Here is a 45,303-nt window from a genome sequence, read left to right on the forward strand (position 1 = left end):
AGCATCTGACGGGCAAAATTTTCACCCAACGCATTGAACGTAATAACCTGACGCTCCGCACCCGCATTAAACGGTTGGCTCGTAAAACAATCTGCTTTTCGCGCTCAGTTGAGATCCACGAAAAAGTCATTGGAGCGTTTATCGAGAAACACATGTTCTACTAATTGGAGGCATCACCAAAAATTGCCCGTTATCAGGCGGGAGATAATAATCACGAGGGCGTGCTGGAAATCATTGATCGGCTGCTGTTAGCTCAACCACCTTTTGACCATTAAATCTGGCCTTACAGGCTAAAATGTCACTACCAGACAGCGCGTTCTTAATGCAGAATGGGACATCCTTGCTGACCGGCTGGTAGCTGAATGAATGTGCAAAGAAATGGCTGAATCCGGCAGTCTGCGCCGCGACTTTCAGCGTAACGTCCTGTTTCCGGTAATCGCAGTGCTGCTGCTGGTCATGGTAGGCGCAGCGCTGGTGCTGACGCAGATTGCCACCATTGCCGATAAAAAGGCGCTGGAAAAACAGCAACAGGTTGTCAAAAACCTGCTGCTGCTGGATTTAACCCACTGGCGTCAGCACCACGAATCCCTGCAGCAATGGGACGACTTGCGCAACCATCTGGGCCCGGCGGCAACCGACCGCCAGTGGCGTCAGCAGCATCTCGGCGAAGCGCTCTGGCGGCTGCAGGACGCCGACGAAGTCTGGCTGCTGGATAGCCACAACCAGCTGGTGGAAGGCTGGCGCAAAGGACAACCAGCAACGGCCGCTGACTGGGCGCAAACCGCCCCGACGCTGCATCCCTGGCTCAGCCATTTTCAGCAAAATCCCGCCATTGTCTTTTCGGATATTGTCCGCCTGCACGATCGGGTTGCAGAGCTGTCGCTGGGGGATATCCACGCAACCCGTGACTTCCCCGCCAGCCGTCTGCTGCGGATTCGCTATCTGCCGGACAATTTCTTTGCCGCGCTGGAAACTGGCGGTGTGTTGCAAAACTTCCATTTTAATCATCCGGCCAAAAAGGCCACAGGTGCCGGCTTTCAGCTCAACTCTGCGCTAAATACCCCGGTAAGTTATCTCAGCTGGTTACCGATGCGCCCCGGTAAAGAGATTCAGCAAGTAATGCTGCCTTTTGTCTGTGTGGTCCTGGCAATTGTGGTGCTGTTAAGTTTGCTGATGATGCGTCGCCTGGCGCGCGCTTCACATTCACTGGCCCGCTCGCTGCATCAGCTGCGTGAAAGTGAAGCCCATGCCCAGCATCTGGCCTCACACGATGTACTTTCCGGTTTACCCAATCGTATTATGATTCATACCCGGCTGAGCGAGCTGCTGGCGGCAATGCCGCCACGCGGCAGTGGTCTTGCGCTATTGTTACTTGATCTCGACCGTTTCAAAATGATCAACGATACCTGGGGCCATCCGATTGGCGATGCACTGATCGTCGCCGTGGCACAGCGGCTGACGTCTCTGTTGTTACCGGAAGCAGCCGTTGTTGGCCGCCTCGGCGGCGATGAATTCGTGGTACTGCTCAATGATATTACCGAGCGGGCCGAAGCAGAGGCATTCTGCCATCAGGTGATAGACGATCTTGCCACAACCTTACTGATTCAGGGTTATCAGCTGCACACCGGCGTCAGCATTGGGGTAGTGCTGGCACCTAAGCATGGACTTAACCGTCGTGAACTGATGCGTAAGGCTGATATTGCGCTTTACGCGGCAAAATCGCGCGGACGCGGTCAGTTCTGTCTCTATGAAGGCAGCATGGACAGTTCCGTAAAACTCCGTCAGCTGCTGGCTAACGAGTTACGCGACGCGCTGGAAGATGATACAGAATTAATGCTGTGGTATCAGCCAATTATCTGTGCACTCAGTGGAAAAATTGTTGGCGTTGAAGCCCTGATACGCTGGCAGCATCCGCAGCAGGGCATGATTTCACCGGCCACATTTATTCCGCTGGCAGAGGAAAATGGCCTGATTATTCCGCTGGGTGAATGGACACTGCGGCAAGCCTTTAGCATGGCAAAACGCTGGCCGCAGCTGATGGTTGCGGTAAACGTCTCGCCGCTACAGCTGCGCTCGCGGCATTTTGTCGACCGGCTGATGCAACTGGTTGCCGCTGCCGGTATTGCGCCACAGCAGATAGAACTGGAAATTACCGAAGGTATCCTGATTGATGACGAACAGGAAGCAAATGCCCTGGTGCGTTCGCTGCGTGAACGCGGTTTCCATCTGGCGCTGGATGATTTTGGTACCGGTTATTCCAGCCTCAGCTACCTGAGCCGTTTTCCGGTCAATACCATCAAAATCGATCGGGCGTTTATCCAGCCGCTGGGACAGGTAGCCAATGCAACCGCCATTGTACGGGCAGTCGTGGATCTGGGTCACGCTATGCAGCTGAGCGTCACGGCAGAAGGGGTGGAAACGCAGGAACAATATGCCGCACTGACCGCGGCGGGCTGCGATCGCCTGCAGGGATATTTGTTTCACCGCGCCCAGCCAGCGGAAGCCATTCATGATCTGTTAATCGCCCAATCTGCCCCCGGCCAGAACGCCAGGCCGCAGTAAGCGGACAATGCCCACCCGAACAACCATGATAGTTTTCCCTCATGTGCGCCTGTACAGCGGCGGCGCGCCGTCTACGCTTAATGCCGGTACGCTTAATCACCTGAGGAGAACCAATGACTTTTTTTCTGTTCCTGTTTGCCTGCATTGCAGCAGGATCAACCGGCATGATTTTTAAACCCGGACACTGGTATACCACGTTAAAAAAACCGGCTTTTACCCCGCCAGACTGGGCTTTTCCCCTGAGCTGGTCGCTGATCTATTTGCTGCTTGCCTGGGCGGGCTACCGGCTAACACAGCAGCCCGGCAGCGCAACCTTACTGGCACTCTGGGCGCTGCAAATAACCCTCAATACCCTGTGGAGCCCGCTATTTTTCGGCGCACATCGCCTGCGAAGCGCAATGACAGTTCTGCTTGCGCTCTGGCTGGTGGTCGCAGCAATGATAGCCCTGGCCCTGCCGCTGGACAGCCTCAGCGCCCTGCTTCTGCTGCCCTATCTGCTGTGGCTTTCACTGGCCTGTGCGCTTAATTTCTCCATTTTATGCCACAACCGTAGCTAGCGGTTTCACGCGTCCGCAACACTACTTCGTCATGGGCTGGCTGGCCCGTTCGGCCCGCGAGGGGGTAATCACCAGCCAGACCGCAAGGCAAATTACCGCCGCCCCCATAAAAAAACGTCCCGACAGCGCTTCATCAAGGAACAACCAGCCCCATAACACGCCAAAGGGTGGGATCAGAAAAGTCACCGTCAGCGATCGCAGCGGGCCGATACTGGCCAGCAGGCGAAAATATAATATATAGGCCGCTGCGGTACACAACAGGCCAACCGCCAGCACGCTAAACCAGGCACTACTTTGCGCCCAATGTACCTGTGGACCGCTTATCAGTGAGCCAATAAAAAAGGGCAGTAAAAACAGCGTTGCGCCAAGCTGACTGCCCATTGCCAGGGTTCGCGCGTCCAGCCCGCCGCGTTGATGAATCCAGCGCCGGGTGAGAAATCCCGCAGTCCCATAGCAGGCAGTGGCCAGCAAACAGCAAAGCATACCGGGTATTAAGACATGAATTTCACTGGCGTTACCGGTACTGGTAATCAGCACAATGCCACATAAGCCGGTTATCACTCCGGCGCTTTTTTTCAGCGTCAGCGCTTCGGCAAAAAACAGCGCGCCGATCATCACGCCCATCATCGGCGTGGTGGCATTGAGAATGGCGGAATAACCAGCAGGCAGCAGCTGAGCGGCAATACAATACATTAAAAACGGTAGGCCGGAATTCACTACACCGAGCAACAACACCCATTTCATTTTTCCGTCAAAGCGAAAGCTGACGCCCATCGTCAGCAGAATAACGCTGAGGCCACAAAAGCCAAAAAACACCCGTAAAAAAGCAGTATTTATCGCCCCGAAAGCCGGCGAGGCGACACGCATAAACATAAAGCTGGCACCCCAGAGCGCAGCCAGTAATAACAACCTGGCGATATCCGATTTCTGCATTATCTACATCCTGTTAATTCATGCGTTGATTGTCGTTATACAGCAGCTGATAACCGCGGCGGTCAGTGTTTATACGTCTGAAGCACTGAGCGGCTCGCCTGGCAGATCACATGCAACGGCGGTCACCTCGCGAAAAAAGTCAAAATACAGGTCCCGACAGCCATCATATCCGTCCGCAGGCCCGGATGCGACCTCCCAGGCGCTGGCGGGCAAAACAGCCGCAGAGTATGGCGTCTGACAAGCGTCGGCGCCGGCGACGAAACCGGGCCGTTCCGCCCTCAGCTATTTCACGGCGGGGAACGATTGCGCCAACGGCGTCGGCACGATGCATCCTAAATTCAGACGCGTTTCCTGCAGGGAAAGCCTCTGAAATTTCACCGCCGGTCATTTTTTTGTGGCGAAGTTTGTCAGGTGGGTTAAAACTAAAATGTTTGCAACCGGAAGAGAAAGCGATGCACGTTGACCGTTTTACCACAGCCGATCTGCCTGAATTTACCCGCTGGTTTAACCATGCTGATGAGGTGCTGCAATTTGGCGGCCCGGAACTGGCTTTTCCGTTCAGCGCGGCTTTTCTGCGTTCCCTCAGCAATCCGCAGGCCGATAACACGCCGGGCATTACCTTTGCCGGCCGTATTAACGGCGAGCTGGTCGGCTCAGCGCAACTGCACTTTCACCGCCAGCAACATATGGCGGTCCTGGCCAGAGTGGTCATTAATCCAGCCTGGCGCGGCAAGGGACTGGCACTGCCGTTGCTTAAGCCAGTGGTCGACTTTTTCTTCGCCGATATCACCATGCAGCGGCTGGAACTGTCCGTTTATAGCTTTAATAACGCCGCAATTCGTACCTACAAAAAGCTCGGCTTTGTCTATGAAGGAATAAGACGCGGTAACGTTCAGGCCAGCAATGGCCAGCGCTGGGACACGCTGATATATGGCATGCTGCGCGAGGATTATCTGACAATGCGCGCACGCAGCGCGGCCTGAAAGCCGGTTAACTTTCCGCATGGGTTCACAGGTTACCGCTGCTGTGATAGCAGCATCTGTCCGCCATGCGCCTTTGCCGGACTGGCCGGCAAGCAGGATGAGGTTTATCCAGGCGCTGACCGGTGATGGATGACTATCGCTACTTCTTTTTTAACAGCAATTCTGAAGGCTCAGGTCGGCCAAAATAGTACCCCTGAAACAGCGTGCATCCTTCTTCCTGCAAACGCTGGAACTGTTCGGCGTTTTCCACCCCTTCCGCCGTAATCTCAATATCCAGACTGCGGCTCATTCCGGTAATGGCGCGAATAATCGCCAGCGATTCCCGGCTAGTTTGCATATCGTTAATAAATGACTTATCAATTTTAATTTTGTCAAACGGGAATGAGCGCAGATAACTCAGCGAGGAGTAGCCGGTTCCAAAGTCATCCAGCGCAATCCGTACCCCCAGATTTTTCAGCTGCTGCAGCGTGCGGATATTGGTCATATTATTATCCAGCAATACGGATTCAGTAATTTCAACCTCAAGCCGGTGCGGCGCCAGCTGACTCTCTTTCAGTGCCGCCGCCACAATAGAGACCAGGCCATTGTTTTTGAACTGTACCGGCGACAGATTGACCGCAACGCTCTGATCATGTGGCCAGCCCGCCGCCTCTTTGCAGGCTTCATGCAATGCGTAAGCACCAAGGCTGTGGATCAGACCGGTCTCTTCTGCCACCGGAATAAAGTCCAGTGGCATAATGATTCCCTTCAGCGGGTGGTGCCAGCGCATGAGCGCTTCATAACCAACAATGTCCCCCTGATGCCCATCGGTAATGGGCTGGTAATACAACCGCAACTGATGCTGGGTAATCGCCTCACGCAGATCCATTTCTACCAGACAGCGTTTGCGTGCCGCCTCATCCATCTGCAACGAGAAATGCTCATAGCGATCGCGTCCGTTACGTTTAGCTTCATACAGCGCCATATCGGCATGACGTAACAGCGTCTCTACCGGCAGCGGTTCACCACTGTTTACCGCAATGCCGATGCTAACCCCCACGGTAAGGTTGTGGCCATCCACGCTGAAACTGGGGCGTACTGCATCAATCAGCCGGCTGGCAATATCGTCGGCGTCAGAGCCATGATTGAGGTCGGGTAACACAATGGAAAATTCATCACCACCGTTACGCGCCAGGGTATCCTGCGGACGCAGCACGCTACGAAAACGCCCCGCTACCGCGCGCAGCAGATCGTCGCCCACCTGATGACCAAGGGCATCATTAACATTTTTAAAATTATCGAGGTCCAGTCCAAGCACCGCGGTGAGTTTTCCCGCCTCGCGATCACGGTGCAGCGCCTCTTTTAAGCGCTGATTAAACAGAATGCGGTTTGGCAGACTGGTCAGATTGTCATGATGAGCCATATGCCGGATGCGGGCATCCGCCGCGCGCTGCTCGGTGACATCATCAGCAATCATCAGAACATAGTTAGTGTGGGCCTCATTACCCACTATGATCGAGGCACTACAGCTAAGGATGCGATCTCCCGTCGCCGTGGCCATCAGCTGCTCATTGGCATGGGTTTCCCCGCTTCGCTGTACCGCACTGGAAAGCTCGGAGAAAAAAGCAAACATTTCGTCCGCCATCAGATCGCGCAATTTACGGCCATCGGCAAGCCAGGCCGACAGTCCCAGCAGTCGCTCAGCCTGGCCATTGACCAGTAAAATTTCACCGGAGACGACATCTTCCACAATAACCGCGGACGGAATATTACTGATAATGGAGTCGAGAAATTTCGACATTGCAGCGGCTTTTTCGCTGTTTTGTTCCGCCAGCGCCTTTGCCTGCAGGATCTGCTGCTGAGCTTCGCGCATTTCCGTACAGTCACGGGTAATTTTAACAAAGCCCAGCAACCGCCCTTCATCATCATGAACGGCGTCAATCACCACATGGGCCCAGAACGCACTCCCATCTTTTCGGTAACGCCAGTTATTATCTTCAAAACGCCCCTCGGTCCGGGCGATATTGAGATTTTTTTCCGGGACCCCCGCCAGCTGGTCTGGTTTGCTGTAAAAAACGGAAAAGTTTTTACCAATAATCTCATCACTGAGATAGCCCTTCGCCCGACGGGCTCCGGCGTTCCAGTTGACGACATTCCCCTGCGGATCGAGCATATAAATGGCATAGTCTGTCACCCCCTCCACCAGCAGCCGGAAACGTAAATCCTGCTCACGCTGCAGGCGTTGCTGTTCGGTATAATCCCGGGTAATTTTGACAAAACCAATCAGCTTTCCCCCATCGTCATGAACAGCATCAATTGACGCATGCGCCCAGTATGCGCTGCCATCCTTGCGATAGAGCCAGCCTTCATCTTCAGCATGTCCTTTGTTCAGCGCCACCCGCAGCTGGTCATCCGCCAGTTTTGCTGCGCGATCCTGTTCACTGTAAAACAAGGAGAAGTGCTGACCAATCACTTCACTGGCCTGATAACCCGTTGCGCGTTGCGCCCCGGCGTTCCAGTTCACCACCCTGCCATCGCTGTCTAACATATAAATGGCGTAGTTGACGATACTCTGTACTAACAGCCGGTAGGTGACATCTGAGGTTTCACGCATTCTTGTTTCGCCTGGGCACTTAGGGGTCCTGAGATAAATAAGTCTATTGCCGCGTGTAATCAAACGCGAATAAATATTATTAGCCGTGAGGCTGGCTGAGATGGTATTTTTTTATCTTAGGCTGCTAATAACACCCCTGATTATAAACTGCAGAAGGTTTTCAGTCCGGGGCAAAAGCGCAGCGGGCACTTCCACTTTAGCAGGCTTAGCGACATGCGGTAACTAACATTCAGTAATAATTTTGTTTACTAATTGTTCAAACCGTCTGATGAATGGCTTGCGGCAGAGAAATAACGCCATAAAATAAAAATAAAACTCAATTACATAAAGCGTTCAATCATAAATAATAAGTCAATGATGCCTGAAATTAATAGAAACAACGCCAGCGAGATGTTTTACATAAAATGGCAACCTATGCCCCTTTATTTGCAGCGGAGTGCTCATGTTTAAGTCTTTTTTCCCAAGGCCAACGCTGTTTTTCAGCAGCGTGGTGGTGTTTTTTGCCATTGCAATCCTGCTGTGGTTTTTCGGCGCCAGTGAATTAATCAATCGGTTTCCTGGCATGGCAGGCGTGGCAGGAAAACCGTTGCCGGTCAGCGCAATGCGTTTTCTGGCCCCGCAAATGCTCTGGTTTTATGCCTGGTACTGGGGGTGGGTGCTGCTGTTTTACGTTTTCTGGCGCCTGTTGTCACCGCATCCCTGGCGACGCTGGTCTATCCTTGGCTCAGCACTGATCATCTTCCTCGTCTGGTATTCCGTTGAAGTCAGCGTGGCAATTAATGCCTGGTACAATCCTTTTTATGACCTGATCCAGAAAGCGCTTTCTAAACCCAATAGCATCGAAATTTCACAACTCTATGACGGAGCAAAAACCTTTCTTAGCATTGCGCTAATGGCCATTATTATTGGGGTGGGCAATGCTTTTTTTGTCAGCCACTATGTGTTCCGCTGGCGTAGCGCCATGAATAATTATTATGTCCATTACTGGTCACGCCTGCGGGATATTGAAGGTGCGGCACAGCGTGTGCAGGAAGATACTATGCGTTTTTCCTCAACCCTTGAGGGATTAGGCGTCAGTCTTATCAGCTCGGTGATGACGCTGATTGCTTTTCTGCCACTGCTGGTTCAGCTATCCAGCCATGTAAAAACCATTCCGGTGCTCGGTGAAGTGCCCTATGGTCTGGTATGGGCCGCCATTTTCTGGTCACTATTTGGTACTGTGTTGCTGGGTATGGTGGGGATAAAATTACCAGGCCTGTCATTTACCAATCAGCGCGTTGAGGCCGCTTACCGAAAAGAACTGGTATACGGCGAAGACGATCACAGCCGCGCTCAGCCGCCTACCCTGCGTACCCTGTTTAATAACGTGCGCAAAAACTATTTCCGTCTCTATTTCCACTACCTGTATTTCAACGTTGCCCGCTATCTCTATCTGCAGGCGGATAACCTTTTTGGCCTGGTGGTACTGTTTCCGACCATTGCCGCCGGAGCCATTACCCTCGGCCTGATGCAGCAGATTACTAACGTGTTTGATCAGGTGCGCGGTTCATTTCAGTATCTGGTCAATTCATGGCCGACACTGGTGGAACTCATGTCTATCTATAAACGTCTGCGCAGCTTTGAGCGGGTGTTAAACGACAGTGATGCCCCACTGAGTGAAGAGGTATTACGATAGTTACCGGCGCGCGCCAGCCGCGCGCCGCAGACATTTTACTCTTTTGCCAGTGCCGCAAACACATGCTCTACCGCACTGGCGCCCGGGTCTTTAATACCATCCAGGCTGTGAGCATTAAGATAAGAGGAGCGGCCGGCTTTCGCGCTTTTCATCGTGGCGGTGCTTTCCGCACCCTGACGCGCCGCCGCGGCAATTTCGCTTAACGAGGCGCCCTGCTGCAGCGCTTTAAACGCCGGGTCAAGCGCATCAATCATGGTACGGTGACCGGGCCGCGCGCCACCGTAATGCTGCATACGTTCCAGCCCGTAGGCCAGCGCATCGGCAAAGCTGGCCCCTTCACTCAGCTTTTGTCCGGCCGAGGTAAACATAATCGACATCAGAACGCCGCTGGAACCGCCCATGACCAGAGCCAGCTGTTCACCAATATGAATCAACAGTTTATCTGTTTCATTTAGCGGCAGTCTGCGGTTATCCAGCGCGTTAAGTAACCGGCCTGCGCCGGCAGCAAACGTGGAACCTGTATCACCATCGCCAACTTTGGCGTCCAGCTGATTAAGCTGATTTTCCAGCGCCACCAGCGTATGACAAATCGTACGCAGCAGGCGGGCGTTTTGTTGATTTTCCGAAGGCGTGAATGCCGACTGAACGCGGGATTTTTTGCCCGCCAGCCGCTCCGCTGCCTGATATTTAAACATCGGTTGCCAGCCGCTGGTTTCCACCGGAGCCGCCAGCGCTTTTTCCAGCACCGGTGACAGGACCAGGGTGGTGAGAGAAAACCCTTTCATATCCAGGGCACTGACCAGGGTCGCCGGCCCGATTAAATGTGAGACCTGTTTACCCAGCGGCGATGCCAGCGTTTCTCTGACCAGCAGCGCCATTTCCAGCATCGAAAAACCGCCAAGATTATTGAGTAGCAACACAACCTGTTTACCCTGCGGTATCCGCGCCAGCAGCTTTTCGCTCATCGCCGCGACAATCTCGCGGCTATTCTGAGTAGCGAGGGTCGTAACACCCGGTTCTCCGTGAATTCCCATGCCCAGTTCGCTTTCACCGGCATTCAGCCGCTCATCACGATCCTCTCCCGGCAAATGGCAGGTAGCAAAAGCCAGGCCGATACTGGCTGTCGCTTCAATGGTCTGCTCGGCCAGCTGAGTCACCTGCTCCAGCGTCTGTCCCTGCTCGGCGGCATAACCTGCAACTTTATGTACCAGCACCGTTCCGGCAATACCGCGCGGCTGCGGATTGTCCGGTAATGCAATATCGTCACGCACGATAACCATGCTGACCTTATACCCCATGCCACGGGCTTTTTCCGCCGCCAGCCCAAAATTAAGCCGGTCACCGGTATAGTTTTTGATAATCAGTAAACAGCCGGCCTCACCGGTCACATTAACAATGGCGCTCAGCACCGCATCAACACTGGGAGAGGCAAAAATATCGCCGCACACTGCCGCGGTAAGCATACCTTTGCCAACAAAACCGGCATGCGCGGGCTCATGGCCGGAACCACCGCCGGAGATCAGCGCAACCCTGGTTTTATCCCAGTCGCGCCTTACCACCACACGGATATCTTCATCGACCTCAAGACGGCTGATGTTGTGGTAAGGGGCACTCTGGATAAGGCCTTCAATAGCCTCGTTTACCAGATGATTTTTATCGTTCATGAAAAAATGACTCATTACGGCTCTCTCCTGGTCAGGTAACAACGAAAGCAGCGCTCAGCGCGTAAAAGGCCTGAAAAACGTTAATTTAACGGAGATCACGGTGACGTGCAGTGGCATGGAACACAAAAGCGGATGAAGAGCGGCTGGCAGTCAGGGGGGGGGCTGGTCGTCGGCCAGCAGCCGGCAGATAACGTGCCGGCCAGACAAAACCGGCCGGCACGCGCTGGCTCAGGATGGCGACGTTAAATGCTTCAGCTTCGCTTCATAGGTCTGCGCCTGCTGTTGGTCGAACTGGTTTTCCCATTTCGCGATAACCAGCACCGCCAGTGCGTTACCAATCACATTGAGCGCGGTACGCGCCATATCCATAATGCGATCGACACCGGCAATAAACGCCAGGCCTTCCAGCGGAATCCCTACGCTGCCCAGCGTTGCCAGCAGTACGACAAAGGAGACACCCGGTACGCCAGCAATGCCTTTAGACGTCACCATCAGCGTCAGCACCAGTATAATTTCCTCGCCCAACGACAAATTAATGCCATACATCTGGGCAATAAAAATAGCCGCAATACTCTGATACAGCGTCGAACCATCGAGGTTAAACGAATACCCGGTTGGCACCACAAAGCTACTGATCGCTTTCGGCGCGCCGTATGCTTCCATCTTCTCCATAATACGCGGCAGCACTGTTTCAGAGCTGGAGGTGGAATAAGCCAGAATTAACTCATCTTTCAGAATGCGCATCAGGGTGGTTACCCGCAGCTGACACAACCGGGCCACGCCACCCAGAATCACAAACGCAAAAAACAGGATCGCGGCATACACCAGAATAACCAGCTTCGCCAGCGGCCACAGCGAAGAAAAACCGAAGCTGGCAACGGTAACCGCCAGCAGTGCGAACACGCCCACCGGCGCATAACGCATAATCATGTTAGTGACTTTAAACATGGTTTCAGAAACAGAACGAAACACCTGAACCAGTGGTTCGCGATGCTCTGCTGGCAACGAAGACATGCCAAGGCCAAACAGTACCGAAAAGAAGATCACCGGCAGCATATCCCCTTTGGCCATCGCGGCAAAAATGTTCTGCGGGATCAGCGACAACAGCGTCGTCACCAGACCATGCGGAGCATTTTCTACCTGCTCAGTGGTCGCTTTATACTGGGAAATATCTACCGTGGTCAGGGTTGACATATCAATGCCGGCACCAGGCTGAAACAGATTCGCCAGGGTAATGCCCACCACAATCGCCACGGTGGTAATCACCTCGAAATAAACGATGGTTTTAACGCCGATACGCCCCAGTTTTTTGGCATCGCCCATACCGGAAATCCCGACGACCAGCGTCGATACCACAATCGGTACCACAATCATTTTGATCAGATGAATAAAGATATCACCGGCAGGTTTAAGAATGTTTATGACTAACCAGTCACGATTTTCCGGATGATTATGCAAAATGGCACCGGTTACGATACCCAGCACCAGCGCAATGAGAATTTGCCAGGCGAGACTCACTTTTATTGCTTTCATAATACATTTACTTCCTTAACAAAACCCAACCTGCGCGCAGCTGCCGGGGGAGGGAATATCCCCCGGATGATCAACTGAAACCGAGCTGGCTCGCGGGTAAAACGGACAGATAGCCCTGAAATCAGGCCCCAGATAAGTACCATTTACCTCAACAAAAAATCAACCCTGTAAAAAAAGTGCGTATTAGTCCCAGGCAGCAGATAAAATGATCTATTGCAGGAGAGCGCATTAAACCCTTGTTATTAACGGTAATAATAAAAATGATTTACTAGCATAATTATGCATACAGCTAGTAATTAGCAGCGTTATCGTTGATTGGCCGCTTGTTTTTTGCGCAGCACCGGTGCCTTGTCCGCGCCGGTTTATGTGCCACGAGACGGACAATTTCAGGTAAGAAAAATGTCATACACTTTACTTGCCGTGATCCAATACTCAAAAATAAGCAAAGCTTGATTCTGTCGCTTCCCTTCGCACTCCATTGACATACTATTAACATTTACAAGGAGAGCCGGTCATGAGCCAGATAAAAACCTATCCGGTGCCGCCCGCCATCGCGGCTGACACCTTAATCAATGCACAACAGTACCAGTCGTGGTATCAGCAGTCGGTACAGGACCCGGAGACATTCTGGGGTGAGCAAGGCAAGATACTTGACTGGATAAAACCTTACACCCGGGTGAAAAACACCTCTTTCGCCCCAGGGAACATTAATATCCGTTGGTATGAAGACGGCACCCTGAACCTGGCCGCTAACTGTCTCGATCGTCATCTGGCAAAACGGGGCGACCATCCGGCGCTGATTTGGGAAGGTGACGACGCCCGCGAAAGTCGCACACTCACCTATCGTCAGCTGCACCAGCAGGTTTGCCGCTTTGCTAATGTGCTAAGTGCACAGGGGATTAAAAAAGGCGATGTCGTGGCTATTTATATGCCGATGGTGCCGGAAGCGGCGGTTGCCATGCTGGCCTGTGCCCGTATTGGCGCCATTCACTCGGTGATTTTTGGCGGTTTCTCACCCGAGGCCATTGCCGGACGTATCGTCGACTCCAGCGCGCGCTTGGTGATAACCGCAGACGAAGGGGTTCGCGCGGGCCGAAAAATTCCGCTCAAACAAAATGTCGATACCGCTTTAGCCAATCCTCACGTCACCTCGGTGAAAAACACCATTGTTTTTCGCCGTACAGGCAGTGACATTCACTGGCAACCCGGGCGTGACTTGTGGTGGCATGAGCTAATGTCACAGGCCAGCGATAGCCACCAGCCGGCAGAGATGAACGCAGAAGATCCTTTATTCATTCTCTACACCTCCGGCTCCACCGGTAAACCCAAAGGGGTTCTGCATACTACCGGCGGCTATCTGGTCTATGCCGCCACCACCTTCAAATATGTCTTCGATTACCATGCTGATGACATTTACTGGTGTACTGCCGACGTTGGCTGGATCACCGGCCACAGCTATCTGCTTTACGGTCCGCTGGCCTGTGGCGCCACTTCGTTACTGTTTGAAGGCGTGCCCAACTGGCCACAACCCAGCCGCATGGCAGAGGTGGTTGATAAGCATCAGGTGACGATTCTCTATACTGCGCCAACCGCAATTCGTGCGTTGATGGCAGAAGGTAACAAAGCTATTGAAGGCACCTCGCGTGCCAGCCTGCGTATTCTTGGTTCCGTCGGTGAACCGATTAACCCGGAAGCCTGGGAGTGGTTTTACAATAAGATTGGTAATGGCCGCTGTCCAATCTCTGATACCTGGTGGCAGACAGAAACCGGGGGATTTATGATCACCCCACTACCGGGCGCCACCGCGTTAAAAGCAGGGTCAGCAACGTTTCCCTTTTTTGGCGTGCAACCTGAGCTGGTTGATAACGAAGGAAATCCACAGCAGGGGGCCTGTGAAGGTAACCTGGTGATCAGCGATTCCTGGCCAGGCCAGGCACGTACCTTATTTGGCGATCATGAACGCTTTGAGCAGACCTACTTTTCCACCTTTCCCGGTCGCTATTTCAGCGGTGATGGTGCGCGTCGCGATGAAGAGGGTTACTACTGGATCACTGGCCGCGTCGATGACGTGCTGAACGTCTCTGGCCACCGTCTCGGCACCGCTGAGATTGAATCAGCGTTGGTGTCCCATCCAAAAATTGCCGAAGCAGCGGTGGTTGGCATTCCACACGCCATTAAAGGTCAGGCGATTTATGCTTATGTGACACTCAATCACGGCGAAGAACCTTCTTCCGAACTTTACGCCGAAGTACGCGCCTGGGTACGGAAAGAAATAGGTCCGATTGCCACGCCGGATATCCTGCACTGGACCGATTCATTGCCTAAAACCCGCTCAGGCAAAATTATGCGCCGTATTCTGCGCAAAATTGCCTCCGGCGACTCCAGCAATCTTGGCGATACTTCTACCCTCGCCGATCCTGGCGTGGTGGAAAAACTGCTGGAAGAAAAACAAGCGATTAAAATGCCCTGATATCCTCCCCTCCTGCGGGAGGGGTTTTCTGCTGTTTGCTGAATATGTTACGAGGCCCGCCGGGAATGGGCAGACAGCGGAACCTCTGTCATCTCTCCGGTCCTTAGCTGATTTCTTAACAAATAAATAACAACAACCGCTGTCCTCCGGTGCGTAGTTCCGTTCGTTGGCAACGCTGCTCCGGTTGTGGTGAAAGCCCAACATACTTCTGGAGACTATAAATGAACGATATCCTCTGTCAGCGGATAGAACGCTCTGAGCATTTTCAGACGCTGGTGCGCAAGCGCCAATCTTTCGCTCTGTTCCTGTCATTCATCATGCTCGTGCTCTATATCGGCTTTATTTTATTGATCGCCTTCGCACCGGACTGGCTGGGAACGCCCGTTTCTGCCGCAACCAGCGTCACTCGGGGCATCCCGATTGGCATCGGGCTTATCGTTATCTCTTTTTTACTGACCGGTGTATATGTCTGGCGTGCCAACGGCGAATTTGAGCGCCTGACCCGCCAGCTGATGAGTGAGGTAAAAGAATGAAAATCGCAACCACGCTTTTTGCCCTGCTGCTACCGGGCCTGGCGCACAGCGCAGAGAGTATCAGCGGAGCCGTTCAGCAGCGCAGCACCAATATCGAAGCCATCGTGATGTTTGTTATTTTTGTCGCCGCGACCCTGGTTATCACCTGGTGGGCGGCAAAACGCACCCGCTCACGCAGTGATTACTATACCGCCGGCGGCAACATAACCGGTTTACAGAATGGCCTCGCCATCGCCGGAGACTTTATGTCTGCCGCTTCCTTTCTCGGCATCTCGGCGCTGGTCTATACCTCAGGTTATGACGGGCTGATTTACTCGCTCGGCTTTCTGGTCGGTTGGCCTATTATCTTGTTTCTCATCGCTGAACGATTACGTAATCTTGGGCGCTATACCTTTGCCGATGTCGCTTCATACCGCCTGCGGCAAAAGCCGATTCGCACCCTTTCTGCCTGCGGCTCACTGGTGGTGGTCGCGCTTTATCTGATCGCTCAGATGGTCGGTGCCGGCAAGCTGATCCAGCTGCTATTTGGCCTCGATTATCTGGTAGCTGTGGTGCTGGTGGGCATTTTAATGGTGCTTTATGTCTTATTCGGCGGCATGCTGGCAACCACCTGGGTACAAATTATTAAAGCCGTGCTGCTACTGTTTGGTGCCACCTTCATGGCCGTGATGGTGATGAAACTGGTTGGTTTTAGCTTCAGCACATTATTTAGTCAGGCAATGACCGTCCATGCCAAAGGTGCAGCCATTATGCGGCCAGGTGGGCTGGTTCACGATCCGATTTCCGCCCTTTCACTCGGCCTGGGATTGATGTTTGGCACCGCCGGTCTTCCGCATATCCTGATGCGTTTTTTTACCGTCAGCGATGCCCGTGAAGCGCGAAAAAGCGTGTTTTACGCAACCGGCTTTATGGGTTATTTCTATTTTCTCACCTTTATCATCGGCTTCGGTGCCATCGTCCTGGTTGGCGCTAACCCGGCATTTAAAGACGCCAGCGGCCAGCTCATCGGTGGTACTAATATGGCGGCGGTTCATCTGGCAAATGCGGTAGGGGGTAATCTGTTTCTTGGCTTCATTTCGGCGGTGGCTTTTGCCACGATTCTGGCGGTGGTTGCCGGGCTGACGCTGGCAGGAGCCTCAGCCGTTTCTCACGATCTGTATGCCAGCGTGGTGCGCAAAGGAGAAGCTTCTGAGCTGGAAGAGCTGCGGGTTTCGAAAATTACCGTTGTATTGCTTGGCTTTGTTGCCATTGCATTAGGCATCCTGTTCGAGAAGCAAAATATTGCCTTTATGGTCGGACTGGCCTTCTCAATTGCCGCCAGCTGCAATTTTCCGGTGCTGCTGCTGTCAATGTACTGGTCGAAGCTGACCACCCGTGGCGCCATGGCGGGAGGCTGGCTGGGGCTGCTAACCGCCGTCATTCTGATGATCCTCGGACCAACAATCTGGGTACAGGTACTCGGCCATGCCAGTCCGGTCTATCCGTATGAGTATCCGGCGCTGTTTTCAATGCTGGTCGCTTTTATTGCCACCTGGCTGTTTTCGGTAACCGATCATTCAGAAAACGCTGCGGCAGAACGCGCCCGCTTTCGCGCGCAATTTATCCGCTCACAGACCGGTATCGGTATCGAACAGGGGAAAAGCCATTAAACAACCCAGCCAGCCGACGCTGGCTGGGTAATACTCAGAAATTGAGAGATGCGCCAATATACGGCCCGTCCGCCAGCACGCTGTCTTTGTTGTTATCTTTACCATCCAGCGTCAGATACTGATAACCAACGTTGACGGTCAGCATGCGGATTGGGCTAAGGGTCACGCCCGCCTGAATATCTTTGTAAGCATCGATGTTGTGTGAGAATGACGCCGGTGCCCAGTAATAGCTGCCATACAACCCCAACATGCTGGTAACCGGATAACTTGCACCCAGACCAACAGCATTGGTATAGCCAGATTTACCATAATGTGGTTTGACATACAGAGTCCTGACCCCAGGAGACAGCATCAGTCCGGCAACAGAAAGATTATATCCCAGCCCCAGACCATAAAGGCTGCCGTCATCATTACTGCGCATCCAGTTACCGTTTAAAAACAGGCCAGGCGTACGAGTACCCATCCCCACATTGAGGTTGGTGTATTTTTTACCGACAGTCACGCTGCCATCAAGCGCCTGAGCAGAGGTTGCCGCCGCCAGCAGTATCAGCCCACTGGTTATTGCCACCGCTTTTTTCATTATTATCTCCACCGAATCATTTTTCTTTCGCGCAAGAATAAACGGCGAACCGCTGTGGCTCAACAGATGATTGTTAACAAATGCAACTATTAGCAGCCGTTATTGACACATTGTTACAGCATGATGATTACAGGGTAGCCCACAGCAAACGGCTGATAAAAGGCGCAATCACCACGGTAACAATGCCCGACAGCATCATGACCAGACTGGAGACAACCCCTTCCTGCTGGCCTAATTCGTAAGCTCGCGCGGTACCGGCTCCGTGGGAAGCGGCACCAAAACCGGCACCTTTAGCCATCCCCTGTTTGATCGCCAACCGCAGAAACAGCACGTCACCAACCGCCATGCCAAACACGCCGGTGATAACCACAAACAGTGCCACCAGATCCGGCTGGCCACCGATCTGTTTTGCCGCTGCCAGCGCAAAGGGCGTGGTGATAGAGCGCACCGCCAGGCTGCGCTGGATATCTTCCGGTAACGTTAACAGACGCGCCAGCCAGACCGAACTTAATACCGCCACCAGGGTCGCGGTAAACACGCCCGCAGTGAGTGACAACCAGTGGCGACGAATCAGCGGCAGATTTTCATAAACCGGTACGGCAAACGCTAGCGTAGCCGGACCAAGCAGCCATAACAGCCAGTGGCTATCACCAATATAACGTTGCCAGCTGATATGCGTCAGCAGTAGCAAAGCCACCAGCACCAGCGGCGTCATTACCAGCGGCATAAGCAGCAGGGTATGCCAGCGACGATACAGCTTTTTATTCAGATAGTAGACGGCCAGCGTAGCCAGCAGACAACTCAGACTAATCAGGAAATCAGCCATGGCGTTTTGCCCGTTTACGTGTCGCCAGCCAGCGTTCAAAACGACTGACGCGTTCAACAACCAGTGCCGTGGACCCCAGTACCAGCAAGGTACTCAGGATAATAACCAGCATAATTCGCCAGCCTTGCACTTTCAGCAGGTCAGCATAATTCACCACCGCGACCACCGCCGGCACAAAAAACAGCAGCATTTCGGCCAGCAACCAACCGGCGCCCGCTTTCACCCAGCGTAGCGGCAGAATACGCAAAGAGATCAGTGCCAGCAGCAGCAGCATGCCAACAATATTTGCTGGCAGCGGCAGATTAAGCCAGCTGACCAGCTGACTGACGGCGGCAAATAGCAGGATATACAGCGCAACCTGTAGCGGCACCTGCAGCCGTTGTTTCCATTTCAGTGGGGATGAATGCAAAGCGAGCGACATGATGTCTCCCTCATTTTGTGATGCAGGTAGTATAACGGAGAGACAAACAGTGAAAAAAATAACTTAATATTATTAAAACTATGCCTTTTGGGAATGATTATGGATGTACGCGCGCTACGTTATTTCGTTGAGGTTGTCCGTCAGCAAAGCTTCACCCGCGCGGCGGAGCGATTGTATGTTACCCAGCCTACCATCAGCAAAATGCTCAAACAGCTGGAAGATGAACTGAGCTGTACCCTGCTGATTCGTGAAGGCCGCAAACTGCATCTGACCGACACCGGACAGGCCGTGTACCAGCGAGGATTAACTATACTGCAGGAGTTTAAGCAGCTGGAAGCGGAGTTAAGCGATCTGACCGAGCTGAAAACCGGTGAACTGCGGCTGGGGATCCCACCGATGGTGGGCATGCAGATAGCCGGGTCCATTTCGGCCTTTCGCCAGCGTTATCCCGGCGTCGAGCTTAAAATAGCCGAATTCGGGGGGCTTACGGTGCAGCAGGCGGTAATGAATGGTAGCCTGGATATTGCCATGACAGCCCTGCCGCTGGCAGAGGATTCCGGTCTGAATGCCCTGCCGCTGATGACCCATCCACTGTGCGTTCTGGTTCCGCGCAGCGAAGAATGGCTACGCCGCAGCCTTATCCCACTGAGCGAACTGGTTAACCACCCGATTCTGATATATAACGAAGAATTCTCCCTTAACCGTCAGCTGATGCGGGCCTTTCAGACAGCAGGATTTACCCCACAAATTGCGGTACGTAGCGGACAATGGGATTTTCTGGCGGCCATGGTTCAGGCTGGCATGGGGGTGGCAATTATGCCAGAACCAATCTGCCAGCGGCTCGACAGAAACCAGTTATTGTGGTTGCCGCTGGAGTCAGATCTGGTCTGGCGTCTTGGACTGATATGGCGTGAAGGCAGCTATCTGTCACGCAGCGCCCAGGCCTGGATCGCCTGCTGTCGCGAGTTCTGGCCGGGGGAAGCGCCGCGTCTCTCTTTATAACCCCTCGCGTTAATGGAGATCTTCTTTTTCCATCAGCAGCGTTTCCAGCAGATCGAGATCATGGAGCAGCACCCCCATGGTTTCGCTGCTGATTTGCTGAGTGGCCCGCAGGTGATAAACCTCTCCGCGCTCCGCTCTCAGCGCAGTCAGCCGGAAGCGACGCTCGAGATTCTCCGCCAGCAGCGCCGCCTCAAGATCGTTTTTCCCGTCCACCCGTCGCCGCATCAGGCCAATTACCCGGGTGCTGATCTCTTTAACCAGATCCGGATCGAGATTTTCCGTGGTGTCATCAATCAGCCGCTCTTCCATTTTATATAAACTCTCAATGGCCGTTCCCGCCATTACCGCCCGCGCCTCCTGCATTTCCCGCCGCTGCTGTGATTTATCAATGGTTTCAATGGTCCGCAGCAGCAGCGGCATCACCACCACCCCCACCAGCAGGGAAAACAGGATGACGCCGGTGGCAATAAACACCAGCTCATAGCGGGCAGGGAAAGGATCGGCATTCGGCAGATAGAGCGGAATGGAAAGCACGCCGGCTAACGTAATAGCCCCACGGACGCCGGCAAAAGAAGCGATCAGTAATTCACGCAGTGAATAATTACCAAATTCCATGGGTTTCTTTTTCAGGAACCGCTGACTGACACGCTGCATAATCCACAGCCAGCCAAAACGCACCAGCATCAGGGCAATATAGATCATGGCAATGCTCGCCGACAGTATCCAGATATTCACGTTCGGGTCAGCATCGGCCTGCAGCAACGACGTTTCCAGTATGCCCGGCAGCTGCAGTCCCAGCATCAGAAACACCATGCCGTTAAAAACAAACTCCAGCATCTGCCAGACGCTGTTGGCACGCAGACGCATCGCCAGCGGGGCCTGACGCATAATACCTGAACGGGTCACGGTCATTCCTGCCGCCACCGCGGCAAGAATACCGGAAACGCCAAGATGTTCTGCAATCAGATATGAGGCAAAAGGCAGCAGAAGCAATAATACTGTCTGTGTTGCCGGATCGTCGCCGCTCCAGCGGCTAAACAGACGCAGTGAACGCCCGTATAACAGGCTCACCAGGATACCGGCCAGTAAGCCGCCCAGCGCTACGGTGAGAAAACTGACCGCGGCCCCGGAAATCGTGAAGATCATGGTGCCCAGCGTCACGTCAATGGCAAACTTTAATGAGACCAGGCCGGAAGCGTCGTTCATTAAGGCTTCGCCTTGCAGTATTGACATGATCTTTTTCGGAATGCGTCCCTCACCGACAATACCGGACAGGGCCACCGCATCGGTGGGTGACAACACCGCGGCCAGGGCAAAAGCCGGAATCAACGGAATACCTGGCACAACCCAATAGATCAGATAACCAATACCCACCACGGTAATCAGCACCAGCACCAGCGCAAGACCGATAATCTCACGTCCGTGATGAAAAAATTCGCTGGTCGGCGTTTTCCAGCCATCGGCAAACAGCAACGGAGGAATAAACAACACCAGGAACAGCTTAGGGTCAAAATCGACGTGCAGACCAAACGTTGGCCAGGCCAGCAGAGCGCCGAGGCCTATCTGCACCAAAGGTAACGGAATCTGAAAAGGAATGATACGCGCCGCTACGCCGGACAGCGACACAGCGAGGGTCATAATCAGTATGGTAAAAAAGATTTCCATGCGTTGCGTTTAGCCTCTTCCGACAGGCGTGAATACAGCGTCCTGCGCTGCCCTATGCGGATAGTAAAACAAAAGCATGGTGATAAAAAACCGTAACGGTGCGGAAAACAAACAAATAGCCACGAGGCAACCCCCGTGGCCATGATGTGATCGGTCAGATAGCCCAGCCACCGGCGTAAAAAGCAATCAGCGCAACGGCAATAATCACGGTGCCTGCATTCAGTTTCCGCCATTCGCCAGAAATCACCCGTCCGATAACCAGTACACCGAAGCCCAGCATAATACCGGTCACGATATTACTGGTCAGCACAATGAATACGGCGGTAACCAGGCCGGCCATCGCATCAACAGAATCGCTAAAATCCAGTTTCGTCACGTTACTGAGCATCAGCAAACCGACGTACATTAAAGCCGGTGCAGTGGCATAACCCGGTACCAGCCAGGCCAGCGGTGATAAAAACAGAATCAGCAAAAACAGCACGCCGACGGTGATGGCGGTCAGGCCGGTTTTACCGCCGGCGGCAGTACCTGCCGCCGATTCAATATAAACAGCTGCCGGTGCCGCCCCCACCACTGCTGACAACACGCTGCTCAGTGAATCAGATGTTAGCGCTTTGCCACCGTTAATAATTTGTCCGTCTTTATCGACCAGGTTGGCATGTCCCGCCACGGCACGAATAGTACCGGTTGCATCAAATACGGCGGTCATCACCAAGGCCAGAACGCTCGGCAACACGGCCGCACTCAACGCACCTTTAATATCAAGACTGAACAACAGCGAATGCCCCTGCGCATCGTTCAGGCTCGGCATAGCAAACATGCCCTGATAATGCACGGCGGGGTCGAAGACCAGCCCCAGAACAGAGATAATAATGATGGTCAGCAAAATGCCACCCGGCACTCGCAGCTTCTCCAGCCCAATAATCGCCGCCAGCCCCAGCAACGACATCATCACCGGAAAACTGGTGAAATTTCCCAGAACCACCGGCAGACCGGCGCCGGGATTTTTTACCACCAGGTTAACGCCATCAGCAGCAATCAGCAGCAGGAATAATCCGATACCAATGCCGGTGCCCTGCGCTACCCCACGCGGCAAATTGCGCATTATCCAGCTACGGATGCCGGTGGCGGAAATCAGCGTAAACAATAACCCCATTAAAAAAACGGCGCCCAGTGCAACCGGTACGCTAATGTGCTGGCCAAGTACCAGGCTAAAAGCCGTAAACGCGGTCAGCGAGATAGCACAACCTATCGCCAGCGGCAGATTCGCCCATAACCCCATCAGCAGCGAACCAAACCCGGCAACCAGACAGGTGGCGACGAAAACCGCCGACGGCGGAAAACCGGCTTTTCCCAGCATGCCGGGGACCACAATCACCGAATAGACCATAGCCAGAAAGGTGGTAATGCCGGCAATCAGCTCCTGGCGCACGCTGCTACCACGGGCTGAGATATGAAACCAGCGATCCAGCGCGCAGCCGGAGTGAGACGAGGACGATGACATATAAAAATTCCCCTGAATGAGTGGTATGCAGCCGGACAACACGATAACTGGCTATCGCCCGGGTTGCAGTTGCGTTTTACGCAGGCGAAATCGATAACAGCAAACGTTTACGTCGCGCAATATGCTTTTGCTGTCAGTAAGACTTATTGTTAGCGCGGCGATTATCAGACCTGTTCAGGTGCTTTTCAACCGGCGATAACAATTTATTCGCTTTATTCGCTGAGATCGATTTTTCCTGCCCGCAAAATAGCACGCTGCCAGGCATCCCGCTGCGCTATCTTATCCAGCCAGGCCTGAATATTTTCCGACTGACCATGGCGCGCCATCAGCGCCTGTAAAGGAAAACTCATCTGCACATCGGCAATAGTGAAATGATCGCCGGCAAACCAGCGCTGCTCACCAAGATGCTGTTCAATAAACTGTTGATGGTTTTTCAGCTGCCGATCAAGATACCCTTTGCGGATACCCTGTTCTAACATCCGGCCTGCCGGGCGCAACAGCCAGGGGGTGGGTGCCTTACCAAGACGGTTGAAAATCAGCCGCATCACCAGCAACGGCATTAACGATCCCTCAGCATAGTGCAACCAATAGCGCGCCTGCTGACGAACGTCGGCCTGACGTGGCATAAATTGCTGCTGCGGATCATATTGTTCGACCAGATATTCAAGAATAGCGCCTGACTCAGCCAGCACGAGGCCATCATCGACGATCACCGGCGATTTACCTAACGGGTGTATTTCTTTTAGTGACACAGGTGCCAGTAACGTTGGTTCACGCTGATAACGCACCAGCTGATAGGGAAGTGCCAGCTCTTCCAGCATCCAGACAATTCGCAGTGAGCGGGACTGATTAAGGTGATGAACAGTGATCATGTGCGGCCTGCGCTGAATGACGTTTTTTCAGTATAGCCGTTTTCATCACGGCGGATCGTTTTGCAACAATACCGCACCGGTGCCCTGAATACTGAGCCGATCATCCGGATTACGTAGCGGGCACTGGGCCATAGAAAGGCAGCCACAGCCAATGCAACCATCCAGTTCATCGCGCAGGCGGGTAAGCGTGGCGATGCGCCGATCCAGCTCAGCCCGCCACTGACTGGTTAATGCCCGCCATTCTCTGGCCGACATGCGTTTTCCGGCAGGAATTTGCATCAGACTTTCGCCGATGGTCGACAGGGGAATACCAATACGCTGCGCAATCTTAATCACTGCCACCCGCCGCAGAACATCGCGATGATAACGCCGTTGATTTCCCCCGTTCCGGCTACTGCTAATAAGGCCTTTCTCTTCATAAAAATGCAACGCTGACACCGCCACGCCGCTACGTTGCGCCACCTCGCCGGGAGTCAGTTCTTTTTTATTTGCAAAATTCACATTTTTTTTCATTTAGCACTTTACCTCAAGTTAACTTGAGGAATTATACTTCTCCCCCATCAGACGCGCGACATGAAATTTACGCACCACACAGGTTTAAGCGCTGCCAGACTACTATTACGGCGAGCCATCGCGCTGGTTTTAACTTCCAGGGAGACCCGTTTTATGCATGATGAAATCATTAAAACTCTGACCGCATGGATTGAAAAAAACCTTGATAAAACGCTGTCAATCGATGAGGTGGCAGCTAAATCAGGCTATTCAAAATGGCACCTGCAACGCATGTTTCGTAATGTGACCAGCCAGACCCTGGGCGGCTACATCCGCGAGCGCCGCCTGACACTGGCAGCGCAGGCACTGTCTCAGACCCAGCGCCCGGTATTTGATATTGCCATGCAGTATGGCTACGATTCACAGCAAACCTTCTCACGGGTGTTTCGCCGCCAGTTCTCCCAGACGCCAACCGCATACCGCCATGCAATGCGCCGTCAGCTGCAACAGCCACAGCGTGACGCCCCTTATGATTACGGCGATTATCATGCCCCCTTTTGCCGGGTGGACACCGCCAGCGGTTTGCAACAGGCCTGCTAAAACCTAAAAGCATGGCATCCGGGCTGACTGTCCGGGTGCCCCAGCCAGCACAAGTATCTACGCTTCCACCGCCATTTTTACCACCAGCCACAGGTGGTTAGCCTCGCTCAGCCAGCAGCACAGCGCCGCCCTGTTTCGCTAAAAACCTGTACCCGATCGCCTATAACTACAGGTTATCGACAGGCAACAAAAGCACGATCACTCACGCGATGCTAACAGGCGCAAAATTTGTTCAAAATTTAAAATTCAGTGATATAATGTGACCTGCATCACATTTAAGCCTTCGCGCTGGCGATCTGCGTGGTCTCCCTGACAAACTGCGCGCGTCGTCTCTACCTGGTCAATTGTCAGGGCTGAATCATCCGGAGTTGAAAAATCATGGGGACCCTGGCGGCAAGTTTAGCCTTAATGAGATGGGAATTATTAAGCGCAGTCATGATGTTTTTTGCCAGTACCTTCAACGTAAGATGCCGTCAGACCAGCCATAACGCGCTGGCATTTGTTTTCACCGGCATCGGTATCGGCATGTCCTGCTGGTTTGTTACCGGTTTACTCGGCATTACCATCAGCACCGTAAACCTGCTTAACTTCTGGCATATCACTAAAGACGCGTTTGTTGAAGTGATGAGCCATACCCCGTCTGACTGGCCTATGCCGTAATTTTTCAACAACGGGCCTGATCGCCCGTTGGTTTATATCTTTTTTAGCACACCCGGCATCGCTATTCCCTGTTTAGGTGCAGTGGAAATTGACTTACGATCCTGCTGCCACATGTCGCCCATGATTCGGTCAAGTCCACGATCGAGCCCGGTCACCAGCCCGGCACCCGGCGTAAATGTCAACTCACCAAAATAGATCCTGCCCTCGTGGATATACCAGTCTACCCGTACATAATCAAAATCACTGGCTAAGACTTTACTTAACTGCAACGCTTTTTCCAGCGAAGGCATTTGCGCGCTGATATCGAGACCTGTATCACGGATCTTATGAAAGCTATGTTTCAGATTATTAACGTAAAAAATCATCGAGAGCGGTCCCTGCCCGCTGCGGTTATATATCACCTGCAGCACATACTCGAAATGGCCATCCCTTTTATTAAACATATGAAATTTATAATCAATTGCGCCAAGGTTTCCGTCACCAATATATTGCTCAACGAGAATACGCGGCTTAATAAAACGATAATGAATTTCACGGGAATGTGCGGAAAAATCCATCCTGAGCCATTCGTTACAGCGTGCCACCAGCTGCTGCTTCCGGATACAGTCTGGCTCCTCAAGCAGTACTTCAACCATTCCTGACCCATGATTTGGTTTAATCACGTTATTTTTCAGAGACTTAAGGCTTAAAAGCGTCGTCGGATCTTTCGTTTCATACAATAAGGGAATCAGATAATTGTTGCCAATTTGCTGAGCAATATACTCTCTGACCAGCAGCTTATCCGACAGGTGTCCATAGCGCACGTAATCCCCCATGATAATTTTCCGGTACAGGATTTTTTCATTGAACAACCGGGGCTTCCGGAGGTTCGGTAACTTCCTGAAAGTGTGAAAATAGAAAATACGGTCCTGATATGACCACGGCATTTTCCGTATTAACCAGGCGATACTTTTGCGCAATCCTTTTATCAGCTTATTCATTTTCAACCTCATTTATAGGTCTTGATTTTGCGTGAGGAAAGTTGAATTTTCATAATGACTCCCTTCTTAAAAAAATAATTTATTACCGTGAGTGACAATAATTCTGTAATAAACACACTCCAGGCCGCACCGATCAGTCCCCAGCTACGAATGAAAAACCATGAAGTCAACAGACTGATCAGTAACTGAAAGAGGATCTTCACTAACAGGTAGTTAAATCCCCCCTCTTTAACCATAAAGCGATATACGACTGTTCCCATGGCCGAAAAACAGGTGGCCCACGACAACAGCGTAATAATATTCCCTGCCTGGATATAATCGTTTCCATACAGCATGCTGATTAATCTTTCGCCAGTTAGCGAAACGATAAGCAGCATAAAAAGGGACACCACCATGACATAGCCATTCAATCGTGCAGCCAGCCTGACCGCCATTTCACCCCGCTGGCGAAAAATTGCCGAAAAGCAGGAGGTGATGATGGCCACCGGAATAAATATCCATGAAGCTGCAATGGTGTTAGCGGCAGCAAACACCCCCAGTTGCTGTGCTGAGCCGCTAGCAACCAGAAAAAACTGCGCCATTTTGACCTGTACGGAGATAAACACGCTGGAAATCGCCAGCGGTAAACCGGCATACAACAGGTAATGCATATAACTATGCTGCCAGCGCCGCGGCGGCGCACAGATTTCGCGATGGCGAAAAAACTGTCCCCGTTTAATCAGGTAAGGTACCAGCGTCACTGCCACAATCGATAACGACAGTAAAAACGGGCTCAGTTTCAGCCAGGCCACCGTGAAACTGATAGCGAAACTGACCAGCATACCGCAAGCGTTGGCCACGGTATTCAGACGCGACTTCAGACGCGCATTGTTATAAACGCTGAAAATATCCTGCGTGACAAAAATGGCAGATAAAAATGCCGCAAAAGCAAAAACCGCAAAATTTTCCCGCATTGTCAGCCAGACGTATATTAATGTCGGCGTCGAGAGAATCAGTAATAAAATCAGACGAAAACGGCGAGCAACCGCCATCAATCGGCTACCTTTCTTCTCATTTTTACTGATGCTTTTGAAAAGAATGGTTTCTGATCCAAATATTGCCATTGTCTGAATAATTGAAAATAATGACGTTGAAAATGTCATTTGTCCGAAAATTGCCGGACCAAATGATTTAGCAACATAGGATGTGACAAATATCACACCAAACACAGATATCACCTTTTCAGACATCATCCAGCCCGCATTAGACATTTCGCTGTATTTCATCTCAGTGCCCTATCATTCCTCAGACAGACGGACAAAAATCACTTCCGTGTCCACAACTTAAGTCAGTTACATCAGGTTCAGGAACCAGAAAAAGCGTGACGCCTCTGAATTAGATCGCCAGTTCATTTTTTATAATTAGAGAATAGTCTTAAATTTTTATTAATGAGATAATTTTAAGAATTTAGGAATATATTTAATTTTGGTCTCAAAAGCGCCAAAACCGTCTCAAAAAAAATTGCCTCCAGAACCTGGCGATCACTTATTACTCTATGAAACCCGGGCGCCAGATATTATGCAAAATGTCTGGTGCCACACGATGGAAAGAATCTATAACAAAACCCTCCATGTCGAAAGTCGTCACCAGGCTTTTGAAATAAAATAAGAGTAATCCCATGATGATATTTCTCATTAATCACTTAACTTAAGCCTTGCAATTAATAGAAATGGTCAACCGCTCGCCGCGCTAATAAATCGAACGGTTAGATCCACTTATAAGCCAGATTTAACCCATCACATTATCGTTAAGAAAGGTAATACTATTTATGAGAAAATCACGTTTCACCGAGCAGCAAATCACCAGCGCCATTAAAGCATCAGAAAATGGCAGTAAAGTAAAAGATATTTGTAGCAAGCTGAAAATTTCAGAAGCTACCTTTTATAGCTGGAAGAAGAAATATGGTGGGCTGGACTCAGAAGAAGGAAGGAAAATCAAACAGCTGGAAGCGCTATTGCACAATATGGAACGCGAACTAAAAACACTCAGCGCTGACAAGGCAATGCTACAAAGCGTTCTTAAGAATTTCTTTACCACCAATGATAAGCGTCAGGCCGTCAACTTCCTGCAGGACAGGTTTGAAATCGGCACGCGCCGCAGCTGTCGCTTACTGGATATCAGCCGCAGCGTATACCACTATCCTTCAGGCCAGGACAGACAGCGCCAGTAACACCCTGAATTTTACAGGGATGAAGAGGTGCCTGCACGTCAGGCTATTTAAATGCCTGCAGTAAAATTTTACTATGTATACCGGGTGTGTTATGCCATTACTCACGCCAGTAAAATTATAAATTATCAGAATGTTTACAGCGCATTTCTCAGTGACATCACTGAGAAATGCACCAGATTATACTAAAGAAAAATAAATGATTCTTTTTGCTGTGCCATTCTGAGTTAAACATTATTAATATCAGAATGCGGTCAGATTGTTACTTTGCGGATAATCGAGCGGACGGACTGATTTCTGACAGAATTAAGAAATATCCTTAATTAAAATAAAAACCATTCAGAAAACATGAAATCCTCCCCCCTCTTTTCTGCCGGACTGATTAGAGCGGCTAACTTTTAATTTCATACCCCGCCAAAACAGGCTGGTTTTTTTAATGAATCTGTTTAAGATAATCCCTTAAAAGCCAGATTTATCTTAAACACTTCGTCTCATTAACCACGCCGCTCAATTATTGACTGGTTCATCTTGTTATCCACCGCTGTCGGCAGCAGATTTACATTTGAGTTAAGTCACGCAAATCAATCATCTCATTATTCTTGAGCAGATCATTGACAGGTTTTACTCACTTATCCTGAAAAGGAAAAACCGGTTTCACTGAAAAGACGGCTGACTAATATGGGATACACTTCACACTTTGGCGGGTTTCATCCGCGAAATAACCATGCCACTGCAATAAAAAATGTGACTCTGCGACCAGTACCCGTCAGAGAAACAGCATAACGATCATTGTCTGGCGACCCTGACGACAGCACTTATCAGAAAAATTGACGTTATTGGTGGCAGAAAAATCATTATCGGGTAATAAACAGCCAGCCAACACCGCTATAATCCCGGCATCTTATCCGGCCACACTGATTAACATGGCGCAACACAAGGATAAACACCACATTAACCAGCGGTTAATTTCAGTTAATTCTTAATTTTTTAATACCAGAAGCGATCCTGCTCTTTTTATTCACCGCCCGTCAGGAAAATGGATGAACCTTATGTCGGAAAATACCTCGCAAATGATTCACAAGGAGAGTGGGCTATCTCTTTTTTACGCCTTAGTCTCAGGCCGGCTGCAACCCGGTGGCTTGTGGCAGCAACCACTGTATCGCGTAAAATACTTAGTGCGCGCTTTCATTTATCCCCGAGCCACTATGCAACTGCTGTCGGCCATTGCCGCCAGCCAGGTAATGCAAACGATGCTGCCGTTACAGAACACCCTGCCCGGAAAAATTCATCGCCCTTATCTTTACCTTTCTTTGCCAGTGCAGGCACGTAGCGAAGCGATTATCAGTCATTATGATTTCGCCAGCCGGCTGCCGCTGGCCTCGCTGCGTACCGCGTTGCTTTCCAGCGTACCGCTGACGCTGACAACATTTAGCGGTAAAAATGGTGAACACTTTGTCGTTGAACTGGTCTGCAGCGGACGCTGTGAGCGGGAAGGCGAGGCAAACATGTTTATTAAATGCAATCACACCCGTCTTGCCATGCTGACTTTTGCCGTGATAAATAAACCACAGCGCGTGCTTATCATTGGCGGAATTCAGGGAGCGCATCGCGACACCCCCCATGAAGTGATTCGCGACGCTACCCGGGCATGCCACGGGCTGTTTCCTAAAAGATTGTTACTGGAGGTCGTACAGATGCTGGCCGCCATCACCGGCGTCACGCGCATCGAAGCAGTCAGCGATCGCGGCCACGTTTTCCGCAGTCTGCGTTACCGGCTTAGCAAAAAGCGCCTGTTCCATGCCAGCTATGATGAATTCTGGCGGGCAATTTATGGTCAGCCGGTCAGTCGCGACCTGTTTTCACTGCCACTTTGCTTTCCGCGCAAACCGCTGACGGAGATCGTCAGCAAAAAACGCTCAGAATACCGCAAACGCTATGACTTGCTGGATGCCATGCAGGAAAGCTTCCGTCATCATGTACTGTAATACCGCTAACTGACGCCACTTAAGGTGGCGTCACCGTAGAAACATCATCAATTTTCCAGATGCCGTGCTCATCTTTCATGGTGAGTAGAAGCCGTTGCTGGTCATCAGGTAGCCCCAGCACCACTTCACCTTTCGCCTCATCACCGTGAATTTCAAATGGCAGCGTAGAGATGTGGTCAACCCAGCTGTCACTGTAATCCGGCCCCTGAATGAAGTAGTCGTTATTCATCCCTGTCGGACTTTTAATCAGCACCTGTATGCGGTTAATCAGATGCTGGGTAACATACTGATTTAATTTAGGATCATGCTCATCAATCGGACTTTCATCTTTATTCATGGCGCCCAGATACCAGCTGTAAAATGCCTGTCCGGTCATCTCCGGCGACAGCCGGGGCGCCTGTGCGGCAACATGAAAAGCTGTCAGTGCCAGCAACAGTCCCATTAAACATGTTTTCATTAATGCTATCTCTGTAAAGCGGAAACGACATCCTGAGTTCCCTGGCTCCGGTTATGGTCACCGATTGTAGGGGAAACCGGAACAAAATTCAGCCGGCAAAATAGCCACTTTAGATAAATAAATAACACCATCATAACCATGGCTATCTTGCAGACCTGAGCGCACCGATCCGGCGGCAGATAATAGAGAAAAGTTCAGCCTGCCAGCCCTGAGAAAGCCCGTATTTTTGTTTTGAAACAGAGGGTAGCTGAATACTGCCATTATCTCTCATCAGGCTGAGTCACGGGCAACCAGCTGGCCGGAAAGCGTCACCGTCTGAGTTTCAGATTGCGGGTGTTTTATTTTACGGATTATCAGCGTGGCCGCCTGACGGCCGGTTTCCTCGCTGGCAGAAGAGACGTAGGTAAAAGCAGGCGATGTCAGATTCACCTGCAGCATGTCCTCAAAACCGACCAGGGCAACCTGCTGCGTCAAAAAAACATCTTTACCGATAGTTCGCCCGACCTGGTGAATGCCACTGATACAACCGATCATTGCAGCCGGTGAATGACACAGTAATGCGGTGATAGTGTTATTCTTTTCCAGCAGCTGGCGCGTGGCAACGCTGACAGCATGCGTGTTTTCACTACAGGCCGGTGACGTGTCTTCACGATAAGGGATGCCGTTTTGCACTAACGCACTGCGGAAGCCAAGCAGGCGCTGCTGGCGGATAAGGTCGTTTTCCTGGCCGCCAATATAGCCAATACTTCGGTGACCCCGGCCAATTAAATAACGCGTAGCAAGGCCGGCTGCCTGACGATTATCCCGCATCACCAGATTACAACTCCCGGTAATCTGCAGCTGTGAGACAACCACCAGCGGCAACGCAATCTGGCGAATCTGGTCCGGTAAGCTGGCGCAGCTGGTCTGTGAAGAGAGGTAAATAATGCCGGCAACGCCCTGCTGCCTGAAAGACAGCAGGCAGCGTGCAAGCTGGTCACCATCATCCTGCGGCTGGCCAAGGAATATCATGTAACCTTGTTTTTCCAGCTCCTGCACCACGCTGGCCATTACTTTTATCGAAAAAGTGTCACTAAAATCCCGCAGGATAAGACCAATCAGGTTAGAAGTACTGGCGCGTAAATTTGCGGCAGCTACATTGTGGACATAACCTAACTCATTGATGGCAGATTGCACTTTTTCAATCGTTGCCGCAGAAATTTTTCCTTTCTGACGAAGCACCAGCGAGACGGTGGACACCGATACCCCCGCCCGCTGTGCCACATCAATGATGCTGACTTTTTTCAAATCCACTCCGTGAGAAAACCAAAAATTAAACCGGAAACAGCGTTCTCCCGCCGAAGCGGGAGACATGCAGAGGCTATTTTTGGTTTATTTACCGATCATTGTCGACAGGGTTTGCGCGATAAACTGCGCGCGCGCACCAAAAATAATCTGAATACCTTTATCACCCACAAATACAACGCCCCGGGCGCCAAGGCTGTTAAGTCCCTCTTTATCGACTTTATCACGCTCGGCAACTTCCAGCCGCAAACGCGTAATACAGGCCCCCACGGCATCGATATTTTGTGCCCCGCCCAGCAAGCTGACAATCTCCTGAGCCAGCTCGGTGTCGGTTCTGTCACTGGCATCGGCGGTAACCTCGGTGCGCCCGGGCGTTTTCACATCCAGACGCCGGATCACAAAGCGGAAGGTGAAATAATAAATTACCGCCATAGGGACACCCACTACCACGGCGTTAAGGTAATGCGTCTGGAAACCATTCAAGGAAGGCACAATACCAAAAGACAGATAATCAATAAAACCTGCAGAAAATGATTTCGCGATATGAGCATGCAGCAAATACATACACATGTACGCCAGACCAGCCATAATCGCATTAAAGATATACAGCACCGGCGCCACAAAAATAAAAGTGAATTCAACCGGTTCAGTAATACCGGTCAGAAAACAGGTAAGTGCGGCAGAAAACAGAATACCAAAGGCGATCTTTTTGTTTTTGGTATAGGCTTCATGGTACATCGCCAGACAGGCAGCGGGCAGTGCAAACAGCATCAGCGGGAACTCCCCCTGCATAAACTTGCCGGCATTCTGATAGCTATTCGCGCTAAATGATTTTACCCCTTCTTCCAGCATTTTGAACCAGATAGTCTGATCGCCGTGGATCAGCTGGCCAGTTTGCATGGTGTAGTCTCCGAATGAATACCAGAAAGAAGGATACCAGATATGGTGTAATCCCAGAGGAATCAGTGCCCGCTCCACCAGCCCGAAAATAAAAGTGGAAGCGGCCTGATTATCGCCATTCACTACCACCGACAAAGCATCAATTCCCGCCTGAATATGCTGCCAGATAAAAGGTAATACCAGTCCAAGTAAAAATGATAAAAACGCGGTGGCAATAGCAACAAAGCGTTTACCTGAAAAGAATCCGAGGAACTCCGGTAACTGCATCGCATGAAAACGGTTATAACACCAGGCCGCCAGGATGCCGCAAATTAAACCACCAAACACCCCCATCTGCAGTGTGGGAATGCCAACTACCATGGCATATTTGCCACCCTGAGTCGCCATTTCCGGCGTGACGCTCAGCATGGTGCTAATCGTGATATTGGTAACAAACACTGACACCGCCGCCGACAAGGCCGCAATACCAGATTCTGATGCCAGGCCAACCGCTGAGCCAATCGCAAACAGCATAGGCAGGTTATCAAAAAGCACGCCACCGGCATTCATCATCAGCGGCAATTCAAATTTATTACCGAATGCCAGCAGCAGACCGGCTGCCGGCAGCAGTGAGATTGGTAGCATCAGCGCCCGACCAATCATCGACAGTTTTGACAACGACTTAATAAAACCTGAGATCAGACTCATGCTGTCTCCCCCCGAATGTGATTTGTTTTATGTATTATTGAGGTTAACTGTAAGTATAACGTTCTACTAAAACGTTATACTTATAATGAAATCTCGCACCTGGCGGTGCAATGGATATTTCATTAGCCGGCGGGCAGAATGTGAAATTTTTGAAGTTGATCGGCAAACTACCGGGCGATCTTAAGAGATAACGTAGCCAGCAACCAGGTGATGACAGGCGTTTTTTAACCCGTTAACAAAAATGAGGCAATCACGGACGCTCGCTATTCTGCCTTAACTGCAGCAGCCGGGTATTGATCACTGCAACGTTCACTTCGCAGGGGGTGCCATCGTCAAGATAGACGGTTTCATTAATTTCCAGGGCCGCATCCTGGTCATTCAGTTTCAGTAACATCAGCTGCTGCGGATCGCTGACGTTAATCGCATTCAGATGCTGTTCCCTGCGCTGAACCTTTTTACCGGTAACTTTTTCAATATATGAGTATTTTGAAATTTCCAGCTCGCTGCATTCCATGCTTTCAAACAGGCTAACCGGCAAATGAATGTGCTCCAGTGCCACCGGGATATCGTTAAAACACATCAGGCGCAAAATTTTATATATTTTATCGCTATTTTTTATCCGTAATGCCTGAGCAATATCAGGAGAAGGCACCCTGATGATACTCACGGTAAGCACTTTTCTTACCCCCTTAAACCCTTTTTTCTGTGCCTGAAAATCAAAAGGGGAAAGCGCGTGAAATCTGCCAGAATGATTACTTTTACCAATTGATCCAACAAAAAGCCCGGAACCTTTCACCCGGTATATTTGCTGCTGCTCAATCAGAATGCGCGTCGCCTCACGGACCGTGGCGCGGGTAATACCAATATTTTTAGCAATTGCGATTTCAGTATCGAGTTTATCGCCCGGTAGCAACCCCTGCTGCTTAATCTTTCGCAGCAGGTAATCAACGACTTCTTTTTGTTTTTCGGTAATGCCCTCGATCATCAGCATACTTTCGATCCGGTAGAGACAGCATGGCGTTGCCGACAGGATATAAAGCCTCCCGGCGCGGTGGATTGAAGCTGGGCGGCCCCGTCTGACAGCGTCAGGATGTGATCGGGCTAACGAATTTGCATTCAATCATGACATGTCCGTATATATCTTAACCTCATATATTGTATCTGTACACGTCCAGGTTCATCATCAATATGACTAGACATCTTTAGGTTTATCCGGAACGCAATAAACAGGCAACCCGGCATCATCATTGCCTTTATTACACTGTTTTTTATAACAGTTATTGAATTACTCCCGCCAGCATGGCGGCGAAAAATAGCATCTGCCCTGAGTAAAACGCTATCCGGGCTGGGCATATAATCTCAAGCTGTCTGGACATAACTGGCCTACCCGAATGGGAAAGCCGCAGACAACAGAGTCAATAACACCACGTCAGGGGTTCAGTACCTGACTTTATAGCAGGAAAAGAGCATGGCAAATCTGGCGAGCTGGTTGAATGAAGAAACGATTCAGTACGCTGACAAGGTCACCAGCTGGCAGGAGGCGATTATCCTTGCCGGCCGTCCTCTGCTGGCAGCGGGAGCAATTTCCCCGCGTTATATTGATGCCATTATCAGTATGAAGCAGGAAATCGGTGCGTATTTTGTGATTGCACCGCGCATTGCCATGCCCCATGCCAGACCAGAGCAGGGAGCAAACAAACTCGGTTTATCGGTATTAAAACTGGCCAGCGCCATTAATTTTGACGCCGGTGAAAATGATCCGGTCGATATAATCTTTATGTTTTCAGCCCCCGACAGCAACAGCCATATCGATATGATCTCCCAGCTGGCGGAAGTGCTTTCTGACGATGACACAATGCAACACATCTTCACTACGCGCAGTAAAGCGGCGCTGATGGCGCTTTTACTGCCGGAAAATCATGCCGGTTAACGCCGGCAGAATCAGACACAGTCATAACAGTCATAAATGAGGTGCGACATGAAAATCATGGCGGTATGTGGAGCAGGCCTGGGTAGCAGCTTCATGATGGAAATGAATATTAAAAAAGTGCTGAAAAATATTGATGTTTCCGCAGAGGTTGATCATGCGGATTTAGGCTCGGTCACTGCCAATCTTGCCGATGTATTCGTTATGGGAAAAGACATCGCCTACAGCGCAAACTTGCCAGAAGACAAGGTTATTATCGTTAATAGCATTATTGATATCAAAGAGTTAGAAGAAAAACTGAGCCATTACTTCAACCAGGCGTAATCGCGCAATCGCTGTATAACATTGACCGCTGAGGTGAATATGTTTATCCAGAATCTTTTACAAGTCGTTGTAGACGTGATGAAAGTGCCCTCCATCCTGGTCGGGCTGGTCGCGTTAATCGGCCTGATTGCACAAAAAAAACCTTTCCCTGACATCATTAAAGGAACGGTCAAAACTATTCTGGGCTTTTTAGTACTGGCTGGCGGCGCCTCGGTCCTTGTGGGCTCATTAACGCCGCTCGGTGATATTTTCAAATTTGCATTTAACGTACAGGGGATCATTCCCAACAACGAAGCCATGGTATCTATTGCGCTGGCAAAATATGGTGCACCCACCACGCTGATTATGGCCTTTGGTATGGTCGCCAATATTATTGTCGCGCGATTTACCCGGCTGAAATATATCTATTTATCCGGCCATGTCACCTTCTATATGGCATGTATGGTCGCGATTATTCTGTCAGTAGCCGGCTTCAGTGGCGTTCAGATGATCTATACCGGATCGCTGGCGCTGGGCATGATGATGGCACTTTTCCCGGCGCTGGCGCAGCCATATATGCGCAAAATCATCGGTAACGATCAGGTGGCGCTGGCCCACACCGGTACCATCGGTTACATCCTGGCCGGCTGGATTGGTTCTCTGGTGGGTAAAGGATCGCGCTCCACCGAAGAGATGAACATGCCAAAAAACTTAAGTTTCTTGCGCGACAGTACCATCTCAATTTCGCTGACCATGATGATTATTTATTTCATTCTGGCAGTATCGGCCGGCCCGCAATATGTAGAAAGTCATTTCAGTCAGGGACAGAATTACCTGGTTTATTCTTTTGTGCAGGCAATTACCTTTGCCGCAGGGGTTTTTATCATCCTGCAAGGGGTTCGTCTGATTCTTGCCGAAATTGTCCCGGCCTTTACCGGCTTTTCAGAAAAACTGGTGCCTGAGGCCCGGCCCGCACTGGATTGCCCGATTGTGTTTCCCTACGCGCCTAATGCAGTGCTGGTTGGCTTTATCTCCAGTTTTATTGGTGGTCTGGTCGGCCTGTTTATTCTTGGCCAGCTGAAATGGGTGCTTATTTTACCTGGCGTTGTCCCGCATTTCTTCTGTGGCGCAACAGCGGGCGTATTCGGCAATGCAACAGGCGGAAAACGCGGTGCCATTCTCGGCGCTTTCGCCCACGGTATTTTAATTACTTTCCTGCCAGTTGCCCTGCTTCCGGTACTGGGAGCATTAGGGCTGACCAATACCATGTTCTCTGATACTGATTTTGGCGTTGCCGGCATCCTTCTTGGCAACATGGCTCGTTTTCTTGATAAAGGCACGATCACGGCAATCATTACCGGCATTTTTGCGTTGCTGGTGGTGTATAACTTTGCAACCGCCCGTAAAATTACCCGTAAAGAAAACCAAAGCTGAAAACAGTGTCTCAACCACAGGCGGCATCTGCCGCCTGTAATCGGACAGCCATAAAGTATACCAATAACATATTCAGCCGCACTGATAACAAACGGCCCCTATTAAAAATGGGCACATAAAATACAGTATTTTTTCAAAAATACACTCAATTCATTTTGTTATAACATATCGGCAGTTGCATAATCACACTCCCGGTAACAGCCATCAGAAACCTTTACTCTACCCATACTCCGGCATCGAGATACACTGTATACGTATCAGCGCTAATCTCCTGCTCCCCTTCTGATGTAATATGGCAGCTGACCGTTCCCGCTTCTTTAGCAAGAAACCATCCAGTGTTAGTCGAATTTGCCGGATCGGTATCGGCACAGCTTTCAAAATCAATCGTTAGTTGGTGCTGCGGATTGTTTTTTCCTGAATAAGTAACGATATTGTAAGCATCCCGCTAAAACGGTCCATTCACTTTTAGAGATCTTCCGACATACTGACTATGTCCCCTTGTAAGCATCCTGTAGTGGTCAACTAAAACTGGCCAGCACTTTGGAGTTCTTCTAGTATCGTTTTTCCGATTCGTTTGGTGGTAACCCACCATTATACTCGTGTGGCCTGAGCTCGCTGTAATACTTAACGAGATAGTCCGTTATTGCCTGATCTGCACCGCTAAAGCTTATGTAGCCAGTCACTGGCACCTACTCATTCTTCAGGCTCCGGAAGAAGCGCTCCATTGGGCTATTATCCCGGCAGTTCCCACGCCGGCTGGCTTGCCACGTGTTTCCCATGCCATTTCCAGCGCTTTCGTGGTGAGTCTGCTGTCTGGTGAGAACGACATTGCCCAGCCCACTGGCTTTCTTGCGAACAGGTCGAAAACAACGGCGAGGTAAACCCAGCGTTTGCCTGTCCAGATATACGTTACGTCGCCGCACCATATCTGATTTGGCTCTGCCACTGCGAACTGCCGTCCAAGGTAATTCGGGATAGCGATATGCTCATGACCGCCACGTTTATAGCGGTGAGCTGGTTGCTGGCAGCTCACCAGTCCCAGTTCTTTCATGAGTCTGCCAGCAAGCCAGCGCCCCATCTGATATCTTCTCTGGGTCGCCATGGTGGCGATGCTCCTTGCCCCGGCAGAACCGTGGCTGATGCTATGCAACTCAGATACCTGGCTTCGTAATACAGTTCGTCTGCCGTCTGGTTTTTCAGGACGGTTTCTCCAGTATTTGTAGCTGCTACAATAAACCCCGAACACATGGCAGAGCGTGGCTACAGGATAATGCGCCCTGCGTTTCCCGATTATCGAGAACTGTTCAGGGAGTCTGACATCAGGAGCGCGGTAGTCTTTTTTAATATTTAACTTTCTATTTCAATACGTTGTAGCTTTTTCCTGAGCTCACGGACTTCAATTTGTTCCGGGGTAATGGGGGAAGCTTTTGGTGTTTTTCCCTGCCGCTCATCACGTAACTGTTTCACCCATCGCGTATTGTGGAAAGGCTGACATCCATAGCGCTGGCTGCATCTGTAACGGTGTAGTTCTGGTCAAGGACCCGTTGAGCGGATTCGCGTTTAAATTCTGCGCTGAAACTTCTTCTTTTCATTGGGGCACCTGTAATGTTCTGAGGTGAGCATATCACCTCTGTTCAGGTGGCCAAATTCAGTGTGCCACTACAGGTACACTTTATGTGAAAAATCACCAATTTATACAAGACACTTTTTCCGACGATAGAAAATAAAAAACCCCTGAATTAACAGGGGCCTATGTTTTCATTCTTTACAGATAACTCTAAGGTCATCTTCAGAACGGAATATCGTCATCGAAATCCATAGGTGGTTCGTTGCTGTTAGCCGGCGCACTGTTTTGCTGAGGCTGAGACGGCGCACTGCCGCTGTACTGATTGCCACCCTGAGGCTGTTGCGGTTGGCCCCAGCCATTATTGTTGTTGCCCGGAGCCGCACCGCTACCAGCCGGAGCACTGCCACCCTGACGACCACCCAGCATCTGCATTGTGCCACCGACGTTAACCACAATTTCGGTGGTGTAACGATCCTGGCCGCCCTGATCCTGCCACTTGCGGGTGCGCAACTGGCCTTCAATGTAAACCTGTGAACCTTTGCGCAGATATTCGCCGGCAACTTCCGCGACCTTGCCGAACAACACCACACGATGCCATTCTGTGATTTCTTTTTGTTCACCGGTCTGCTTGTCACGCCAGCTCTCAGACGTTGCTACCGTGATGTTGGCCACCGCGCCGCCACTCGGCATATAGCGAACTTCCGGATCCTGGCCAAGATTCCCCACCAGAATGACTTTATTAATGCCTCTGCTGGCCATGTTCGATTCTCCCGATGAAATTTTAGTCAGTTTTCTACTATGAAAGTCTATCATCTCATAGCGGGTATGCCTATGAAGTTAACACGATGCGTTCAGGTTATACGAGCCGGCTTCCAGAATGGTTCGTAGCACAAAACCCTAACAAATGACGATAACACTGGATATCCGGACAGTTATTTTTATGCCATAATAACCTGTTTCTTTGTGGCCGTGCCGCGAGCATGGCGGCATCTGTGCTAACCGGGAAAAGTGAATGGATAAGATAGAAGTTCGTGGTGCACGCACCCATAACCTGAAAAATATCAACCTGATCATCCCTCGGGATAAGCTTATTGTCGTCACCGGGCTTTCCGGTTCCGGGAAATCTTCCCTGGCATTTGACACGCTGTATGCCGAAGGCCAGCGACGCTATGTTGAGTCGCTTTCTGCCTATGCACGTCAGTTTCTTTCGCTGATGGAAAAGCCGGATGTCGATCATATCGAAGGGCTGTCACCCGCCATATCAATTGAACAAAAATCGACCTCTCATAACCCACGTTCAACGGTCGGTACCATCACCGAAATTCATGACTATCTGCGTCTGCTTTTTGCCCGCGTAGGTGAACCACGTTGCCCTGACCATGACGTTGCACTGACTGCCCAGACCGTCAGCCAGATGGTGGATAATGTACTTAACCAACCGGAAGGCAGTCGTCTGATGCTGCTGGCACCGGTGGTGCGCGATCGAAAAGGTGAGCATACTAAAACGCTGGAAAACCTGGCGACCCAGGGCTATATCCGCGCGCGTATTGATGGTGAAGTTTGCGATCTGTCCGATCCGCCAAAGCTGGAACTGCAAAAAAAACACACCATTGAGGTTGTCGTCGATCGCTTTAAAGTACGAGCCGATCTGGCACAGCGGCTGGCGGAATCTTTTGAGACCGCGCTGGAACTCTCCGGCGGCACGGCAATGGTTGCTTCAATGGATAATCCGCAAGCTGAAGAGCTGCTTTTTTCTGCCAATTTCGCCTGTCCGGTATGTGGTTACAGCATGAATGAACTGGAACCACGCCTGTTTTCATTTAATAATCCGGCAGGGGCCTGCCCTACCTGTGACGGTCTCGGCGTCCAACAATATTTCGACCCCGAACGGGTGGTACAAAATCAGGAGCTTTCGCTGGCAGGCGGTGCCATCCGCGGCTGGGATCGTCGTAACTTCTATTATTTTCAGATGTTGCGCTCACTGGCGGATCACTACCACTTTGATATTGAAGCACCGTTCGCCTCGTTAAAAGAGAGTGTTAAAAAAGTGATTCTTTACGGTTCCGGTAAAGAGTCTGTCGAATTTAAATATATTAACGATCGGGGTGATACCTCGGTGCGCCGCCACGTTTTCGAAGGCGTGTTACACAACATGGAACGCCGTTATAAAGAAACCGAATCCAGCGCGGTACGCGAAGAACTAGCGAAATTTATCAGTAATCGTTCCTGCGCCAGCTGTCATGGCTCACGTCTGCGGCGTGAAGCTCGCCATGTTTTTGTTGAAAACACCACATTGCCGACCATCTCAGAAATGAGCATTGGTCATGCCATGGACTTTTTTCAGCACATCAGGCTCAGCGGCCAGCGGGCAAAAATTGCTGAAAAAGTGCTGAAAGAAATCGGCGATCGCCTGCGTTTTTTGGTTAACGTTGGTCTGAACTACCTCTCTTTGTCGCGCTCAGCGGAAACCCTTTCCGGTGGCGAAGCACAGCGTATTCGTCTCGCCAGCCAGATTGGTGCCGGGCTGGTCGGGGTAATGTACGTTCTGGACGAACCGTCGATTGGCCTGCACCAGCGCGATAACGAACGCTTGCTGGAGACCCTGATTCACCTGCGTAATCTGGGCAATACGGTGATCGTAGTTGAACATGATGAAGACGCAATTCGCGCAGCGGATCACGTTATCGATATCGGCCCCGGCGCCGGCGTCCACGGCGGTGAGATCGTTGCCGAAGGCAGCGTTGAAGATATCATGGCGGTTGCAGATTCACTGACCGGGCAATTCCTGAGCGGCAAGCGGGCCATTGAGGTGCCAAAAGAGCGGGTAAAAGCCGATGCGACAAAGGTACTGAAACTGACTGGCGCCAGCGGCAATAACCTGAAAGACGTTACCCTGACGCTGCCGGTCGGCCTGTTCACCTGCATTACCGGCGTGTCGGGTTCCGGCAAATCAACGCTGATTAATGACACCCTGTTTCCGGTGGCGCAACGCGTATTAAACGGTGCCACCCTGGCGGAATCGGCGCCTTACCGCGATATTAGTGGTCTCGATCATTTTGATAAAGTGATCGACATCGATCAAAGTCCGATTGGCCGCACACCGCGCTCTAATCCGGCAACCTATACCGGTATTTTTACCCCGGTGCGCGAGCTGTTTGCCGGCGTACCGGAATCGCGTTCGCGCGGTTACACACCGGGACGTTTCAGCTTTAACGTTCGGGGGGGCCGTTGTGAAGCCTGCCAGGGCGACGGGGTAATTAAAGTTGAAATGCATTTCCTGCCGGATATTTATGTCCCCTGCGATCACTGCAAAGGCAAACGCTATAATCGCGAAACCCTGGAGATTAAATATAAAGGCAAGAATATTCATCAGGTGCTGGATATGACGATTGAAGAAGCCCGTGACTTCTTTGATGCCGTGCCGGCACTGGCGCGTAAACTGCAGACGCTGATGGACGTTGGGCTTTCCTACATCCGTCTCGGTCAGTCCGCCACCACCCTGTCAGGTGGCGAAACCCAGCGGGTCAAGCTGGCGCGCGAGCTGTCAAAACGCGGCACCGGGCAGACGCTCTATATTCTTGATGAGCCTACAACCGGTCTGCATTTTGCCGATATCCAGCAGCTACTGGCGGTTCTGCACCAGCTGCGCGACCAGGGCAATACCATCGTAGTGATTGAACACAATCTGGATGTGATCAAAACCGCCGACTGGATTGTTGATCTCGGTCCGGAAGGGGGAAGTGGTGGAGGTGAAATTCTGGTGGCCGGCACGCCGGAGACCGTTGCCGATTGCGAAAAATCACATACCGCACGCTTTCTGAAACCGATGCTTAAACCACGTTAAACCTTGCGCTGCGGACGGCATCATCTGATGAATGCCGTCCGTCCGTCGGGTACCAACATCATAAGATAAATCTGCTAATTTTGCTGACACACGCGGGTAAAAATGAAGCATTTTCGCTTTATTTTACTCTAATTCAGTAAACGTTTGCAGGATCAGGCAAGATTTCAATAGGTTCTGCCCTACCCCGCAGCGGCGTTGACTACTAAGCTTATTGCTCTTCGATGGGCGTCACGTTTTCGGATGTATTTTGCACCATCGCCCGTCACTGTCTGCCACCAGCGCGAATATGGTTGCTGGCGGAAAATCGCTTAACGTCACTTCTAATGGTTAAATCTGGAGAAATCATGAAGATAACCCATGCTTATGCTGCTCAGGACGCAAAAGCCAGACTGGCTCCCTTTGAATTTCAGCCGCGCGAGTTGCGTGCTAACGATGTTCTGATTGAAATTTTATTCTGCGGCGTCTGCCACTCCGATCTTCACCAGGCGCGTAACGAATGGCGCAATACCGTCTATCCGGTGGTTCCCGGCCACGAAATTGTTGGTCGCGTTGCCGCAGTTGGCACAGAAAGCGTTAAATATCAGATTGGCGACATCGTTGGCGTCGGCTGTCTGGTCGACTCTTGTCGTCACTGCCCTGGCTGCCAGGAAGGTCTGGAGCAATACTGTGAAAACGGTTTTGTTGGTACCTATAATGGCACCGACCGTTTTGACGGCACCACGACATACGGCGGTTATTCAAGCCAAATCGTCGTGCATGAAGATTTCGTATTACGGGTGCCGGAAAATCTCGATCTGGCGGGAGTTGCGCCACTGCTGTGCGCCGGTATCACCACCTATTCTCCATTGCGTCACTGGAAAGTCGGCCCCGGCCAGAAAGTCGGTATTGTCGGACTGGGCGGACTGGGTCATATGGGTGTCAAACTGGCTCACGCCATGGGTGCAAAAGTCGTGCTGTTTACCACTTCGCCGTCAAAAGTTGAAGACGGTAAACGTCTGGGAGCCGATGAGGTCGTCATCTCTAAAGATGCTGAGCAGATGGCTCAACATGCCAATAGTTTTGACTTCATTCTGAATACCGTGGCTGCCCAGCACGATCTCGATCAGTTCACTAACCTGCTTAAGCGCGATGGAACCATGACACTGGTCGGCGTCCCGGAACACAGCCACCCTTCACCAGCAGTCGCTAACCTGATCTTTAAACGCCGCGCGATCGCCGGTTCACTGATTGGCGGCATCGCAGAAACCCAGGAAATGCTGGATTTCTGCGGCAAACACGGCATCACGTCAGATATTGAGATGATTGATATGAATTACATTAACGAAGCATATGAACGCATGCTTAAAAGTGATGTGAAGTATCGCTTTGTCATTGATATTAAATCACTGAATAAACAGGCTGCCTGATAAGCTGCGGACCGGATAGCCGCCGGTCCGCTTTATTTACGCCGGTTTTTATCATTTAACTCAGGCATCAGACACCCTGAAGAAACCGCTATGCCTCACGAATCACACAGCCAGTCTGCCCGGCTGATGACTATTTTTCAGATTAGTCAGCGCTCATGACCAGTACGGCAGAACCGGTAAATGGCCCCTTACTGACATCTTTACCCTGCTTTTTGATGAGTACGAATTTAAACTGACTTTCCCCTAACCCCCCCTGCAGCTGCGTTCTGATACTGTCACCCGGTTTGACTCGTTGTTTTTCGTAATACATTTCTACTCCCAGATATTTATTAGAGGTCTGTATTGCCAGGGTCGAAAAATCGGTGATGCCTCTAATTGGTTGAATCTGATGTATAATGCGGGCTTTTGAGGTTCTCTTATGGCCAGCGTTAACGTTCATTGTCCCCGTTGTCAGTCTGTTCAGGTTTACCGCCATGGTCAGAACCCTAAAGGCTATGACAGATTTCGCTGCCGTGACTGCCACCGCGTGTTTCAACTCACTTACGCTTA

At 51.1% G+C, this 45,303-nt stretch carries 39 protein-coding genes and 1 pseudogene; 19 read left to right on the forward strand and 21 right to left on the reverse strand.

Annotated elements, in window-relative coordinates; genetic code table 11:
- The 3 genes from BL249_RS04615 to tspO all read left to right on the forward strand — a co-directional run.
- The coding region (locus BL249_RS04615; protein ID WP_241898819.1) for an IS1 family transposase at positions 1-164 on the forward strand (164 nt) is incomplete at its 5' end.
- Between the two features lie 214 nt (positions 165-378).
- Positions 379-2,562: a putative bifunctional diguanylate cyclase/phosphodiesterase gene (locus BL249_RS04620; RefSeq protein WP_158233099.1), complete on the forward strand. Its 2,184-nt coding sequence runs from the start codon at positions 379-381 to the stop codon at positions 2,560-2,562.
- Between the two features lie 113 nt (positions 2,563-2,675).
- Positions 2,676-3,119, forward strand: a complete 444-nt coding sequence (tspO, locus tag BL249_RS04625) for a tryptophan-rich sensory protein TspO (protein WP_099706230.1) — start codon at positions 2,676-2,678, stop codon at positions 3,117-3,119.
- Positions 3,120-3,140: 21 nt separating this feature from the next.
- Here tspO and BL249_RS04630 read toward each other — a convergent pair whose 3' ends face one another.
- Positions 3,141-4,052: a DMT family transporter gene (locus BL249_RS04630; protein ID WP_099706231.1), complete on the reverse strand. Its 912-nt coding sequence runs from the start codon at positions 4,050-4,052 to the stop codon at positions 3,141-3,143.
- A gap of 452 nt (positions 4,053-4,504) precedes the next feature.
- Between BL249_RS04630 and BL249_RS18935 the strand changes: the two genes are divergently transcribed.
- The gene (locus BL249_RS18935; protein ID WP_158233100.1) at positions 4,505-5,035 is read left to right on the forward strand and encodes a GNAT family N-acetyltransferase; all 531 of its coding nucleotides are present in this window, start codon (positions 4,505-4,507) and stop codon (positions 5,033-5,035) included.
- A gap of 139 nt (positions 5,036-5,174) precedes the next feature.
- Here the strand turns inward: BL249_RS18935 and BL249_RS04640 are convergent, their stop codons facing one another.
- Positions 5,175-7,628 carry a sensor domain-containing protein gene (locus BL249_RS04640; RefSeq protein WP_099706233.1) on the reverse strand — a complete coding sequence of 818 codons (2,454 nt, stop codon included), beginning with the start codon at positions 7,626-7,628 and terminating at the stop codon, positions 5,175-5,177.
- 442 nt (positions 7,629-8,070) lie between these two features.
- Between BL249_RS04640 and sbmA the strand changes: the two genes are divergently transcribed.
- Complete coding sequence (gene sbmA / locus BL249_RS04645; RefSeq protein WP_099706234.1) at positions 8,071-9,303, forward strand: peptide antibiotic transporter SbmA; 1,233 nt, start codon at positions 8,071-8,073, stop codon at positions 9,301-9,303.
- Between the two features lie 35 nt (positions 9,304-9,338).
- On the opposite strand, the gene BL249_RS04650 is transcribed toward sbmA, so the two are convergent.
- Complete coding sequence (locus BL249_RS04650) at positions 9,339-10,982, reverse strand: dihydroxyacetone kinase subunit DhaK (protein ID WP_099706235.1); 1,644 nt, start codon at positions 10,980-10,982, stop codon at positions 9,339-9,341.
- Positions 10,983-11,195: 213 nt separating this feature from the next.
- On the reverse strand, positions 11,196-12,500 hold the full coding sequence (gltP, locus tag BL249_RS04655; RefSeq protein ID WP_099706236.1) for a glutamate/aspartate:proton symporter GltP: 1,305 nt from the start codon (positions 12,498-12,500) through the stop codon (positions 11,196-11,198).
- 514 nt (positions 12,501-13,014) lie between these two features.
- On the opposite strand from gltP, the gene acs reads away from it, so the two are divergent.
- The 3 genes from acs to BL249_RS04670 all read left to right on the forward strand — a co-directional run bounded on the left by acs (position 13,015) and on the right by BL249_RS04670 (position 17,152).
- On the forward strand, positions 13,015-14,970 hold the full coding sequence (gene acs / locus BL249_RS04660; RefSeq protein WP_099706237.1) for an acetate--CoA ligase: 1,956 nt from the start codon (positions 13,015-13,017) through the stop codon (positions 14,968-14,970).
- A gap of 221 nt (positions 14,971-15,191) precedes the next feature.
- Positions 15,192-15,503, forward strand: a complete 312-nt coding sequence (locus tag BL249_RS04665; RefSeq protein WP_099706238.1) for a DUF485 domain-containing protein — start codon at positions 15,192-15,194, stop codon at positions 15,501-15,503.
- Complete coding sequence (locus tag BL249_RS04670; protein WP_099706239.1) at positions 15,500-17,152, forward strand: cation acetate symporter; 1,653 nt, start codon at positions 15,500-15,502, stop codon at positions 17,150-17,152. The genes BL249_RS04665 and BL249_RS04670 overlap by 4 nt, the downstream gene beginning before the upstream one ends.
- A 34-nt stretch (positions 17,153-17,186) precedes the next feature.
- Here the strand turns inward: BL249_RS04670 and BL249_RS04675 are convergent, their stop codons facing one another.
- From BL249_RS04675 to BL249_RS04685, 3 genes are all read right to left on the reverse strand, one after another.
- A complete protein-coding gene (locus BL249_RS04675; RefSeq protein WP_099706240.1) occupies positions 17,187-17,732 on the reverse strand; it encodes a YfaZ family outer membrane protein in 546 nt (181 codons plus the stop codon).
- A gap of 127 nt (positions 17,733-17,859) precedes the next feature.
- Positions 17,860-18,558, reverse strand: a complete 699-nt coding sequence (locus BL249_RS04680) for an LrgB family protein (protein ID WP_099706241.1) — start codon at positions 18,556-18,558, stop codon at positions 17,860-17,862.
- Entirely contained in the window at positions 18,551-18,979 is a 429-nt protein-coding gene (locus BL249_RS04685) for a CidA/LrgA family protein (protein WP_099706242.1), read from the reverse strand. Before BL249_RS04685 ends, BL249_RS04680 begins: the two co-directional genes overlap by 8 nt.
- A gap of 99 nt (positions 18,980-19,078) precedes the next feature.
- On the opposite strand from BL249_RS04685, the gene BL249_RS04690 reads away from it, so the two are divergent.
- Positions 19,079-19,981 (forward strand): LysR family transcriptional regulator, encoded by a 903-nt coding sequence (locus tag BL249_RS04690; RefSeq protein ID WP_099706260.1) that lies wholly within the window; start codon positions 19,079-19,081, stop codon positions 19,979-19,981.
- Between the two features lie 9 nt (positions 19,982-19,990).
- Here BL249_RS04690 and BL249_RS04695 read toward each other — a convergent pair whose 3' ends face one another.
- The 4 genes from BL249_RS04695 to soxR all read right to left on the reverse strand — a co-directional run bounded on the left by BL249_RS04695 (position 19,991) and on the right by soxR (position 24,535).
- Entirely contained in the window at positions 19,991-21,646 is a 1,656-nt protein-coding gene (locus BL249_RS04695) for a Na+/H+ antiporter (RefSeq protein ID WP_099706243.1), read from the reverse strand.
- A 154-nt stretch (positions 21,647-21,800) separates the two neighbouring features.
- Positions 21,801-23,150, reverse strand: coding sequence for an NCS2 family permease (locus BL249_RS04700; RefSeq protein WP_099706244.1), 1,350 nt, complete (start codon positions 23,148-23,150; stop codon positions 21,801-21,803).
- A gap of 212 nt (positions 23,151-23,362) precedes the next feature.
- The gene (locus BL249_RS04705; protein WP_099706245.1) at positions 23,363-24,022 is read right to left on the reverse strand and encodes a glutathione S-transferase family protein; all 660 of its coding nucleotides are present in this window, start codon (positions 24,020-24,022) and stop codon (positions 23,363-23,365) included.
- A gap of 45 nt (positions 24,023-24,067) precedes the next feature.
- Entirely contained in the window at positions 24,068-24,535 is a 468-nt protein-coding gene (gene soxR, locus BL249_RS04710; protein WP_099706246.1) for a redox-sensitive transcriptional activator SoxR, read from the reverse strand.
- Positions 24,536-24,688: 153 nt separating this feature from the next.
- On the opposite strand from soxR, the gene soxS reads away from it, so the two are divergent.
- Positions 24,689-25,114, forward strand: a complete 426-nt coding sequence (soxS, locus tag BL249_RS04715) for a superoxide response transcriptional regulator SoxS (protein WP_241898837.1) — start codon at positions 24,689-24,691, stop codon at positions 25,112-25,114.
- A gap of 378 nt (positions 25,115-25,492) precedes the next feature.
- A complete protein-coding gene (locus BL249_RS04720) occupies positions 25,493-25,774 on the forward strand; it encodes a YjcB family protein (RefSeq protein WP_099706247.1) in 282 nt (93 codons plus the stop codon).
- A 32-nt stretch (positions 25,775-25,806) separates the two neighbouring features.
- Here BL249_RS04720 and BL249_RS04725 read toward each other — a convergent pair whose 3' ends face one another.
- Together BL249_RS04725 and BL249_RS04730 are read right to left on the reverse strand one after the other, a co-directional pair.
- Positions 25,807-26,754 carry an ATP-grasp fold amidoligase family protein gene (locus BL249_RS04725; protein ID WP_099706248.1) on the reverse strand — a complete coding sequence of 316 codons (948 nt, stop codon included), beginning with the start codon at positions 26,752-26,754 and terminating at the stop codon, positions 25,807-25,809.
- Between the two features lie 8 nt (positions 26,755-26,762).
- Positions 26,763-28,019 (reverse strand): polysaccharide biosynthesis protein, encoded by a 1,257-nt coding sequence (locus tag BL249_RS04730; protein ID WP_099706249.1) that lies wholly within the window; start codon positions 28,017-28,019, stop codon positions 26,763-26,765.
- A gap of 542 nt (positions 28,020-28,561) precedes the next feature.
- Between BL249_RS04730 and BL249_RS04735 the strand changes: the two genes are divergently transcribed.
- Both BL249_RS04735 and BL249_RS04740 read left to right on the forward strand, forming a co-directional pair.
- The gene (locus BL249_RS04735) at positions 28,562-28,963 is read left to right on the forward strand and encodes a transposase (RefSeq protein WP_099706250.1); all 402 of its coding nucleotides are present in this window, start codon (positions 28,562-28,564) and stop codon (positions 28,961-28,963) included.
- Positions 28,964-30,009: 1,046 nt separating this feature from the next.
- Positions 30,010-30,945, forward strand: a complete 936-nt coding sequence (locus tag BL249_RS04740; protein ID WP_099706261.1) for a VirK/YbjX family protein — start codon at positions 30,010-30,012, stop codon at positions 30,943-30,945.
- A gap of 19 nt (positions 30,946-30,964) precedes the next feature.
- Here BL249_RS04740 and BL249_RS04745 read toward each other — a convergent pair whose 3' ends face one another.
- The 5 genes from BL249_RS04745 to BL249_RS04765 all read right to left on the reverse strand — a co-directional run bounded on the left by BL249_RS04745 (position 30,965) and on the right by BL249_RS04765 (position 35,258).
- Positions 30,965-31,402, reverse strand: a complete 438-nt coding sequence (locus BL249_RS04745) for a DUF3828 domain-containing protein (protein ID WP_099706251.1) — start codon at positions 31,400-31,402, stop codon at positions 30,965-30,967.
- 57 nt (positions 31,403-31,459) lie between these two features.
- Entirely contained in the window at positions 31,460-31,663 is a 204-nt protein-coding gene (locus BL249_RS04750) for a hypothetical protein (protein WP_099706252.1), read from the reverse strand.
- A gap of 9 nt (positions 31,664-31,672) precedes the next feature.
- A complete protein-coding gene (malI, locus tag BL249_RS04755) occupies positions 31,673-32,689 on the reverse strand; it encodes a Mal regulon transcriptional regulator MalI (protein ID WP_099706253.1) in 1,017 nt (338 codons plus the stop codon).
- Positions 32,690-32,773: 84 nt separating this feature from the next.
- Positions 32,774-34,273 (reverse strand): PTS transporter subunit EIIC, encoded by a 1,500-nt coding sequence (locus BL249_RS04760; RefSeq protein ID WP_099706254.1) that lies wholly within the window; start codon positions 34,271-34,273, stop codon positions 32,774-32,776.
- Between the two features lie 250 nt (positions 34,274-34,523).
- Positions 34,524-35,258, reverse strand: coding sequence for a GntR family transcriptional regulator (locus BL249_RS04765; protein ID WP_099706262.1), 735 nt, complete (start codon positions 35,256-35,258; stop codon positions 34,524-34,526).
- 483 nt (positions 35,259-35,741) lie between these two features.
- On the opposite strand from BL249_RS04765, the gene BL249_RS04770 reads away from it, so the two are divergent.
- Genes BL249_RS04770 through BL249_RS04780 form a run of 3 tightly spaced genes read left to right on the forward strand, consistent with a single transcriptional unit; the run spans position 35,742 to position 37,937 of the window.
- Complete coding sequence (locus BL249_RS04770; protein WP_099706255.1) at positions 35,742-36,203, forward strand: PTS sugar transporter subunit IIA; 462 nt, start codon at positions 35,742-35,744, stop codon at positions 36,201-36,203.
- 48 nt (positions 36,204-36,251) lie between these two features.
- Positions 36,252-36,524: a PTS sugar transporter subunit IIB gene (locus BL249_RS04775; protein WP_099706256.1), complete on the forward strand. Its 273-nt coding sequence runs from the start codon at positions 36,252-36,254 to the stop codon at positions 36,522-36,524.
- 39 nt (positions 36,525-36,563) lie between these two features.
- On the forward strand, positions 36,564-37,937 hold the full coding sequence (locus BL249_RS04780; RefSeq protein WP_099706263.1) for a PTS ascorbate transporter subunit IIC: 1,374 nt from the start codon (positions 36,564-36,566) through the stop codon (positions 37,935-37,937).
- 551 nt (positions 37,938-38,488) lie between these two features.
- On the opposite strand, the pseudogene BL249_RS04785 reads toward BL249_RS04780, so the two are convergent.
- Together BL249_RS04785 and ssb1 are read right to left on the reverse strand one after the other, a co-directional pair.
- Positions 38,489-39,529: pseudogene (locus tag BL249_RS04785) on the reverse strand (IS3 family transposase).
- Positions 39,530-39,726: 197 nt separating this feature from the next.
- Positions 39,727-40,263: a single-stranded DNA-binding protein SSB1 gene (ssb1, locus tag BL249_RS04795; protein ID WP_099706257.1), complete on the reverse strand. Its 537-nt coding sequence runs from the start codon at positions 40,261-40,263 to the stop codon at positions 39,727-39,729.
- A 253-nt stretch (positions 40,264-40,516) separates the two neighbouring features.
- Here ssb1 and uvrA point away from each other — a divergent pair, with 253 nt between their 5' ends.
- Positions 40,517-43,348, forward strand: coding sequence for an excinuclease ABC subunit UvrA (uvrA, locus tag BL249_RS04800; protein WP_099706258.1), 2,832 nt, complete (start codon positions 40,517-40,519; stop codon positions 43,346-43,348).
- A 344-nt stretch (positions 43,349-43,692) separates the two neighbouring features.
- Entirely contained in the window at positions 43,693-44,754 is a 1,062-nt protein-coding gene (locus BL249_RS04805; RefSeq protein ID WP_099706259.1) for an NAD(P)-dependent alcohol dehydrogenase, read from the forward strand.
- Between the two features lie 142 nt (positions 44,755-44,896).
- Here the strand turns inward: BL249_RS04805 and BL249_RS19165 are convergent, their stop codons facing one another.
- Positions 44,897-45,064 (reverse strand): hypothetical protein, encoded by a 168-nt coding sequence (locus BL249_RS19165; protein WP_158234019.1) that lies wholly within the window; start codon positions 45,062-45,064, stop codon positions 44,897-44,899.
- A 108-nt stretch (positions 45,065-45,172) separates the two neighbouring features.
- Between BL249_RS19165 and BL249_RS04810 the strand changes: the two genes are divergently transcribed.
- Positions 45,173-45,303: IS1 family transposase (locus BL249_RS04810; protein WP_342633895.1), on the forward strand; the 131-nt coding region annotated here is incomplete at its 3' end.

It is taken from the genome of Erwinia sp. OLFS4 (genome assembly GCF_002752165.1).
Taxonomy (GTDB): Bacteria; Pseudomonadota; Gammaproteobacteria; order Enterobacterales; family Enterobacteriaceae; genus Izhakiella.

Coding starts and splice junctions, on each gene's coding strand:
- BL249_RS04620 (WP_158233099.1), top strand. CDS start 379: ATGGCTGAATCCGGCAGTCTGCGCCGCGACTTTCAGCGTAACGTCCTG.
- tspO (WP_099706230.1), top strand. CDS start 2,676: ATGACTTTTTTTCTGTTCCTGTTTGCCTGCATTGCAGCAGGATCAACC.
- BL249_RS04630 (WP_099706231.1), bottom strand. CDS start 4,052: ATGCAGAAATCGGATATCGCCAGGTTGTTATTACTGGCTGCGCTCTGG.
- BL249_RS18935 (WP_158233100.1), top strand. CDS start 4,505: ATGCACGTTGACCGTTTTACCACAGCCGATCTGCCTGAATTTACCCGC.
- BL249_RS04640 (WP_099706233.1), bottom strand. CDS start 7,628: ATGCGTGAAACCTCAGATGTCACCTACCGGCTGTTAGTACAGAGTATC.
- sbmA (WP_099706234.1), top strand. CDS start 8,071: ATGTTTAAGTCTTTTTTCCCAAGGCCAACGCTGTTTTTCAGCAGCGTG.
- BL249_RS04650 (WP_099706235.1), bottom strand. CDS start 10,982: ATGAGTCATTTTTTCATGAACGATAAAAATCATCTGGTAAACGAGGCT.
- gltP (WP_099706236.1), bottom strand. CDS start 12,500: ATGAAAGCAATAAAAGTGAGTCTCGCCTGGCAAATTCTCATTGCGCTG.
- acs (WP_099706237.1), top strand. CDS start 13,015: ATGAGCCAGATAAAAACCTATCCGGTGCCGCCCGCCATCGCGGCTGAC.
- BL249_RS04665 (WP_099706238.1), top strand. CDS start 15,192: ATGAACGATATCCTCTGTCAGCGGATAGAACGCTCTGAGCATTTTCAG.
- BL249_RS04670 (WP_099706239.1), top strand. CDS start 15,500: ATGAAAATCGCAACCACGCTTTTTGCCCTGCTGCTACCGGGCCTGGCG.
- BL249_RS04675 (WP_099706240.1), bottom strand. CDS start 17,732: ATGAAAAAAGCGGTGGCAATAACCAGTGGGCTGATACTGCTGGCGGCG.
- BL249_RS04680 (WP_099706241.1), bottom strand. CDS start 18,558: ATGGCTGATTTCCTGATTAGTCTGAGTTGTCTGCTGGCTACGCTGGCC.
- BL249_RS04685 (WP_099706242.1), bottom strand. CDS start 18,979: ATGTCGCTCGCTTTGCATTCATCCCCACTGAAATGGAAACAACGGCTG.
- BL249_RS04690 (WP_099706260.1), top strand. CDS start 19,079: ATGGATGTACGCGCGCTACGTTATTTCGTTGAGGTTGTCCGTCAGCAA.
- BL249_RS04695 (WP_099706243.1), bottom strand. CDS start 21,646: ATGGAAATCTTTTTTACCATACTGATTATGACCCTCGCTGTGTCGCTG.
- BL249_RS04700 (WP_099706244.1), bottom strand. CDS start 23,150: ATGTCATCGTCCTCGTCTCACTCCGGCTGCGCGCTGGATCGCTGGTTT.
- BL249_RS04705 (WP_099706245.1), bottom strand. CDS start 24,022: ATGATCACTGTTCATCACCTTAATCAGTCCCGCTCACTGCGAATTGTC.
- soxR (WP_099706246.1), bottom strand. CDS start 24,535: ATGAAAAAAAATGTGAATTTTGCAAATAAAAAAGAACTGACTCCCGGC.
- soxS (WP_241898837.1), top strand. CDS start 24,689: ATGCATGATGAAATCATTAAAACTCTGACCGCATGGATTGAAAAAAAC.
- BL249_RS04720 (WP_099706247.1), top strand. CDS start 25,493: ATGGGGACCCTGGCGGCAAGTTTAGCCTTAATGAGATGGGAATTATTA.
- BL249_RS04725 (WP_099706248.1), bottom strand. CDS start 26,754: ATGAATAAGCTGATAAAAGGATTGCGCAAAAGTATCGCCTGGTTAATA.
- BL249_RS04730 (WP_099706249.1), bottom strand. CDS start 28,019: ATGAAATACAGCGAAATGTCTAATGCGGGCTGGATGATGTCTGAAAAG.
- BL249_RS04735 (WP_099706250.1), top strand. CDS start 28,562: ATGAGAAAATCACGTTTCACCGAGCAGCAAATCACCAGCGCCATTAAA.
- BL249_RS04740 (WP_099706261.1), top strand. CDS start 30,010: ATGTCGGAAAATACCTCGCAAATGATTCACAAGGAGAGTGGGCTATCT.
- BL249_RS04745 (WP_099706251.1), bottom strand. CDS start 31,402: ATGAAAACATGTTTAATGGGACTGTTGCTGGCACTGACAGCTTTTCAT.
- BL249_RS04750 (WP_099706252.1), bottom strand. CDS start 31,663: ATGGCAGTATTCAGCTACCCTCTGTTTCAAAACAAAAATACGGGCTTT.
- BL249_RS04760 (WP_099706254.1), bottom strand. CDS start 34,273: ATGAGTCTGATCTCAGGTTTTATTAAGTCGTTGTCAAAACTGTCGATG.
- BL249_RS04765 (WP_099706262.1), bottom strand. CDS start 35,258: ATGATCGAGGGCATTACCGAAAAACAAAAAGAAGTCGTTGATTACCTG.
- BL249_RS04770 (WP_099706255.1), top strand. CDS start 35,742: ATGGCAAATCTGGCGAGCTGGTTGAATGAAGAAACGATTCAGTACGCT.
- BL249_RS04775 (WP_099706256.1), top strand. CDS start 36,252: ATGAAAATCATGGCGGTATGTGGAGCAGGCCTGGGTAGCAGCTTCATG.
- BL249_RS04780 (WP_099706263.1), top strand. CDS start 36,564: ATGTTTATCCAGAATCTTTTACAAGTCGTTGTAGACGTGATGAAAGTG.
- ssb1 (WP_099706257.1), bottom strand. CDS start 40,263: ATGGCCAGCAGAGGCATTAATAAAGTCATTCTGGTGGGGAATCTTGGC.
- uvrA (WP_099706258.1), top strand. CDS start 40,517: ATGGATAAGATAGAAGTTCGTGGTGCACGCACCCATAACCTGAAAAAT.
- BL249_RS04805 (WP_099706259.1), top strand. CDS start 43,693: ATGAAGATAACCCATGCTTATGCTGCTCAGGACGCAAAAGCCAGACTG.
- BL249_RS19165 (WP_158234019.1), bottom strand. CDS start 45,064: ATGTATTACGAAAAACAACGAGTCAAACCGGGTGACAGTATCAGAACG.